Source organism: Aliiroseovarius marinus, assembly GCF_050881025.1.
In the GTDB taxonomy this organism is placed as follows: Bacteria; Pseudomonadota; Alphaproteobacteria; order Rhodobacterales; family Rhodobacteraceae; genus Aliiroseovarius; species Aliiroseovarius marinus_A.
Window position 1 is genome coordinate 171,239 of record NZ_JBNNXQ010000001.1, and the last position, 57,671, is coordinate 228,909.

A 57,671-nucleotide genomic window follows, 5' to 3' on the forward strand; every position below is an offset into this window, starting at 1 on the left:
ACCGAGGCCATCCACGCCGCCATCGCCCGCAAACCCAAGGGCCATGATTTCGACTATTCACGTCAGGGCATTCAGGGCCAGACCATCCGGCATATGAACCACACCGGCGGCTAACCCCGGCCCCCCCTCATTTTCTTGTTCTAAATACCTTGGGGTGAATTGGCGCAGCCAAGAGGGGCAACGCCCCTCCGCCACGCTCAGCTTAACCGATCGGCATGCGCTGTTCGGCAATCTCTGCCCACCACGAACAGCCTTCGGGGATGATGTCGTCATTGAAGTTGTATTCCGGGTGGTGCACGGCGGCCGTGTCGCCATTGCCCACCAGAATATAAGCGCCGGGCCGTTCTTCCAGCATGAAGGCGAAATCCTCGCCGCCCATCACCAAAGGCGCCTCGGTGCAGTCCCCCGCCACAGACGCGGCCACGTGGGCGGCAAATTCGGTCTGCGCATCATGGTTCACCATGACCGGATAGTTGCGGTCGTATCTGACATGGGCCTCGCCGCCAAACATATCCGCCACGCCTGAGCAGATCGCATGAATGCGTGCCTCGGCCAGATCGCGCATCTCTTCTGACAACGTGCGCACCGTGCCTTTCAGATGGACCTCTTGCGGGATCACGTTGAACGCCTTCGACGATGTTTCCACCGATGTGATCGACACCACCACCTGATGGGTCGGATCGGCATTGCGCGACACGATGGTTTGCAGCGCGCTGACGGCTTTGGCGGCCATCACCACCGGGTCCACCGTGTCATGGGGCTTGGCCGCATGGCCGCCACGCCCGGTAAAGCGAATATCCAACAGATCGGCGGCCGCGAAAAACGGGCCGGGGCGAATGGCAAAGGCCCCGGCGGGCTGGCCGGGCCAGTTATGCATGCCATAGACTTCCTGAATGCCGAAACGGTCCATCAACCCGTCTTCACACATCACGCGCCCGCCGCCGCCGCCCTCTTCGGCGGGCTGAAAGATCACCACGCAGGTGCCGTCGAAATTGCGGGTCTCGGCCAGGTATTGCGCGGCCCCCAAGAGCATGGCCGTGTGCCCGTCATGCCCACAAGCATGCATTTTTCCAGGATTTTCAGATGCATAGTCCAACCCCGTCGCCTCCTCGATGGGCAGCGCATCCATATCGGCGCGCAGGCCCACAACCTTACCCGACCCTGTCGCGCGGCCCCGGATCACGCCCACAACCCCGGTGCGCCCAAGCCCTTCGACCACCTCGTCACAGCCAAAGGCGCGCAGTTTCTCGGCCACGATCCCGGCCGTGCGATGGGTGTCGAACATCAGTTCCGGGTGGGCATGAAAATCCCGCCGCCACGCGGTGATGTCGCTGTGAAGCTCTGCAAATCGGTTCTTGATCGGCATTTTATACCCTTTCCGGACGCACCCGCCCGCCTGTTACAAATCCGGCCCCGGCACCAGCCGCGATCCATCCGAAAAACGCGAAAAGCGGAACCGCTGCATGTCATGCCCCGGCGCGCGCCCTTCAATCATATCTGCCACGATCCGCCCAAAAGCCGGACCAATACCAAACCCATGTCCGCACATGCCCGTGGCAACGGTCAGCCCCGGCAGCGTGTCGATCCGGTCCACGACAGGCACCACGTCGGGCAGCACGTCAATCATGCCGGCCCAGGCGCGCTGGATCGGCACAGCGCCCAGCTGCGGAAACACCGCCTGAAAGCCCTGTCGCACCTGTTCGACCTTGCGCGTGTTTGGGGCGGGGTTCAAGACCCGCATCGCCTCGAACGGGCTGGGACCGTCCATGGACCAGCGCCGCGGCGTGTTCCAGCCATCCGGATAGCCGCGCGGGGCTGCGAGGTGATAGGCACGCCCCAGAACGTCTTTGCGCAACTGCGCGGCGTATTTGGGCAGGGCCCGGAAAGCATCCGGCCCGAGGAACAACTCGTGAAACCCGGACGGGGCGAGCGTATAGCCCCCATCCGCGCGCCGCCGAAACGCCAGCCCTGCGCCGGTGGCCGCGCCGTCAAACACATTTGCGACCGGTGCGGTCTGGGCCACGGTGGCGCGCACCGAAAGCTGCGGTAAAGTCACACCGTGACGCCGCAAAAACAGCGATGACCACGCACCTGCGGCGACCAACACCTCTGACGCGCGAATGTTGCCCCGTTCTGTCACCACGCCACAGACTCGCCCGGCCTGAATGTCCAGCCCACGCACCGCGCAGCCCTCGTGGATCACAGCCCCTTCGCGCGCCGCCAATCGGGCCAGCGCCGGCACCGCCAGAAATGGTTCAGCCCGCATATCCGAGGCCGTCCACAGCGCCCCCGTCCAGCGAGCCGCCGCCGCCGGGATTTTGGAGGCCCAATCGGCACCTGACAAAAGAGCACTGTCCAGCCCGGCCGCCTGCCCATCGGGCAACCAATCGGCAAAAAGCTTCATTTCATGTTCATGATCAGCCAGATAGGCGACGCCAGAGCGCGTCAGCCCGATATCAACATCCAGCTCCGCCGAAAGCGACTGCCACAAGGCCCGCGCCTCAAGCGCAATAGGAATTTCAGCCGCATCCCGACCCTGAACCCTGATCCAGCCCCAGTTGCGACTGCTTTGCTCGCCAGCAATGCGCCCCTTTTCAAGAAGCGTCACCCGGCGCCCGGCGCGCGCCAGAAACACTGCCGCGCAAACTCCGATGATGCCGCCACCAATGACCACCACATCACAGCTGGCATCAGTTTCAGATCCGAAAGCCTCGGGGGCCGGAAACTGCGCGGGCGCGGCCATCGAGATCGGAAATTTCTGCCCGGAAATCTGGTCCAGCATGGGGGCTCCTGTTCGCGGATATCCTGCCGAAGACTGGGCCGCATTTGGCGTGAGCCGTCAAGCGAAAGCCGCCCAGACACGTTCTTGGGCACGGACCCAACACCGCAACAACGCCACCTGTTCTTTTGGTCAGGTCCTATGAGGCCGCTCCACTCAACCATAGGTAAGTATTTGCGTTGGTTGCATTTTTTGAATTCGCTAAAATTTTAACTAAATTGGAAATTTGCGAATTTACTGCATGATCATCCTTGATTCCTGCGCGTTTTCCATAGTCTTATTTTCCCCAAGATCATGACCATAGCAGACAAAACCTGCGCCCATGAACCGCCTGAGGGGAGATCACATCAATGACACCAAGACTGCCTGCCGCAGCAATTCTGTTGTCGCTTCTGCCCGTAGGTGCCATGGCCGAACGCGGCGCTGGCGGAGAGCTGCGCCTGCTTTACTGGCAAGCGCCGACCAGTTTGAACCCCTATCTTTCCTCCGGGCCGAAAGACAACGAAGCGGCCTCGTTGATCCTTGAGCCACTGGCGCGCCATGACGAAACCGGTCGGCTTATGCCCTGGCTTGCCACCCATATTCCGTCACGCGAAAATGGGGATATATCGCAGGATATGACACAGGTCACATGGACCCTGCGCGAGGGGCTTTTGTGGTCCGATGGCAGCCCGGTGACGGCAGATGATGTGGTCTTCACGGCGCGCTATTGCATGGACAAGGAAACCACCTGCCAGCAAGCTGCGAAATTTGCCGATGTGACCGCGGTGAGCGCCTTGGATGCGCAGCGTGTTCAGCTGGAATTCGCAACCCCCAAACCCTATCCGTTTGCGCCATTTGTGGGGCTTGAAAGCCCGATCCTGCAAAAAGCACAGTTTTCTGACTGTATTGGCAGCGCGGCCGCAAGCTGTTCAGAGGCCAATCTGCGCCCCATCGGCACAGGCCCTTATCGCGTGACAGATATGCGCGCGGGCGATGTCATCAGCTTTGACATGAACCCCAGCTTTCGCGACGCAAGCAAGCCCGGTTTCGCGACGGTCACCCTGAAAGGGGGTGGAGACGCCGTGTCCGCCGCGCGTGCCGTTTTGGAAACCGGAGAGTTCGACTACGCATGGAACCTGCAGGTCGACCCCGACATTCTGAAGACCATGCAGACCGGCGGCAAAGGCATGGTGATCAGCGCCATGGGCACGCCGGTCGAGCGGTTGATGATCAACCTGACCGACCCGGATGCCACCCTTGGCCCTACCCGGTCGACCCGCGATGGCGGAGCACATCCGATCCTGTCGGACCCACGGGTCACCCGCGCTTTGTCCATGGCCATCGACCGGCGCGTGGCGACAGAGCTTGGCTATGGCCCCGCAGGCCAGCCCGCCTGTGACCTGATCGCGGCGCCTGCCATCTATGTCGGCTCGGACGGGTTGGATTGCCTGACACAGGATTTGGACGGCGCCCGCGCCTTGCTGGACGATGCAGGTTGGGTGGACAGCGATGGCGACGGCATCCGCGACAAGGATGGCCGGGCGCTGTCTTTGCTGTTTCAGACCTCGATCAACCCGGTGCGCCAAACGCTTCAGGATTTGATCAAGGCGTGGTGGGCCGAGATCGGTGTGGAAACAGACCTGCGCGCGATTGAGCCTTCGGTTTTCTTTGGGGCCGACCAGACAAGCCCCGACACGTTCCGCAAGTTCTTTGCCGATGTGCAGATGTACACGAACTTCTTCCCGGGCACCGACCCCGAGGCCTATCTGAACAACTGGCGCTGTGATGCCGCCCCCACGCCGGACAATGGCTGGGCGGGGGCCAATATCCCGCGCTATTGTGACCCGGACTATGATGCGCTGACCCAAAAGCTGGCCCAGACGCAGGATATGGAGGCACGGGCCGCCATTGTGGGGCAGCTCAATGACATGCTGATCGAAGCTGGCGCCATCATCCCTCTGGTCCTCCGGGGCCGCGTTTCCGCGCGCGCCAATTCGCTTGCCGGGGTCAAAATGAACGCATGGGATAGCGAGCTTTGGAACATCGCGGACTGGACCCGCACCCGCTAACCGACTTAAGGTCAGATGCGCATCACTTCTTGGATGCGCAGGGGCTTAACGGGCAAGGATAGGCAGGCAGCATGTTTCGTGGCGCGTATCGACGGGTGGCAGTTCTGTTGCCGCTTCTCGCCGCGATCAGCGTGGTGATTTTTCTGATCACGGCCCTCGCCCCCAATGACCCGACTGCCCAGCTGCCCTTGTCGATCCCGCCCGAGCTGCGCGCCGAAATGCGCGAGGCGCTGGGGTTGGGCGAGCCGCTGCATATCCGCTATCTGCTTTGGGCCAAACAGTTTTTCATCCATGAACCTGTGTTTTTTCTGGAACAGCTGACCGGCTGGACCCTGCAGGCAACAACCACGCCACCGCCGCGGCTGATCAGCTGGTCGACCCAACTTCCCGTTGCAGAGTTGATCGCACAGCGCCTGCCCCAAACGCTTTGGGTGGTTGGCCTGTCATATGTGCTGGGGCTGATCCTGGCCCTGCCCATCGCGCTTTTATCCGCCCACCGGCCGCACGGGGTGTTTGACCGTTTGGCGGGCGGTGTGACCATGACCGGCTTTGCCATGCCCAGCTTTTTCACCGGCGTGGTGTTGATCCTGATCTTTTCGGTGTCATTGGGCTGGTTCCCGTCGGTCTATGACACCACACACCGGGTGACGGACCTGTCCAGCTTTGGCACCCAACTGCGCCAGATGGTGCTGCCTGTCACCGTTCTGGCCCTTTACAACATGGCCCAGATCGCCCGCTATATGCGCGCAGCCCTGTTGGAGCAAGTGTCACAGGACTATGTGCGCACCGCGCGCGCCAAAGGGGCCGGAGAGCTCAGGGTGATGATCACCCATGTGGCCCGGAACGCAGCATTGCCCGTGGTGACGGTCATCGCCCTTGGGGTGCCGCAGGTCTTTACCGGCGCGATCATCACCGAGCAGATTTTCCGGGTGAACGGGATTGGTCACTTGTTGATTTCAGGCATTCAAACGGGGGATGTGCCCCTTGTGCAGTCCCTGTCCTTTCTCTTTGCCGTGCTGATCGTGATCTGCAACCTGCTCGCAGATATCGCCTATGGCTGGCTGGATCCAAGGCTGCACCATGGGTGAACGGCACACCCCCCTTGCCCTGCCCCATCGCGCGGCCCAGAGCGGCGGCGGCATCGGGCTTGCGCTCATGGTGGCGCTTGTGCTTCTGGGCCCGCTTTTGTGGCCACTGGACCCCGCGGCGCTGGACCTTATGGCGCGCAATCAGGGGCCCAGCCTGAGCCACCCGCTTGGCACAGACCAGCTGGGACGCGATATGCTGGCCGCGCTGATCCGGGGCGGGCGTATTTCTTTGCTGGTGGCGGGGCTGGCCATGGCCGTCGCGCTGTGCATCGGGGTGGCGATCGGGGTGATGGCGGCCACGCTGCGCTGGCTTGATGCGCCCCTGATGCGCCTGACCGACCTGTTTCTTGCCTTACCTCTTTTGCCGCTGGTGCTGGTGATCCTGATGCTGTGGCGCGAGGCCCTGACCGCCCAATTGGGCAGCCAAGCGGGTGTCACCCTTCTGGTCGTGGCGGTGATCGGCCTGACCGGTTGGATGCAAACCGCGCGGGTGGTCCGGGCCGAAGTTCTGAGCCTCAGGGAACGGGACTTCATTCGCGCCGCGCGCGCATTGGGGGTCACGCCGGGGCAGATGATCCGCCGCCATATCCTGCCCAATATATCCGGCGTCATCGCTGTCTCGGCCGGTTTGGGCATGGCGCATGCGATCTTGACCGAAAGCGCCCTTAGCTTTCTGGGGCTTGGGTTTCCCGCTGATTTCCCCAGCTGGGGACGGCTGCTTTACGATGGCATTGGCTATATGGAAATCACCCCATGGCGCGTGTTGGGACCGGGTGCTGCGATCACCCTGACCGTGCTGGCGGTCAGCGCCTTGGGCGATGCCTTGCACCGAGACAGCGACCCGCGCAGGCCACGCGCGATGCGGGGCAGAAAAGGACGGTCCCGGCCCTGATCAAAGGCTGCTGGGGCAATATTTTCCCTAAGCACCGCCTTGACGGACAAGACCACGCGCGCCGCGCGCAGCTTGGAACAATTTCCCGTCGAGACACCTGAAACCGGGCACCACAACGCTTGCAATCCGCCCACATCCGGGACTAGGGGAACATATTCCCAAATGCGGAGACGTGAAGATGTTCGAGAGCCTCGGCTTTGAAACCCTGACCCCACGCACAGCCTCGATCCTATTCGGGCTGGGTCTGGGCGTGCTGTTTGGCCTTCTGGCCGAACTGACCCGCTTTTGTCTGCGCCGGGCGGCCATTGACACGGGGGCCAGCGGGCGCTCTGCCCGCGCGATCTGGACCACCGCGCTGGCCGTGGCTGTGATCGGCACGCAGGCCTTGGTTCTGACAGGGCTGATCAGTTTCGAAACCCACCGTTTCCACGCGCCCACCCTGCCTGTTCTGGCCATCGTGACCGGAGGGCTGATTTTTGGCGCGGGCATGGTGCTGACACGCGGTTGCCTGTCACGGCTTGCCGTTCTGGGGGCCTCGGGCAATCTGCGCGCACTTGTGGTCCTGGGCGTCGCCGCCTTGGCCGCCCTGGCCACCATGAAAGGCGTCTCCGCCCCCATCAGACACTCCCTGGCAGCGGTCGAGATCGCTGCCCCCACCCTTCCAACCTGGAGCGCCGCCTTACCCGCGCTTCTTGCGGCCCTCTTCATCGCACAGGCGCGTCCCACGCTGCGCGATCTTGGCCTTGCGGGCCTTCTGGGGGCCTTGGTGCCTCTGGGTTGGTTGGGCACCGGATTTGTGCTCTTGGACGAGTTCGACCCGATTGCCATGGAAAGCCTGTCTTTCACCGCCCCGCTTGCGGACACGCTGTTCTGGACCGCCGCCGCCAGCGCCGTGCCGGGCAATTTCGGCACCGGCCTTGTGGGGGGCGTGCTTTTGGGCGCGTTTCTGTCGGCAGCTCTGGCCGGGCGGTTTGTCTGGCAGGGCTTTGAAGGCGCAAGCCAGATGGGCCGCTATCTGACCGGGGGCGCGATGATGGGCATCGGCGGCGTGCTGGCCGGCGGCTGCACCGTGGGCGCGGGCCTGTCTGGCGTGGCGACGCTGTCGGCCTCGGCAATGCTGGCATTGCTGTCGATCATCGCGGGCAGCTGGCTGGCAGCACGGATCGAAAACCGTCTTAGTGCCCGATCGACTTACGAACCCGCCGCACCCCAAGCCACACCAACAACACCACAGGCAGCGTAAGCGCCGCGGTCAGCGTGCCTTTCGAGATGCCCAAGGGGCCACTCAGCGGGTAAAACAGGTAACTGGCCAGTGACACCGCATAGTAGCTGATCGCCACAACGGACAGACCTTCGACCGTTTCCTGCAAGCGCAGCTGCAACTGCGCACGCCTGTCCATGCTTTCCAAAAGTGCCTGGTTCTGTTCGGCCCGTTCCACATCCACACGCGTGCGCAACAGCTCGCCCGCGCGCGCAGCCCGGCTGGCCATGTTTTCCAGCTGGGCCTCTGCGCTTTTGGTGGTGCGCATGGCCGGGTCATACCGGCGCATCATGAACTCGCTCAAGGTCTGGCGCCCCCGGAAGCGTTCTTCCCTGAGCGCGCCAATGCGCTGGTTCAGGATCGCCTCATAGGCCCGCGTGGCGCCCAAACGAAACGAGGTCGAGGCCATCAGCTCTTCCAGTTCGGCAGAGATGCTCAGCAGCTCGCTCAACGTGGTTTCAGGCGGTTCATCCCCGCGCGTCATGGCCCCAACCACATGGGTCAGCTCCCCATCCACACCGCGCAGCTTGCGGTGAATTTCGCGCGCCTCGGGGAAGCCCAACATGGACATGGTCTTATAGGTCTCGATCTCGCACAGGCGCTGCACAATGCGCCCGATACGCCGCTTGCCGGTGCCCTGCGCAATAAAGGCGACGAACCGCATATGCCCGGCCGGATCAATGCGGAAATCCCCTGCCACCATGGCCGCACGGTCCAACACCCAGGTCGAGGCGATGCTTTCCGACACGAACCAATCGCGCACCAGCCGGTCCATTTCCTTTTCGGTTTCCGGCATCTGCTGCACACGGATATGGGCAGATGTGATGCGCGCGCCCGGGGCATCGGCCAGCCAGTCATCCGGGAAGACATCAAACCCCGCCGGATCAAAGGGACGCGACGAGATCCCGTCACTAAACACGGTGTAGCTGACAAATTCGTTGTGCTGTTCCCATTTCAGGTGATACCGCCCGATCTCGCCAAAATAGTGATTGGCGCCCGGGCTGGGATGCGGCGCACCGAAACGGTCCAAGAGCGCCACCAGATGCGCCCGGTCCGCTTCGCGATCACGATTGGCTGCGTGATCGGGACGCTTGATCGCCAAATAGACCGCCGTGCCGGGGGCGCTCAGCGCCGGTGACGGACGGGCATGCAGCTCGTTGGCCAGCTCATAGCGGCCGGGGTGATCAGTCAGGGTCATCATCGCGCGTGTCTCCTCTTGGCAAAGAGGTAACAGGAACGCGATACATTGCAACCCCTTAAAAACAAGGGGTTTTCGCGGGATTTAGCATACCGCGGAATACCGGTAACGCTCACATATCCTGAAGCATATCCGTCACCAGCCGGGTGAAGTCCTCGCCGCGTTTCTCGAAATCGGGATATTGATCGAAACTGGCCGCGGCAGGCGCCAACAGCACCGTATCGCCGGATCGCGCATCGCGGGCGGCGGCGGCAACAGCGCCCTGCATGGTTTCGCAAATCTCGTAGGGGACATCGCCCAACTGCAACGCAAATTCCCGCGCAGAATGGCCGATCAGATAGGCCTTGGACACGTTTCCAAGCGCATCTGACAGGCTTTCGATGCCGCCATCTTTGCCCAGCCCGCCCGCGATCCAACGAATATTCATGAACGCGCCAAGCGCGGCGCGGGCGCTGTCAACATTGGTGGCTTTGGAATCGTTCACATAGCTGACGCCGCCCGCCTCTGCGACCAGTTGCGAGCGATGCGGCAAGCCTTTGAAGGCGTGAAACGCGGCCTCGATCACCTTGGGCGCCAGCCCCAGCGACCGGCACACCGCATAGGCCGCGCATGCGTTCTGGTGATTGTGGCTGCCCGGCAGCCCTTTGATCGCACGAAGGTCCAGCGACGCAATCTGTCGCCCCTTGCGATACTCTGACAAGAAGCCCTTGCGCGCAAAGACCTGCCAGCCCGGCCCCGAGAGCTTGCGTTCCACTGATATGCGGATGACCCGGTCATCTGCCGCGCCCTCGGACAGCTGACCGGCCAGATAGGTGCCCTCGGCCTCGTCCACGCCAATAACGGCGCGGTCCGGCCCGCCTTCGGCAAAGAGGCGGCGCTTGGCGGCAAAATAGCCCCCCATGCCGCCATGACGATCCAGATGATCGGGCGACAGGTTGGTGAACACGGCGATATCCGGGGTGAGCGCGCGCGCAAGATCGGTCTGATAGCTCGACAGCTCCAGCACCACCACCTCGCCATCATGGGCCGGGTCAATGTCCAACACGCCGCGCCCGATATTGCCTGCAAGCTGCGCCGGGCGGCCTGCGTGTTCCAGCACGTGATGGATCAGCGCCGAGGTTGTCGATTTCCCGTTCGATCCCGTCACTGCCACGACCTGAGGCAGCGTGTCGAAACTGTCCCAATCGCGATCCGCAAAGCTGCGGAAAAACAGACCGATGTCATTGTCGACCGGCACGCCCTCACCCATCGCGCGGGCGATCAGCTTGTTGGGTTCGGGGTAAAGATGCGGGATGCCCGGGCTGACAATCAGGGCCGCCACGTTTTCCCACGCATTGCCCTTGGTCAGGTCATGCAGGGTCAGCCCCTGCGCCTCGGCCCGGTCGCGGGCCTCCTGCCCGTCATCCCAGCACAAAGCCTCTGCCCCTCCGGCCTCCAACGCATGCGCCGTGGCCAGCCCGGACCGGCCAAGCCCCAACACCGCAACCCTGCGCCCCTGATATCCTTTTACCGGGATCATGCGTGTCTCCTCACTAAAGCGTTTCGGGATAAACTTGAAGCATATGTTTCTTCCGGGACGCCCACGACATTGATATCTCTTACTGCGTTTCGGTTTTCCCCTGTCTCAGGTTAAAACCGAAACGCTTTATCTTTCACCCCATCGCTACTGCGTTTGGCGGAAAAACGAAAGCCCCGCCGGGATGGACGGGGCTTTGTTCTTTTAAGCGGCGCAAGACGCGATCAGCGCACTTTCAGCGTGGCCAGACCGATCAAGGCCAGGATCAGCGAAATGATCCAGAAACGGATCACGATCTGCGGCTCCTGCCAGCCTTTATGTTCGAAATGGTGGTGGATCGGGGCCATCAGGAACACCCGTTTGCCGGTGCGCTTGTAGTAAAGCACCTGAATGATGACCGACAGCGCTTCGGCCACGAAAATACCGCCAACAATCGCCAGCACGATCTCGTGTTTGGTGGCCACCGCAATCGCGCCCAAAGCACCGCCAAGCGCCAGCGAGCCGGTGTCACCCATAAAGACCGCGGCCGGCGGGGCGTTGTACCACAAAAAGCCAAGCCCGCCGCCAATCAGCGCCGAGGTGAACACGAAAAGCTCACCCGTGCCCGGAACGTAATGCACGTCGAGATATTCGGTGAAGTCGACACGGCCCACCGCATAGGCAATCACGCCCAGCGTGCCCGCCGCAATCATCACTGGCATGATCGCAAGCCCGTCCAACCCATCGGTCAGGTTCACCGCATTGGCGGACCCGACAATCACGATCATCACGAAGGGAATGAACAGATAGCCCATGTTCAAAAGCGTGTCCTTGAAGACCGGAAACGCCAGTTGATATTGCAGCCCTTCGGGGTGCACAGCCGAGGCCCAGATCGCCGCAATCGCCGCGATCGCCATGCCAAGGGACAGTCGGATTTTCCCGGAAACACCGGCTGTGTTGTTTTTGGAAACCTTGGCAAAATCATCCCAAAACCCAATCAAACCAAAGCTATAGGTGACAAATAGCGTGATCCAGACATAGGGGTTGTCAAGGCGTGTCCACAAAAGCGTCGAGACCAGAAGGGCTGACAGGATCAAAAGCCCGCCCATGGTTGGCGTGCCTTGCTTTTCCTTGTGGCTTTCGGGGCCGTCTTCGCGGATCGGCTGCCCGCGCCCCTGTTTCTTGCGCAGGATGTTGATCAGGGGTTTTCCGAAGATAAAGCCAAAGATCAGCGCCGTGAAAAAGGCCCCGCCCGAGCGGAAGGTGATATAGCGAAACAGATTGAAGATGTCGCCACCGTCCGAAAACTCGGTCAACCAATACAACATATTGTGGGTCCCTTCTTGGATTTACGGTAGCGATTGGCTCATTTTGCGGATCGCGTCAACAGCTTTGGACACAAGGCTGCCCTTGGAGCCTTTGACCAGCACCACGTCGCCGGCATCCACCAGCTGGTGGATTTTCGCGGCCATATCTTCGGCCGTTTCGGAAAATTCGCCTTGCTGATCGCCCTCGAGCCGCTCCCAAAGCGCCCGCATCCGGGGCCCGGCGCAATGCACAACGTCAAGGCCGCTCAGAAAGGGAAGGTCGGCAATCTCGGCGTGCAAAGCCGCCTCGTCATCGCCCAGTTCCAGCATGTCGCCCAAGACCGCAATGCGCCGCCCTTTGTGGATCGACCCGACCCCATCGACCGGGGTCATCGCGGCCAGCACCTCCAGCGAGGCGGCCATCGAAGTGGGATTGGCGTTGAACGCATCGTCGATCAGCGTGAGCGTCAGCCCCTCGGACGCATCCAGCGTGATCTCTTCGCGGGTGCCGCGCCCTTCGGGCGGTTGCCACAGCTCCATATCGCGGGCGGCCAGCGTTTCATCAGCCCCCAGGGCCTTCACGGCCACCAGCACCGCCAGCGCATTACTTGCAAAATGGCGACCCGGCGTTGCAATTTTAAAGAGCTGTTCCTGCCCGGCGACCATGGCCTTGCAGATCGTGGCATCCGGGGTCAGCGACACGTGGGTCAGATGGTGGTCATTGCCCTGATCCGCCCCGAAGCTTTGCGTGTCAAAGCCATCGGCGGCGGCGCGCAAAACCGGGGTCGTGTCCAGATCACCATTGATCAGCGCAACGCCGCCCGGCTCCAACCCTTTGAAAATGGACCCCTTTTCGCGGGCGATCCCGTTCAGATCATCGAAGGCCTCCAGATGAGCGGCGGCCACGGTGGTGACCATCGCCACATGCGGGCGGGCCATGCGGGCCAATGGCTCGATCTCGCCGGGGTTGCTCATGCCGATCTCGATCACGGCAAATTCCGTGTCGGCGGGCATGCGCGCGAGCGTCAGCGGCACGCCCCAATGATTGTTGTAACTCGCCTCGGCTGCATGGGTGCGCCCCTGCGGTGCCAGAACCGCGCGCAGCATTTCCTTGGTCGAGGTCTTGCCGACCGAGCCGGTCACCGCCACCACACGGGCCTCAGAGCGCGCCCGCGCGGCGACACCCAAGGCCTCCAGCGCAGGCAAGACGTCATCCACGATCAGAAGCGGTGCATCGGGCGCGACGCCATCCGGCACATGGCTGACCAGCGCAGCCCCAGCGCCCTTGTCCAGCGCCTGCGCGACGAACTCATGCCCGTCCCGCGCGGCTTTCAGGGCCACAAACAGATCGCCGGGCTGGATGGTGCGCGTGTCGATGGACACGCCCTCGACCGCCCAGTCCCCCTGCGCCGTGCCACCGGTGGCCCGAGCGGCCTCTGTTGCGGTCCACAAGCTCATGCCAGCCGTCCTTCCAATGCCGCCACCGCGACCGAGGCCTGTTCCACATCGTCAAACGGCAGCACATCCGTGCCGACAGTCTGACCGGTCTCATGCCCCTTGCCCGCAATCAGCAACGTGTCGCCCGGCCCCAGCGCGTCAACGCCGCGCAGGATCGCCTCGGCCCGGTCACCGATATTGGTGGCCTCGGGGCAGCCTTCCATCACCATGGCGCGGATCAACGCGGGGTCCTCGGTTCGGGGGTTGTCATCGGTGACAAAAAGCACATCCGCATTTTGCGCCGCCGCCTGCCCCATCAGCTTACGTTTCGACGTGTCACGATCACCGCCCGCGCCAAAGACCACCACCAGCCGGCCCAGCACATGGGGGCGCATGGCACGCAGAGCGGTTTTCAACGCGTCAGGCGTATGGGCATAGTCGACAAAGACCGATGCACCATTGTCGCGCGTGGCGGCCAGCTGCATGCGCCCGCGCACGGTTTCAAGCTCCTTGAAGGTGTCAAACACTTGGGCGGGGTCGGCGCCGCAGCCAATCGCAAGCCCCGCGGCCGCCAGCACGTTTTCCGCCTGAAAGCCGCCAATGAGGTTCAGCCGCGCGGTATGCGCCTGCCCGAGCCAGGTGAACATCAGCTCTTGCCCGGTGCCATCAAAGCGCCGTGCCGTCAGGCGCAGCTCGCAGTCGTCGCCCTGACCCACGCGGATCAGCTTTTGCCCGCGCGCCTCGGCAATCACCGCCATCTCGGCACCTTTGGGATCATCCATATTGATCACCGCCACGCCATCTTCGGGCAGCACACGGGCAAAAAGTCCCGCCTTGGCCGCGAAATACTCCTCGAAAGTTTCGTGGTAGTCCAAATGGTCCTGGGTGAAATTCGTGAACGCTGCCGCCGACAGACGCACGCCATCCAGACGGCGCTGCGCCAGCCCATGGCTGGACGCCTCCATCGCTGCATGGGTCACGCCCGCCCCCGCCATATCCGCCAGCACCCCATGCAGGGTGATCGGTTCGGGCGTGGTGTGGGTCAGCGGTGCGGTATAGGCGCCTTCGACCCCGGTGGTGCCCAGATTGGCGGCCCTGATGCCCATAAGCGTCCAGATCTGGCGGGTAAAGCTGGCGACCGAGGTTTTGCCATTGGTGCCGGTGGCGGCGACCATATGGGCGGGCTGCGCGCCGAACCACAAGGCGGCGGCATAAGACAGCGCCATGCGCGGGTCTTCGGTGACCACAAGGGCCGCGTCAGATGCCTCCAACTCGGTGGCGGCAATCTTTGCCCCTTCCGGGTCGGTCAGCACAGCCCCTGCGCCCATACGCAGCGCATATTGGATGAACTCGCCCCCATGCAGCTTTGCGCCGGGCAGTGCTGCAAACAGATGGCCGGGTTTCACCTGACGGCTGTCCACCGACAGGCCGGTGATCTGGGCGTCTTGCCCACCACGGGCAGACAGGCCCAGTTCGGCAAGTGTTTTCGTCTGTGTTGCGTCGCCCATATCGGCCCACCTTTGATCAGTTCGAGGTGAGTGTTACCCCAGTTGCCAGCATGGGTTCAACGACTGGTTCCAGATCAGGTTTCATCCCCAGCAAAGGCGCCACGCGGCGCACCACTTCGGCCGCAACCGGCACGGCGGTCCAACCAGCTGTGCGGCGCGGCTTGTGGCCCGATGTATCTAGCGGTTCGTCCAGCGTGACGATCAGAACATATTTCGGGTCATGCGCCGGGAACATGCTGGCAAACGTGTTGATCACCTTGTCATCATAATAGCCGCCACGGGGCTTGGGTTTGTCAGCCGTGCCGGTCTTGCCGCCCACGTGATAGCCTTCGACCTCGCCGAAACTGGCGGTGCCTTCGGTCACCACTTTGCGCAACATGTCACGCGCGGCGGCGGCGGCCTGGGCTGACATCACCCGTTCGCCATGTGCCACGCGGGTCTGTTTCAACACCGTGGGTTTCACCGCATAGCCACCGTTGGCAATCGCGGCATAGGCCGAGGCCAGATGCATCGGTGTGGTGGAGATCCCGTGCCCGTAAGAAATGGTGACCGAGCTGAGCTTGCCCCAGTTTTTCGGCACAAGCGGGGTTGAACCGCGCGCCTCTAAGATTTCAAAGGGCGTGCGCTCGAGCAGCCCCAGCTTGCCCAAAAACGCTTGCTGACGTTCAGACCCGATTTGCAGCGCCATGCGCCCCGTGCCCCGGTTCGAGCTTTTCACGATGATATCGCTGACCGAAAGATCGCCATAGTTCTTGTTGCGAAACTCGTTGATCGGGTAGCCCGCAATGCGCATCGGCTTGCCGGTGTCGATCACTGTAGACGGGTTCACCAGCCCCAGATCCATCGCCTGAATGGCGGTGAAAATCTTGAAGGTCGATCCAAGCTCGTAAACGCCCTGCACCGCGCGGTTGAAAAGCGGGCTGTCGGATTGGTCCTTCGCCTTGTCCGCCACCGTCAGGGGGCGCGGGCGATTGTTGGGGTCAAAATCCGGCAGCGACACGACCGAGATCACCTCGCCCGTATGCACATCCATCAGGATCGAGGCCGCGCCCTTGGCGTTCATCAGCTTCATGCCACCATAAAGCACGCGTTCAATCGCATCCTGCACGGTCAGATCAAGCGACAGCTCCAGCGGCTTGCCGCCATTGGCCGGATCGCGCAGATAATCGTCAAATTGCTTTTCCACACCCGCAACGCCGATCACCTCGGCAGCCGAGACACCCTCGCGGCCAAAACTGGCCCCGCCCATCACGTGCGCCGCCAGCTTGCCATTGGGATAAAGTCGCATCTCGCGCGGCCCGAACAAAAGCCCCGGCTCGCCGATATCAAACACCGCCTGCTTCTGCTCGGGGCTGATTTTCTTCTTGATCCACAAGAACTTACGCTTGCCTGTGAAATCCTTGATCAGACGATCCCGTTTGAGGTCGGGAAAGATTTTAACCAAGGCATCCGCCGCGCCTTCCGGGTCCACCATCTGCGGTGGTTGGGCATAAAGCGCATGGGTCACAAGATTGGTCGCCAGAATACGCCCTTTGCGGTCGACAATATCGGCGCGCGCCGTGGCAATCGCGGCGCCCGGTGCAGCGGCACGTGGTTCATGCGGTTCAGTGGCCGACAGCATCGCCATACGCGCGCCCACCGTCAGGAAGGCACATAGAAACAGCCCCGCCATGACCAACAGGCGACCCTCGGACTGAAGACGCGCGCGGTCGCGCATCTCGTTGTGGCGTTCATGCAGGTTTTCACGTTCGATCGCGTCGGGGTTTTCACCCTTCTCACGCGCTTCAAGAATGCGGGCTAGTGGGCGTAGGGGGACACGGGTCATTGTGGCACCTCGCCGATCACATCAAAGGTTTCCGTGATGGAATCCGTCAGATCCAACGCCTCTTTCGGGGGGAAGGCCACCTGATCCACGCGACCGAACTGCTCGGGCTCCAGGGGCACCAGCTCCAGCGCCTCGAAATTCATCACCGCCAGCTCGCGCAGCCGATCCGGGCGATTAAGATAGGCCCATTCCGCGCGCAACACCGCCAGTTCCTCTTGCATCGCGCCAATGTCGCGCTGCAACCTGTCCACCTCGTCCAGCGAGGCTTGCGTCTTGTAGTTTTCCGAATAGGCCCAATAGGCCAAGCCCATCACAATGAGGGCCGAGGTGATATAAAGCAAACTACGCATTACAATTTATCCTTGAAAACAAGGGGTGGCAGGCCAAGTTTCTTGCGATCCGAGGGGCCAGCCGGGGCCTCGGTCCGAGTGGCGACGCGCAGGCGGGCCGAGCGTGCGCGGGGGTTGTCGGCCAGCTCTTCGGCGTCCGGGCCGATGGCTTTCTTTGGCGTCAGCTTGAAGCGCGGCGTTTCCTCGGCAGCTTCGGGCGCATAGCGCGACCCGCCCCCACCGGTTGAGGCGCGCGCTTGCAAGAACCGTTTCACCACGCGATCTTCCATCGAATGGAAGGTCACCACGGCCAGCTTGCCACCGGGTTTCAAGGCGCGTTCAGCGGCCTCAAGCCCTTCGATCAATTGACCAAATTCATCATTCACCGCGATGCGGATCGCCTGAAAGCTGCGCGTCGCCGGGTGGCTTTGACCGGGTTTTGAGCGCGGCAAGCATTTCTCGATCACCTCTGCCAGCTGCAGGGTGGTTTCAAAAGGCGCCTCGTCGCGGGCCTTGACGATGGCACGTGCAATGCGGCGCGAGGCGCGTTCTTCACCGTAGTGGTAAAGGATATCGGCCAGCGTATCGGCATCAGCCGCGTTCACGATATCGGCGGCGGACGGGCCAGACTGGCTCATCCGCATGTCCAAAGGACCATCTTTCATGAAGGAAAAGCCGCGTTCCGCCAGATCGAGCTGCATGGAGCTGACCCCAAGGTCCAGAACCACGCCGTCCAGAAGCCGCCCTGCCAGCTCGTCCATTTCCGAAAATGTGCCTTCGCGCAGGGCCAGACGGTCGCCGTAGTCACCGGCCCAGCTGGCCGCCATGTCAAACACCATCGGGTCGCGGTCAATGCCGAACACAAGATCGGCGCCCGCGTCCAAAAGCCCCCGCGTATATCCGCCCGCGCCAAACGTGCCATCTGCCCAGTCGCCAGAAACAGGCGCGACCGCTTCTAAAAGCGGCCGTAGCAATACCGGGATATGAGGACGTTTTTCTGGTGAGTTTGGGGGGGCAGCCGGGTCAGACATCTCAGCCATCCCCTCCGCTGCCGCCCAACAGCGTCAACGGATCGAAATCTTCGTCCTGTTCGTCCAGCCAGGCTTCGGTCTTGGCCATCTCAACCTCGTCATAGGTCTCGGGCTTCCAAATCTGGAACGTGTCGCCGGTGGCGATGAAGAAGGCTTCTTTTTCCAGACCGATTTTCTGGCGTAGCTTGGCGGGCAGCACCAGACGGCCGGTTTCATCCACGGTGGTCGGAAAGGACTGACCGTTAAAGAGACGCTCCAGCATGCGCCGTTCCATCGAGCCACGGGGAAGCTTGGCGATCTGGTCATCGACCTCGTCAATTGCTTCGATTGTATAGGCTTCAAGATAGTTGCGGCGGTGGTCGCCATAGACAATGACAAGATTGGGGTTCAGGCCTTCGGTGTAATCCGGATCACCGGCTTCAAGCACACGGCGAAACAGGGCCGGGATCGAGACCCTGCCCTTCGTGTCCACCTTATGGTGGCTTTCACCTCTGAACCTGCGTGCCACTTTCGCGGCTCCTTCATTGTCCCTATTCACTGTCCCTCGCCCGCGATCGGGGCTTGGAATGAAAACGGCGGATTGATCTGCTGCCACTGACCAATCCGCCGCCTGTCCCGTTTCCGGGTAGTCCAGCTGCGCGCGCCACCTGGGGGGATGTCTGCTCGCGTACGCGCCGGATCTCTTTCATTCGATGAAGCGGGTGCCTGTATGAAACCTGACTTGGGAGTGTCACGAGGTCTTGTTGCCTCTTATGTCCCGTCCTCATCTTGAATACAGGGATAGCTTGGGAAATCGTGGGACGCAACAGGTTTTTACGGGAAATATGGGGCATATCTTGTTTCAGAGGGGTGGTAAAAACAAGATATAGCGTGCAAACAGCGCCATTTTTCACGATACCTAGCGAAAACGCAGCAATCCAAACACCATATATGGTGCTGCACATGCAGAAACAAACTGCGCCCATAAATTCCCAGAAAATCTCACTTTTCTTGGAATTGGCTGGAATATTCACCGCAATTCCGACCGGAAATCCGCGACTCTGCGCATTTGATTCGTGCGAAAACCGGCTTCCGCCCATGATTTCCCACACCCCATCCCATGCTTTCCCAGACGCGAAAAAGCCCGACGCAGGCGCGCCGGGCTTCTTGCATGGTCCTTTAACGAGTGCGGATCAGGCGATCCCGCGGGCCACCATATCTGCGGCGAGCTTGGCATAGGCCTCGGCCACCGGGCCATCTACCGCGGCAATGGGCGTGCCGCTGTCACCTGCAAGGCGCACATCCAGAGACAGGGGGATTTCCCCCAGGAAGGGCGCGCCAAGTTCGGCGGCCTCGTCCCGTACGCCGCCATGGCCGAACAAATGCGCCTCGTGACCGCAATTGGGGCAGACATAGGTGGACATGTTTTCGACCAACCCCAAAATCGGGATATTGACCTTGCCAAACATGTCAATCGCCTTGCGCGCATCCAACAGCGCCACGTCTTGCGGCGTGGACACGACAATGGCGCCGGTGATCTGTGATTTCTGCGCCAGTGTCAGCTGCACATCGCCCGTGCCCGGCGGCAGGTCGATGATCAGCACGTCCAAAGGCGCCCAATCGACCTGAAACATCATCTGCTGAAGCGCACCCATCAGCATGGGACCACGCCAGACCACCGCCTCGCGGTCGGATTTCAGCATAAGACCGATGGACATCATCTTGACCCCATGCGCCTCGACCGGGATCAGCTTTTCACCATCGGGCGAACTGGGCCGCGCGTTGGTGCCCATCATGCGCGGCTGCGAGGGCCCCAGAATATCGGCATCCAGAAGCCCGACCTTGCGCCCCTGACGCGCCAGCGCCACGGAAAGGTTTGAGCTGAGCGTTGACTTGCCAACCCCACCCTTTCCAGATGCGATGGCGATCACGTTGGTCACACCCGGGACCGGCAACGGACCGGCCTGCGGCTTGGGGTGACCCCCGATTTTCAGATTGGGCGGCTCTTTCTTGGGCTGCGCCGGGCCATGCGCAGTCAGAATGACGGAAACCTTCTCGACCCCGTCCAGCGCTGCAATGGCAGCTTCGGCGGCGCGGCGCTGCGGTTCCATCGTCGCGGCCTGCTCTGGCGTTTCCGCTTCAATCACAAAGCTGACATTGCCGCCATCGACCACCAGCGCCCGGATCATATCCCGAGAGGCAAGATCCCCCCCATCCGGCAGCGCCACCGAGGACAGCGTCCCCATGATCTTGTCCCGCATTCTGGCCTCTCCCCAATGTGCATTTCGTTAAAGTGCCCGTCAGCCCTTAACTTGGACGGTTTGACGCCATGTGCAAGGGGGAAAGGATCATGACAGGTCAAGGAACTGTGGAATGTCTTATGCCAACCCACGCAAAGACAAGATCAAGACACACGACCGGTGATGCCGCAATTGACCAAAGGGAAGCTATGATCACGCATTTTGCTGCGGTGCAGCTTAAGGGGAATTTTTAAGCGAACCTCCCCTCAACCTCCTAATAAATAAGCAATTTAATCTATGCGCCCAATGCATGGCGGCTTTGCTCAATACAGGTATTGTGCAATCGCAGCATCACCCCCATTTTGCCCTTGAAGCGACGATGTGAGCGCGAACGGATTTAACCTGGGCTTTGTATGTGGCCCGCGCCAGCCCTGATGCTGGCAAACAAAGTGAGTGAGTAAAATGGCACACGCAACTGAGATTCTTCTGGCCCGCGCCGGCATGGCAGACCGCATTGCCGCACGGATCGCAGATTGGAAAGAACAGCTGGAGCTGCGCGCGAGCTATCGCACCACTGTGCGTGAACTGAGCGCGTTGAGCGACATCGAATTGTGGGATCTGGGCCTGAACCGTGGCTCGATCCGCCACGTGGCCAAAATGGCCACCTACGGCAAGTAAGTTTCGGCCACCACCTCCTCCTCCCTGGTGGTGGCTTTGATTGGCGGCGGGGTCGACCTCCTCCCTGACCCCGCCGACCAATCACAAAGCTTCGGGCCTTCTTCCTCCTCCCTGAAGGTCCATGGGTCGCGACGATGTCCACCTCCTCCCGGGCATCGCCGCACCCCCAGATACGGGGCATTTCCACCTCCTCCCGGAAACGCACCGATACGGCAACAGGTCACCTCCTCCCGACCTCGCGCCACCTGACGTCGGCCTTCACCTCCTCCCGAGGGTCGCATCAGCAAAAGAACGGCGGCGCCCACCTCCTCCCGGGCGTCGCCGTTTTTTGTTTCAGGGTTTTGGATCAGATTAATGCGGGCGCGGGCTGGCAGTTGGGCGCGCCATGCAAAATAGCCAACACACGCTGCGCCTCCTGCATCGACAACAAAGCACGCGCCGGCTGTGCTGTCCTGAGCTGCCTGGGCAGCGGTTTGTCCTGCACGGATAATAGGTTTTCGGTCTGGTCGCCTGAAAACAGGGTTTCAACCTGCGCGCCCTCAGCCAGGATCAAATCATGGGCATTGGTGGCCAGGTTCATCCACGTAACAAAGGGGCGCTGTTCCAACCTGATCGTGCTGCCATTCACCATGGCACGGGCGGGCACCAGAACCTCGGTATGCCCGGTATAAACCTCAAGCGCCGGATCGCGCAGCAAAACGCGATGCTGCTGCGACAGCAAAAGCCTGCGCGAATTGCCGATGGCGCCCGGCGCGAACACAACAGGCGCGGCGCGCCCAATGGCCACCATGCGTCGCGAGGTGATCCAGCGAATGGGTTTGGCACCACGATCCTGCGTGATCACGCGATCCCCCTGCCTCAAATCCTGCAAGCGTCTTGGCCCGTCGGGCGTTTCGATGCGCGTTTCGGCACATAGACAGGGCAAGGTAACTTCTGACCCGCCATCATTATCGACAACATAGAACTGGGGGTCAGCCGACGGGGTATAGTTGTTCCAATACCACCCCTCCAGATCAAAATCCGGCGTCCAGATGATTTGCACAAGCTCGCCGTTGTGGCTGTTGATGCCTTCCAGCACCACGATATTGATGTCACCCCCGGCCACATCTGATCTTACGACGGTGGCATCTTCGATTGTGCCGCCCCCGCCATGACCAGTCCAGGTCACGTCATAGGTGTCGCCGATGTCAAAGATAAAGGGCTCGGGATCGCCATCATTCGAGGTGATCACAAGGTCGCTGAATGCGTTTGGCGGGTTGTCGAATTGCGAGGTGGTTCCCGTCACGCCAATATTGCTGCCGGTGGCGGCAGCAAACTCATTATCCGGACTTGTAAACGTAACCATAGCGCACCCTTTCGGGCTTTTTTACGCAGGAAGGTTCTAAGGGCGGGTTTACGCCAAGGCCGTTATTGGCAGGATTTTAAGAAAATTGCGCTCAGAACGGCGTGTCGCCGGCCTGGGCCGCGGGCACAACGAATTTGGCCACAACCTTCTTGGCGCCGGCCTTGTCAAATTCGATGTCCAGCTTGTCGCCTTCGATGCCCATCACGGTGCCATAGCCAAACTTGGTGTGAAACACGCGGTCCCCTTGGGTGAAGGACGACACGGCATTGGCGTCAATCACCAACCCGCGTGCCTCATTCGGGCTGGGCTTGGCGCGCAAGTTGCCCCCTGACCCAACCTGCGCCTGCATGCGCTTCCAACCGGGCGAGTTATAGGCATCTGCCCGGCTGGCTTTGTCTTCCAGCGGAGACCCTCCGAAATCACCCGACATGCCGCCATAACCGCCGCCATATAGACCCGGCGCGGTCAGCACCTCGACATGGGCCTCGGGCAGTTCATCGACAAAACGCGAGGGCAGTTGCGACTGCCACTGGCCATAAACGCGGCGGTTGGCGGCGAAAGAGATGGTGCAGACCTCCTCGGCCCGTGTGATGCCCACGTAAGCCAGCCGGCGTTCTTCTTCGAGGCCCTTGAGACCGCTTTCATCCATCGAACGTTGGGAGGGAAAGAGCCCGTCCTCCCAGCCCGGCAGGAACACGGCGGGATACTCCAGCCCCTTGGCCGCGTGCAGGGTCATGATGGTGACTTTTTCCTCGGCGTCATCCGTATCATTGTCCATGATCAGGCTGACATGTTCCAGAAAACCCTGAAGGTTTTCAAAGCTTTCCAGCGCTTTCACAAGTTCCTTGAGGTTCTCAAGCCGGCCCGGCGCTTCGGGCGTTTTGTCATTGAGCCACATCTCGGTATAGCCGCTTTCCTCAAGGATCACCTCGGCCATTTCGATATGGGTGTCGGCCTCGGCGCGCAGCTGGTTGAACCAGCGGTCGAGGTTGCCAACCAGCGCGGCCAGCCCCTTGCCGCCCTTGCCCTTGATCGCGCCCGTTTCGACCGCGATGCGTGCGCCTTCGACCAGCGAGACGCCGTTGGTGCGGGCCAGCATCTGTATCGTCTGCACGGCTTTGTCACCCAGTCCACGGCGCGGTGTGTTGACGATGCGTTCAAACGCCAAATCGTCGTCTTGGCTGACCGCGAGCCGGAAATAGGCCATCGCGTCGCGGATCTCCAAACGTTCATAAAACCGAGGCCCACCGATCACGCGATAGGGCAAGCCGATGGTCAGGAAACGATCTTCGAAGGCGCGCATCTGGTGCGAGGCGCGCACAAGGATGGCGATTTCATCGTATCCAAATTTCTGGAAAGCCGCGGCGAGAGAAAGGCCCTCTTGCTGTCTTGTGGTTAACTCCCACAACAAATCTCGCCTTTTCTCATCAGCTAGGAAGCTTTGGTGTTCCTTCAGCCGATCCAGCAGTTGTTCCCTACTATTCAAACCCTGCAATGCTTCCAAGCCATCAAGGCGTTTGACTTCGTTGGCCATCTGTTCTGACCGAATATTCTGTCTTCTTCTCGCGACTGGAGAGCTTCCATTGAAAAAGCTTTCGATTTCTTCGCCAACCCAGCGCGCTTCTTCGTCGCCATCCCAATGGCCAATCAGACGGACTTCTTCTCCGCCCTCGGCCGCTGTCCACAGTTCTTTCCCCAGACGGCTTTCATTACCAGCGATGACGCCAGACGCAGCCTTCAAAATGTGTTCTGTCGAGCGGTAGTTCTGCTCCAGCCGGACCACCTTGGCACCCGGAAAATCCTTTTCAAACCGTAGGATATTGCCCACCTCGGCCCCGCGCCAACCATAGATCGACTGGTCATCATCGCCCACACAGCAGATGTTTTTGTGACCTGCCGCCAAGAGGCGCAGCCAGAGATATTGGGCGACGTTGGTATCTTGGTATTCGTCCACAAGTATGTAGCGAAACCAGCTTTGATATTTGGCCAGAATGTCGTCGTGCTGCTGGAATATCGTAACCATATGCAAGAGCAGGTCGCCAAAGTCGCAAGCGTTCAGCGTCTTCAACCGCTCTTGATACTGCGCATAAAGCTCCGGCCCACGGTCATTGAACGCCTGCGCCTCGGACGCGGGTAGCGCCTCGGGCGTCCACGCGCGGTTTTTCCAATTGTCGATCACACCCGCAAGCAGCCGCGCGGGCCAGCGTTTTTCGTCGATATTGTTGGCGACAATGAGCTGCTTCAAAAGCCGGATCTGGTCGTCCGTGTCCAGAATGGTGAAGTTGGTTTTCAGCCCGACCAGCTCGGCATGTCGGCGCAGAAGCTTCACACAGATCGAGTGAAACGTGCCCATCCATGGCATACCTTCAACCGTCTGGCCCAGCAGCCCGGCGACGCGTTCCTTCATCTCGCGCGCGGCCTTATTCGTAAAGGTCACAGCCAAAATTTCATTGGTGCGCGCAGACCCGGTGGTCAAAAGATGCGCAATCCGCGTGGTCAGGGCTTTGGTCTTGCCCGTGCCTGCGCCCGCCAGCATCAGAACCGGACCGTGCAGCGTTTCGACCGCCTCGCGTTGGGCGGGGTTCAAGCCCTCCATATAGGGCGCAGACCGCGCACCCAAAGCCGCACCCATCGCGCGCTGCGACAGCGGTACAGGCGGCGCCCCTGCCCCGTCATCGGAATCATCAATCAGGTCGTCATTCTCAATGCTGCTCATCTGCTCTTCTTAGCAACGCCGTCGCCACAGGGGAAGAGCATGTTCCACATCTGTTCCAGCCACCCCACAAAATCCGCCGAAACTTTCCGCCCCCTAAAGGGGGCGCGGCGAAATGTGCCCCTATATATAGTGAGTGCCCATTGACAAGCCGCCCCTTCCCGACACATCTAACGCCTCCAGAAAGACTGCCATTATTTCATGGCGCAGCTGAGTCGAGAGGAAGTTCATGCCAGTCGTCGTCGTCGAAAGCCCGGCCAAAGCCAAGACCATCAACAAGTATCTTGGGTCGGATTACACGGTACTGGCCTCTTACGGTCACGTGCGTGACCTGCCCGCCAAAGATGGCTCGGTCGACACCGACAACGAATTTGCCATGACGTGGGAAGTGGGCCGCGACAGCGCCAAACATGTGCGCGCCATTGCCGAGGCCCTGAAAGACGACAACAACCTTATTCTCGCAACCGACCCCGATCGCGAGGGGGAAGCGATTTCGTGGCACTTGGAAGAAGCTTTGCGCAAGCGCCGTGCGGTCAAGAAAGATACGCCGGTCAGCCGCGTGGTCTTCAACGCGATCACCAAATCAGCTGTGACCGAAGCCATGCAGAACCCGCGCGACGTGGACAGCGATCTGGTCGAGGCATACCTCGCCCGCCGTGCGCTGGACTATCTGGTGGGGTTCAACCTCAGCCCCGTGTTGTGGCGCAAACTGCCCGGTGCGCGGTCTGCCGGCCGTGTTCAGTCGGTTTGCCTGCGTCTGATCGTCGAACGTGAGGAAGAGATCGAGGCGTTTAACGCCCGTGAATACTGGTCGGTGAAGGCGCTTTTGCAGACCCCGCGCGGGCAGGATTTCGAGGCGCGCCTGACGGTATTGGGCGGCCAGAAGCTTGACCGCTACGACCTTGAGAACGAGACCGCCGCCGAACTGGCCGTGCAGGCCATTTCCTCGCGCGATTTGGCCGTGCAATCGGTCGAGGCGAAACCCGCCACCCGCAACCCCTCGCCGCCCTTCATGACCTCGACCCTGCAGCAGGAAGCCAGCCGCAAGTTTGGCTTTGGTGCGCGGCAAACCATGTCTACCGCCCAGCGCCTCTATGAAGCAGGCTACATCACTTACATGCGGACCGACGGGATCGACATGGCGCCCGAGGCCGTGGCGGCTGCGCGTGACGCGATTTCAGACCGGTACGGCAAGGATTTCATCCCCGCCAACCCGCGGATTTACAAAAACAAAGCCAAGAACGCGCAGGAAGCGCACGAATGTATCCGCCCGACGGATATGACCGTGTCCGCCAGCGATTTGGCCAAGCTGGAACCCGATCAGCGCAAGCTTTACGACCTGATTTGGAAACGGACCCTCGCCAGCCAGATGGAAAGTGCACGGTTCGAGCGGACCTCGGTGGATGTTGGATCGGATGACGGCCAAGTTGTGCTGCGCGCAACCGGGCAAGTGGTTGTTTTCGAAGGATTCCTGAAGGTCTATGAAGAAGGCCGCGATGATCAGGTGGTGGATGACGACGACAAGCGCCTGCCCCAGATCATGGAAGGCGAGGCTGCCAAGAAGACCGGCATCACGCCCGAGCAACACCACACCCAGCCCCCGCCCCGCTATACCGAGGCAACGCTGGTCAAACGCATGGAAGAGCTGGGCATCGGTCGCCCCTCGACCTATGCGTCGGTGATCACCACCATTCAGGATCGCGAGTACGTTCGCAAAGACAAAAACCGCCTGTTCCCCGAGGACAAGGGGCGCATCGTCACGATCTTCCTGATGAACTTCTTCCGTCAATATGTGGGCTATGAATTCACCGCGAACCTCGAAGAGGAACTCGACGAGATTTCGGCGGGCGACATGGATTACAAAGAAGTGCTGGCGCGCTTCTGGCGGGATTTCTCGGCCGCGATTGCCGAGACCTCTGAACTCAGGATTTCCGAGGTGCTCGACAAGCTGGACGCAGCCCTTGCGCCCCAGCTGTACCCGCCGCGCGAAGACGGGTCCGACCCGCGCATCTGCCCGAAATGCGGCACAGGTCAACTGCACCTGAAAACCTCGCGCACTGGCGGCTTCGTCGGTTGCGGCAACTACCCGGAATGTACCTATACGCGCCCGATCGCTGGTGAAGGTGCTGAAGGGGACGAGCGTCTGCTGGGTGAAGACAATGGTGACGAGATTTGGCTGAAATCCGGCCGCTTCGGACCTTACGTTCAGCGCGGCGAACCCACGCCCGAGAACAAGAAGCCTCCTCGCGCCTCGCTGCCCAAGGGCTGGTCCAAGGACGACATCACGCTGGAAAAAGCGCTGATCCTGCTGTCCCTGCCCCGCGTCGTTGGCGCACACCCGGATGGCGGCGAGGTGAAGTCGAACTTCGGCCGCTTCGGGCCCTACATCATGCATCAGGCCGAGGGCGAGGCGAAGCCCGTCTATGTGAACCTGAAAGACCCGGCGGATGTGTTCGAGATCGGCATGAACCGCGCGGTCGAGATGCTGGCAGAAAAACGCGCGAACCCCGGTGGCCGTGGGCGTGCCGCCGCCAAGCCCTTGAAAGAACTGGGCGAACACCCGGATGAGGGCGGACCGGTAAACGTGCTGGACGGGCGCTATGGTCCCTACGTGAAATGGGGCAAGGTGAACGCGACGATCCCGAAAGAAGTCGAACCCGCCGACGTGACCATGGAAATGGCCGTGGGTTGGATTGCGGAAAAGGCAGCGAAGAAGAAGCCTGCGCGTAAGAAGGCAGCACCGAAGAAGAAAGCTGCAGCCAAGAAGAAGGCCGGCTAGGATGATCATTCGATGGTGGTGCGCTGCAACTGGATCGGGCTTGGTTCTGGACCTAGCAACAAAACCCAGCAATTGAAGTGCTGACTTGACCCTCAGTTTGAGCTTTGCAGCTTCCCTAGAGAAAATGAGAAAGTAGAGCTTTGGCAGCCCCCGGATTTGTTGGTTTGACTGGAACCACCTTACTCCTAGTTGGAGTTCTATTCCTTGTCGTTTCGATGCGGCCTATCTGGGATTGGATGGATAATTTGAGCATGCTTACCAATCCGATACGGCGAGCTATAAGCAAGAAATACCCACGCTACGATCGTGTATCAATGCAGGTTGGAAGATGGGTTTTCAAGGTCGTTGGTTTGGTGATCACCGCTCTCGGAGCGGCCACCCTGTATGCGATTTGGACGGTGGACAGCTAAGTTTATTAACGCGGAATTGCAGCTCACAACTCGGATACGCAGAACGCACTCTGGGTTCAACGCAGGCTTCTGAAATCGGCTCCAATCTTCCACGCCCGATAAGTAGAAATACCCGAAACCCCGCATTTCGTGCCAGTTTCGTTGACTCCTCAGCCCCCTCGCGCCAGAACACCTACGAAACTGACGAGAGGGCACTTTCATGAACAAGGTATATGGCAGCGCCGCCGAAGCTCTGGACGGGCTTTTGACGGACGACATGCTGATTGCCGCCGGCGGCTTTGGGCTTTGCGGCATTCCCGAGCTTCTTTTGGAAGCCATCAAGGACAGCGGCGTGAAGAATTTGACCTTCGCCTCCAACAACGCGGGCGTTGATGATTTCGGCATCGGCATCCTGCTGCAGACCAAGCAGGTGAAGAAGATGATTTCGTCCTATGTGGGCGAAAACGCCGAGTTCATGCGCCAGTACCTGTCGGGCGAGCTGGAGCTGGAGTTCAACCCGCAGGGCACTCTGGCCGAACGCATGCGCGCCGCCGGTCACGGCATCCCCGGTTTCTACACCAAAACCGGTGTGGGCACCGTGATTGCCGAAGGCAAAGACGTGAAGATGTTCAACGGTGAAGAATACATCATGGAGGAAGGCATTTTTGCCGATCTCTCCATCGTGAAAGCCTGGAAAGCCGATGAAACCGGCAACCTGATCTTCCGCAAGACCGCCCGCAACTTCAACCCGCCCGCCGCCATGTGCGGTAAGACCTGTGTGGTTGAGGTCGAGGAAATCGTGCCCACCGGCTCGCTGGATCCCGACGCGATCCACCTGCCCGGCATCTACGTGCATCGCATCATTCAAGGTGAGCACGAGAAGCGCATCGAACAACGCACCATTCGGGAGGCATAAGACATGGCTTGGGACAGAAACCAAATGGCCGCCCGCGCGGCACAGGAACTGCAAGACGGCTGGTATGTGAACCTTGGCATCGGCATCCCGACGCTGGTCTCGAACTACATCCCCGAAGGCGTCACCGTAACGCTGCAGTCGGAAAACGGCATGCTGGGCATGGGCCCCTTCCCGACCGAGGACGAGATCGACGCTGACCTGATCAACGCAGGTAAGCAGACCATCACCGAACTGCCCCAGACCGCCTATTTCGACAGCTCGATGTCGTTTGGCATGATCCGTGGCGGCAAGATCGCCATGGCGATCCTGGGCGCGATGGAAGTGGCTGAAAACGGCGATCTGGCCAACTGGATGATCCCCGGCAAGCTGGTGAAAGGCATGGGCGGCGCGATGGACCTTGTGGCCGGTGTTGGCCGCGTGGTGGTTGTGATGGATCACACCAACAAGCATGGTGATTCAAAAGTGCTGAAAGAATGCACCCTGCCCCTGACCGGCAAATCGGTCGTGGACCGCATCATCACCAATCTGGGTGTGCTGGATGTGGTCGAAGGTGGCTTGAAAATCGTCGAATGCGCCGATGGCGTGACCGAGGACGAGCTGCGCGCCGCCACCGAGGCCAAGATCGTCAACTGATCGCTGACTCTGACACAAACACGAAAGGCTCCGTTCGCGGGGCCTTTTTCGTTGCGGGCTGACCTGTGTCATGGTGCAGATGTCGACACCGTGCAATCTGGGCGCAGAGGACCCGCCATGGCTTATTTGACCCTGCCCCCCGACACACTGCCAGACGAACATATCTGCTGCGCCTTTTCCGACAAGAAATGCGCAGATGGCTATCAGGCCAAGAAAGACTGGCTGGCGCGCGAATACGCCCATGGCTACCGCTTTCGAAAACTGGACGAACGCGGCAAAATCTTCATTGAATTTGGCCCGGCTGAGGCCGCTTGGGTGCCGGTGACGGCGCCGGGGTGGATGATGATGGGCTGTTTCTGGGTCTCGGGCCGGTTCAAGGGGCACGGGCACGGCAAGGCGCTGTTGCACGACGCGCTGGAGGCCGCCCGCAGTCAGGGCCGCCACGGGCTTTTGGCCATCGCCGGGCGCAAGAAGATGCATTTTCAGAGCGATGGTAAATGGCTGATCCGGCAGGGGTTCACCGAGGTTGATCACACGGACAGCGGCTTTTCCCTGCTGGCCCTGCCCTGTGACGCGGCGCCCGCTGGCCCACCCCCGCGCTTCAACGAATGCGCGCGAACGGGGCAGATCGCTGGGGAAAAAGGCGTGACCGCCTATTACTCGAACCGCTGCCCCTTTACCGAATTTCACATCCAGACCTCCTTGGCCGAGACCTGCGAAAAGCGTGGGCTGGACCTGAAGGTGGTGAAGCTCGACACGCTGGAGGCCGCACAAAAGGCCCCCTCGCCCGCCACGATCTTCAGCCTCTTTGTGGACGGGCGGTTCGTGACCACCGACCTCAGCGCCTGTATGGACAGCCGGTTTGACAAGGCGGTCAAAGGGGCGGTGGCCAAGGCGGGCTGACTGGGCAGCTTGCCGCTTTGGTTCCTGATTGCGCGTTTTCCCTCGCATTCCCCCTGATTGTTTCATAATCTCGCCGCAATCTCCCGCCATAAGCCGGGCAATGACAATGAGCAGTGTAAACCCAGAACCGTCCGCAATCGGGAAACAATCCCGAAACGGATCCGCCACCAGCCCCAACCGGAGGCTGCGTGATACCCTTATCTTGCTTGGCCTCTTTACGCTGGTGCTGGCCGGGCTGATCGGGCTGGCCGCCGCCACGGGCTGGGAAGAGACCAAACACCAGTTGATGAAACTCTCTTGGGTGCAGTTCTCGGCCCTTCTGGGGCTGAGCCTTGTCAATTACCTCTTTCGCGGGCTGCGCTGGCATATTTTTGCCCGCAAGCTGGGTCTGCCCACGGGGTTGATGCAGGACCTGCGCCATTTCCTTGGCGGCTTTGCCATGTCGGTCACGCCGGGCCGTGTGGGGGAACTGGTGCGCATGCGCTGGCTCAAACGCGAAACCGGTTGGGCCTTTGAACGCACAGCGCCGCTTGTGCTGATCGACCGGGCGTCAGACCTGACGGCCATGGCGCTGATCCTTGGGCTGGCGCTGGCCTTTTCCACCACCGGGATCGCGGGCGGCTTGCCCGTGACCATCCTGGCGCTGATCGCCGCCTTTGCGGCCACCCGCCCGCGCCTTCTGGCCTGGATGGCCACGATGGGGCACCGCATCACCGGGCGCTTTGCCCGGCTTTGGGCCAAGGTCCGGCGGGCTGCTCATTCCCTGTCGGCCTTCACCTCGCCCACGCTGATCGCCATCGCCGCCCTTGTGGGCGTCATTGGCTGGATCGCTGAAGGCTATGCCTTTCATCTGCTTTTGATGTGGATGGGGGCCGATATCGGCTTTGCCAAAGCCGTTGCCATTTTCGTCTTTTCGACCCTTGCAGGTGGCCTGACCGGCGCACCGGGCGGGGTCGGCGGGGCCGAGGCCGCCATGGTCGCCCTTCTGTCACTGGAAGGCGTGCCGCTTGAGGTCTCGCTGCCCGCAACCGCCATCATTCGCGTAACCACGCTTTGGTTTGCGATCGGGATTGGCCTTGCCATCTTCCCCATCGCCGAGCGTAAATCACTGAGATAAGTACATGGTTTGGAAAACAACAGAATATGCCGGATGGGGGCGCGTGCTCACGGCCAAAGGTGAGCTGGCCCGCCCGGAACGCGCACGCAGCCTGAAAGCGATTGTCGCAGACAGCCCGGCGCCCGCCATTGGCAACCGCCGGTCCTATGGCGACGCCCCCCTGAACGACGAAGGCCGCGCCATCGACATGACCCGGATGAACCGGATTATCGCGTTTGACGCAGAGACAGGCGTGGTCACGGTCGAAGCCGGGATCACCATTGGCGAGCTGGCTCATATCTTTGCCCCGCAAGGCTGGTTTCCTGCCGTCATGCCCGGCACGGGCTTTGCCACTGTCGGCGGCTGCATCGCACAGGACGTGCATGGCAAGAACCACCACAACGAAGGCAGCTTCGGTCAGCATGTGCTGTCGGTCACGCTGCTCAATGGCGACAAGCGCACCGTGGCGACGCCGGGTCGCAACGCAGGGCTTTTCCGCGCCACCATGGGCGGGATCGGCCAGACCGGCGTGATCGCCGAGGCGAAACTGCAGCTGAAACCCTGCCCCGGCGACGTGATGATGGTCACGGAACGCCGCGCCAGCGGCTGGGAGGAGCATCTGTCGCTTTTGGACGCCAGCACCGCCACCTACTCGGTGGGCTGGATCGACGCCACCGCCACGGGTGACGCTCTGGGCCGCGGCATCGTGGAAGAGGCCGAACTGGCGGCGGGGCTTCTGCCCAAGGCCAAGCCCTCGAAATCCGTGCCGCTGGACGCGCCGAATTTCGCATTGTCCGGCCCCGTCGTGCGGATGTTCAACAACGCTTACTACCGCCGGGTGCCAAGCTCGGGCCGGTCCACCGTGAAACGGATCGACGACTTTTTCTTCCCGCTCGACAAGATCCACGACTGGAACCGGCTTTACGGCAAACGGGGCTTTTACCAGTTCCAGAATGTCGTCCCGCTGGATCAGGCCGATGCGCTGAAAAAGATGCTGGAAGAGATTGCCGGCGCCGGGCTGGCCTCGCCGCTGGCCGTGCTGAAACGCATGGGCACCGGGCGTGCCGGCCATATGAGCTTCCCGATGGAAGGCTATACGCTGGCCGTGGACTTCCCCGCCCGCGAGGGCGCGCGCGACCTGATTGCCATGCTGGAAGACATGACCGTGGATGCGGGCGGACGGCTTTATCTGGCCAAAGACGCGCTGGCCACGGGGCCCGCGATCAAGGCGATGTATCCTGAACATGCCGATTGGGTGAAGCTGGTGAACAAGGCCGATCCCGATGGGGCGCTGGCCACCGATATGGTGCGCCGTTTGAACCTGCGCGAGGCGGGGTAAGAAAGATGAGTGACATGACACAGAACCACTGCTGGATCATCCTTGGCGCCACCTCCTCGATGGCGCGCGCCTTTGCCCATGCGGTGGCGGATGAAGGCGCCAGCGTGATCCTTGCAGGCCGCGATATGGACGACCTGAAACGCTCGGCCACGGACCTGGCCGCGCGCGGGGTCGAGGCACAGGCGATGAAATTCGACGCCCGCGACATCGCGACATTTGCGCCGATCATCAAGGCGGCCGAAGCGCAGGACGGCGTGATCAATGCCGCCGTCTTTGTCGGCTCCATGCCCGAACAAGAGGCCATCGACGCGGACCCCAGCCTGATCGAGGGCGTGGTGAAAGACAGCCACACGGGGCCAGCCGCCTTCCTGACCATGCTCGCCCCGGTGATCGAAGCCCGCGAAGCCGGCACCGTGGTTGGCGTGGGATCGGTCGCAGGCGATCGCGGCCGCATTGGCAACTATGTCTACGGATCGGCCAAGGCGGGCTTCGCCACCTATCTGTCGGGCCTGCGCAACCGCCTGACCCGCGCGGGCGGCCATGTGGTCACCGTGAAGCCGGGCTTTGTGGATACGGCCATGACCTGGGGAATCGAGGGCATGTTCCTTGTGGCCTCGCCGCAAAAGGTGGCGCAGGACATCCTGAAGGCTGTGAAAAAGCAAAAGAACACGATCTACACGCCGTTTTTCTGGCGCTATATCATGCTGATCATCCGCCATATCCCGGAAATGATCTTCAAGAAGATGTCGATCTGAACCGCCCTTTGGGGCGTCCCAGCCCGTCATCGGTGGCTCATGCCCTTTGGTCATGAGCCTAAGGGGCGCTGCCCCTTTCGCCAAATCAGAGATTTGACGATCCCCGAGGTATCGCAATCAAGAAGAAAGAAGGCTCCTTCTTCTTGACCGAACTACCCTCGCCTAAGGCACGACATCAGCCGAGCGCAGCGAGGCCACCCCCAACCGGAGTACAGGCCGTCAGGCCGTGCTCTCCGGGCGGGAGGAAACCCGCTCTCACATCCCGAACCATTCTTGCCACAGGCCCGCGGCGTAGAACATGATCGCAATGGTGATCAGCATCAGGCCAATGCCACGTTTGTCCTTCATGGCAAAAACAATCGGGTCATAGTCCTGCTTGCCATACCAGCCCAACCGCACCATGCGGATCATCCACCAAGCGAGCGGCAGCTCCGCCACCCAGATCAGCCACTGCGTCTTGTAAAGGCCCAGCGCCTGTTCGGTGAAGCTGTAAAGGAAAAACGACACCAGCGCGGCCACCACGCCAATCCCCGCCACGTTCAGAAGGTCCGGGCGGTCGGGGCGGCCATATCCGCGTCCGGGCAGACGCTCGTCAGACGTCGCCAAGGTCAGCTCGGTCAGGCGTTTCACGCAGCCCAGCGCCAAGAACACCGGGAAAATGAAGACCAGAAGATAACCCGACACATAGATCCCGGTGGCCGCGGCACCCGCGACCACACGCAGGGTATAAAGAGAGGCCAGCATCGCGATATCCACCCAGCGCAGACGCTTGAGCTTCAGCGAATAGGCCAAAGACAGGGCCATATAGAAGGCCACAACCCCAAGGAAGGCCCAGCTGAGTGACGCTGCCACCCCCAGCGCTATCGCCGCCAGCACAAAGAAACTGGCCATGCCCACCTGAATGGGCACGGTTCCGGCTGCAAAGGGGCGTTTGCATTTCTTGACGTGCAACCGGTCCGCTTCAAGGTCCAAAAGATCATTCACCAGATAGATCGAGGACGCTGCCGCCGAGAACGCGATGATCCCCAGCACCGCCGCGACCAAAGTGCCCGCGTCAAACGCATGGGCAGCAATCATCGGCACAAGCAAAAGCACGTTCTTCACCCACTGGTGCGGCCGGAAGCTTTTCATCACGTCTTTCATGCGCCAGCCGCCGGTCACGCGGGTGACAGACTTGCCCTTGTCCTCCATCGCGCGGGCCGAGGCCTCGTCCCCCACGACCAACGCACCCTCTGCGTGATCCCAGACCGCGCGGTCCACGGGCGCATTGCCGCCATAGTCAAAGCCGCTCTCGCCAAACGCCTCAACCAAGGCCGCGGCCTTGTGCTTGCCCTTCAGGTTCACCACGCCATCCGAGGCAAAAACCCGCTCGGACAGGTCATGATCGGCGGCCAGCTGCTTGACCAAAGGTTCATGTGAGGCCGAGGCCAGAATGACCTCGCGCCCTTCGGCCTGCGCCGCGCGTGCCAAATCCAGCACCTCTTCTTCGACCGGCAAAAGATCGGTGCGCAGCTGGGCAATCTCGGCCAACTCGGCCTTCAGCCGCGCCGGGGCGCGAAAATGCGCGAAGCTGGCTTTTAAGGTGCCAATCGGGTCTTTGCCCATGCCGGCCCAAAAGCACTCGAACAACATATCGGTGCGCAAAAACGTGCCATCCACATCCAAAACCAGCGGCTTTGCCACTTTCTTGTCAGCCATTCGAATTCGCTCCCTTTACCGCGAAAACACATCCATCTGTTAAAAGCTCGGGCGGCGTCAGACACAGGCCCCGCGCCACCTGCCACGCGGCCAGCACCTTGGGCACATAAGCACGCGTTTCGGCATAAGGCGGCACACCGCCATTTTCTGTGACCGCGTTCTCGCCGGCGTTATAACCGGCCAGCGCCATGATCGGATCGCCCGCGAAATGTTCCAAAAGCCAGGCCAGATAGGCCACGCCGCCTTTGATGTTCTGCGCAGGGTCCGTGCTGTCGGTCACGCCGAACCGCGCGGCAGTGTCAGGAATCAGCTGCATCAGCCCCTGCGCCCCGGCCCCGCTTAACGCATCCGCCTTGCCTGCGCTTTCCACCGAGATCAACGCCAGCACAAGCGCAGGCGACACCCGTGTGCCCACGGTGGCGCGCAGAATATCTGTGCCATGCGCCTGCGCAATGCCCTGCAAATGCTGCAATCGCGGTTGGGGCACCCCATCGCGCCCGGATAGAAGATCAAGTGCTGCATATATATTGCTGCGCCCCTCTTCGGCGAATTTCGGAGAGATATCTGTCCAGAACCAATCCCAGGCCGTTGGGGTCGCCGGGCTTGAACTGCCAGCGTCTGGCGTCGTGCTTGTGTCGGCCGCTTTGCGAGCTGCCTCTTGCTGGGCCGGATCAATCTGAACCGTGATCCGCCGTGCGCCCGTGCTGGGCACGCCCACACGTTTGAAGGTGAAATCCTCGAACGGAGGAGGATCGCCCTCGGCATGGAGCACGCCACCAGCCCAAAGGGCCACAAATAAAGTTGTGCATCTTCGCAACCGCATGGTGCGGATCTCTGCTCTGTTATGGGGTCAAGCCTCGCCCCTTTGGAGCTGAAACCGGACCGTGCCGCCAAATTTGTTTTTTACGCTTCCCGAACAGCCTGTCTTTTTTGTCCGGGCAAATCGCATTTTCTTTGCATCGGTTTTGGCAGATTCAGCGCAAAAGAACCAGATTTTCCTTCAATTTTAACCCTATTGAACACGGCTGCGCGGGTGTTTTGGTTAATAAATCCAAGTTTTTAAGAAAAGATTTCTTTTAATTTCAATGGGATAAACAAAAAGCCTGCAAAAAATGCGTTAAGCCAGAAAAGGTACGAAACCTGCCCAACTCTCGCCCCAATCCAAGGGCTTATTAGCATCCATGCCAAGCAGCGCTGAGGGCAACACGAAACACCAAGGCGCCAAGGTTAGTAACACAGACGAGCACCTTTCGGAGGAACTGGAAAATGAAACTGTTCGAAATGATCAAAACTTTCAAGGCCGACGAAGACGGCGCTGTAACTGTTGACTGGGTCGTTCTGACCGCAGCCATCGTGGGCCTGGGCCTTGCCGTGCTGAGCTCGGTTTCGGGCGGCACCGAAGAGCTGACGAACAAGATTTCGTCGAGCCTGTCGACCATGACCATCATGACGCACTTCTAAGTCGCACAAGCGATCGAAGTGATCCCTAACTCGGAGCCTTCGGGCTCCACCCCAAATCAAAGTTTCTAAGGAGCGAAATTATGAAACTGTTCGAAATGATCAAGACCTTCAAAGCCGACGAAGACGGCGCTGTAACTGTTGACTGGGTTGTTCTGACCGCAGCCATCGTGGGCCTCGGCCTGGCCGTGCTGAGCTCGGTTTCGGGCGGCACCGAAGAGCTGACCAACAAGATCTCGTCGAGCCTGTCGACCATGACCATCATGACGCACTTCTAAGCGTCGGTCGAAAGACCAAGGCAAAGGACCGCGTCCCCTACCGGGCGCGGTCTTTTCCGTTAAGACTGCGCGGCACAGGCGCAGGGCACCCGCCGGAATTTGCCTCTGGATTGTTGCCAAATTATGTGAAATTCATTCAAAATTCACGCTTTGTGCCATATTTTGCCCCAATTGGGTGGTCACATCACAGCATGACCGATCCATCGGCTGCCCAGGTGGGCAGATCCGATCCGAGTGAAAGGAAACAACATGCGGCTGGTATTCGGACTTGTCCTTATCATTGGCGTGGGCCTTGCTGGCTTCGCTGTCTTCATGGCGAAGGACTATATTGGCGCCTATCAGGCCCAACTGGACGCCGAACGCGCCGCGCGTGCAAACGCTGTGCCGACGGTTGAAGTCTTTGTCGTCAATCGCGGGCTTCGCTATGGCGAACAGCTGACCGAGGCGGACATTCGCCCGGTGCGCTGGCCTGAGAACGCCATTCCCGATGGCACGTTCCGCGCCCTGGCCGAGATTTTCCCCGATGGCGAAAAGAAATTCCGTACCGTGTTGCGGGCCATGGAAAAAGACGAAGCCCTGATGCAGGTGAAAGTGACCAAACCGGGGGCCGATGCGGGCGTCAGTTCGCGCCTGTCAGCGGGCATGCGCGCTTTTGCCATCAAGGTTGACGTGTCCTCGGGCGTGTCAGGCTTCCTGCGCCCCGGTGACCGTGTCGATGTCTACTGGACCGGTCGCGGTGCCAGCGAACTTGGTGGTGGCACCAGCGGTGTAACCAAACTGATCTTGCCGGGCGTTCAGCTGATCGCGGTAGACCAGATCGCAGACAGCGACCAATCCGCCCCCACCATCGCCCGTACGGTCACCGTCGAAGTCACCCCCCGTCAGGTTGCGGCCCTTGCCCAGGCGCAAGCCACCGGCAACCTGTCTTTGTCCCTTGTGGGCGCCAAGGATGACACCGTGTCTGACGCGGTTGAAGTGGACCAAAGCGAGTTCACCGGCGAAACGGTCGCCAAGGAAAAAGAGGTCTGCACCGTGCGCACGCGCCGCGGCGCCGAGATCATCGAAACTCAGATCGCCTGCCCGGAATAACCGACAGGTTACCCCTTAGATGCCCGGTCCGCCTCATGCGTGGCCGGGCATTGTTGCGACATCTCCACATGAAATTGGCAGGGCAAGGCATTGATTCTTGCATTTTTTCGATTTCTAACGCAGGGTCGCTTTTAATTGGATGAAAACATCCGTCATCGGACACAAAGATCCGAGGCAAAGAACCGGGCAATGACCCACCTATCGACACGTGATCAGAGAGGCAGGATCACATGAAAATTGACAGATTTATCAAGGCGGCCCTCGTGGGCCTTGCGTTTGGAGTCGCATCAGCGCCAATCGGTACTAGTGCAGAAACCCTGCGCGTCATGAGCGGCGGGCCATCAAGCGCCCTGAAGGTGCCGATGAACCGGGCCGTGGTTGTGGAAAGCGACGCACCATTTGCCGAGCTTTCGATTGCCAATCCCGGCATTGCGGATATCTCGACCCTTTCGGACCGTACAATTTACGTGCTGGGCAAGGCGCCCGGCCGAACCACGCTGACCCTGTTGGGCGGCGACGGCAAGCTGATTTCGAATGTCGAGGTCCATGTGTCCCCTGACATCGCCGAATTCAAAGAACGTCTGCGCCAGATCCTTCCCGGTGAACAGATCGAAGTGCGCACCGCCAATGACGGTGTGGTCATGTCGGGCATGGTGTCGACCGTGGCCAATCTGGACCGCGCTCTGGAACTGGCTGAACGCTACGCGCCCGAACGTGTATCGAACCTGATGACGGTCGGCGGCAACCAGCAGGTGATGCTGAAAGTCCGCTTTGCCGAAATGAGCCGCACCGTGCGCAAGTCGCTGTCCAGCTCGATCCGTTTTGGCGGCAATGTTGGCAGTGTTGGCACACAGGCAGGCACCGGCACGCTGATCAGCGGCGCCAATGCGAGCCGCACCTCGTCAGACCCGGTTGTGCTGGCTGAGGGATCAAAAGGCGGCATGCTCTTCAACTTTGGCGCTGGCAGCCTGCAGATGAATGTTTTGCTGGAAGCCCTTGAAAGCAAAGGCGTTATCCGCACGTTGGCCGAACCGAACCTGACCGCCCTCTCGGGTCAGGAAGCCTCGTTCCTGGCCGGTGGCGAATACCCGATCCCGATCTCGAACGAAGAGGGCGCGATCTCGATCGAATATAAACCCTTCGGTGTCGAGCTCAGCTTTACGCCGCGCGTCTTGGGCGATGATCTGATCAACCTGACCATGAAAGCGGCCGTGTCCGGTCTGGACAACTCGGTGGCCTTTGATGGCGGCAATATCAGCGTGAACTCGTTCCGCCGCCGCGAAACCTCGACCACCGTGGAAATGCGGGATGGTGAAAGCTTTGCCATCGCCGGGCTGATCGAAGATGAGTTTACCGATCTGATCGGCTCGGTGCCGTGGCTGGGTGATATCCCGGTGCTGGGCGCCCTGTTCCGGTCGACCGAATATGAACGTGCGCAATCCGAACTGGTCATCATCGTGACCGCCCATATGGTCACGCCGACACGCGGTGACGTGCTGGCAGTGCCCACCGACCGCATCCGCCCGCCATCTGAAAAGGACCTGTTCCTCTTTGGCAAAACCGCCGCCCCCAACCGCCCCGCGAAAGGGGCTGCGGGCGAAGTTGCGCAACAGGACTTCTCTGGGTCCTACGGCTACGTGATGGAGGACTGAGACATGGCCTTGAAACGGATCAAACCGCTGCTCGCCGCCAGTTCGGTCATCGCCCTTCTGGCAGGTTGTGGCGACAACAGCGAAGCGATGCACTTCTGGACAAACGAAGCTGGTGGGAGCCTGGACGAGGGCTATTTTGGCGCCCCAACCGCCCATAATATCGGCGTTCATTCGGGTCAGATCAGCGTTGTGGCGGGCCTGGCAGAACGCTTTAACCAAGAGGTGGGCGACACGGTCAACTTTGCCTTCAACAGCGCCACGCTGGATGAGGCCGCCCGTGCAACCCTGCGCCAGCAGGCCCATTGGATCCGCCAGTTCCCCGAACTGCGCTTCCGCGTCTATGGCCATACCGACCTTGTGGGCGGCCCGGCTTATAACAAGCGTCTTGGCATGCGTCGCGCGCGCGCCGTGGTCAATTATCTTGTGTCGAACGGCGTCAGCCGCGCCCGTCTGGAGGCCGTCGTCAGTTACGGCGAAACCCAGCCTTTGGTCGCGACCGAAAACCGCGAGATGCGCAACCGTCGCACGGTGACCGAAGTCACCGGTTTCGTAAATCGCCACCCCACCGTGATGAGCGGCAAATACGGCGAGATCGTGCATCGCACCTATGTGGAAAGCGCCGAGCCGACCTCGGATCTGAGCAATGGGGCCGTGGCGACCATCACCGACGGCTGACACGCCAAAAAATCAAATCAGAAGGAAGGCGTGACATATTCACGCCTTTTTTCATTTGTGGTTTTGAAGACAAAAGCCGCGACAAAACAGTTCCCGATCTATTGTCTCCGCGGGCTGAACACCCCCTAACCTGTTGTTTTAAAGCCTTTTGACACGCCAACCGGCGCCTAACCTGCCTGATCACACGGCCGGTTTCGCCCTGTCTCGTCTCAAGAAACAGAAACGCGAAAGTCGCCGGATCGTCCCAAAAGAACGAATAATTTGGCCGTTTCAGCCGCATTCTTGCCCAGATTCACTGTCAAATCTGGGTCTGTATTGGGAGCAGTCCGTTTGCCGAAACTGGTGCGGATGCTGAAACCTGAATGAGGGCCGGGGCGGAGAACCCGTAACTGGTCACCTGAGTAAAAGGAACGAGGCTATGAGTGGGAGTGTTGCATTGCAAGTCGACCCGGAACCGATCGTGGCCTGCACGATCTCGCGGGACGTGCAGAATTTCGATTTGCTGATCGAAGACATGGAAACCGAACTGGGCGAAGCCTGGGGTGATCTGTCTTTGGATGACGCAATCACGTTTTTCTCGCAGCCCGATGCTGAGGCGCTGGAATTTGTGGCAATTGCCATGGATGATCAGGACGAGGCCGACCTGTCGAAGGTTGCCGCCATCATCAAGCAAGCCGCTGAAAAAGATATCAAGGTGATCGTGATCGCCGAAGAGGTCAGCCCCATCGCGCTGCACCAGCTTTTGAAGCTGGGCGCCGAGGAGTTTGTCCCCTACCCGCTGCCCGAAGGGGCCTTGCATGATGCCATTGACCGGCTGCGCAACGCACCGCCGGCGCATCTGGCCCCTGTTGATGACAGCCACGAGACCACGCTGAAAGCCACCGGCGACCGCGAGGCCGTGATCCTTGCCGTTCAGGGCATGGCCGGTGGATCGGGCGCGACCACGCTGGCCGTCAATCTGGCCTGGGAACTGACGCAGGATGCCGCGACGGGCAAGAAAAAGAAAAAAGCACAGGAACAAGCGGAAAAACCGCGCGTTTGCCTGTTGGATTTTGGCCTGCAGTTCGGATCGGTCGCCACCTATCTGGATCTGCCCCGCCGCGATGTTGTCTATGAACTTCTGTCTGACACCGAAGTGATGGATCAGGAAGTGTTCATGCAGGCGCTTCAGACCTATGAGGACCGCCTGCAGGTGCTGACAGCCCCGGCAGACATGCTGCCGCTGGATCTGGTCACATCTGAAGACATCCAGCGCATTGTCGAAATGGCACGCCTGAATTTTGACTATGTGATCATCGACATGCCGCAAACCGTGGTGCAATGGACCGAAACGGTTCTGTCGGCCGCACATGTGTATTTCGCCACTTTGGAGCTGGACCTGCGGTCCGCGCAGAACACGCTGCGCATGATCAAGGCGCTGAAAGCGGAAGAACTGCCCTATGAAAAGCTGCGCTATGTGCTGAACCGCGCGCCGAAATTCACCGACTTGTCGGGCAAATCGCGCGTCAAGCGCCTGGCGGAAAGCCTGGACATCGCGATCGAAGTGCAACTGCCCGATGGCGGCAAGCAAATCACCCAGGCGGGTGATCACGGGGCGCCTTTGGCGATGGCTGCGGCCAAGAACCCGCTGCGCAAGGAAATCCAGACCCTCGCCACATCGGTGCGCGAAGTGAACGAGGCAGAGGCGGTGGCCCAATAAGGGCCGCGCCATCTTGAAAAGCTGAACCGGAGGCGAGATGTTTTCACGCTACAAAAAACCCGCTGCAAAACCCGCGGCCACAGGCACCCCTCAACTGAAAGCGGTTGAGGGCGGCAAATCCGCAGCCGCGGCCCCTGCCCCGGCAGCGCCCGCCGCGTCCGCCGCGCAAACGGCCAAACCCGTTGCCGCGCGCAAGCAGGTTGCCGCGTCAGTGCCAGCCAAACCGGCAGCCACGGACAAGGAAAAAAAGCGCAAAGAGCGTCTGGGAGAGCTGAAAACAGAACTTCACAAAGAGCTGCTGGACAACCTCAACCTCGCAGCCCTTGAGGGGGCTTCGGAAAAGGATCTACGCGCAGAAATCACTGATATTGCGTCGGAGTTTCTGACGACACGTGATGTGGTTCTGACCCGTGATGAACGGCTGACGCTGAACCAGGAACTGTTTGACGAAGTGACGGGCCTGGGCCCGCTTGAAACGCTTTTGCAAGATGACAGCGTGAACGATATTCTGGTCAACGGTCCGCAGCAGGTTTTCGTGGAACGCGCCGGTAAACTGCAGCTGACCGATGTGACGTTCAAAGATGAGCGCCACCTTTTGCGCATCATCGACAAGATCGTGTCCGCCGTGGGACGTCGCGTGGATGAAAGCAACCCGCATGTGGACGCCCGTCTGGCAGATGGCTCGCGTTTCAACGCCATGGTGCCGCCGATTGCGGTGGATGGTTCGCTGGTGTCGATCCGTAAGTTCAAAAAGGACAAGCTGGGCATCAACGAGCTGGTGGATTTCGGCGCCTTCTCGGAAGAGATGGCCGCCTATCTGCAGGCCGCCGTTGCAACGCGCCTGAACGTGATCGTATCGGGTGGTACTGGCTCTGGTAAGACCACCACGCTCAATGCCCTGTCGTCCTTCATCGATGACAGCGAGCGCATTCTGACGATCGAGGATACGGCGGAACTTCAGCTGCAACAGACCCATGTGGGCCGGATGGAAAGCCGCCCTGCCAACGTCGAAGGCAAGGGGGCCGTCAGTCAGCGCGACTGTTTGAAAAACGCTCTGCGTATGCGCCCGGACCGGATCATCGTGGGTGAGACGCGTGGCGAAGAAGTTATCGACATGTTGCAGGCGATGAACACTGGCCACGACGGGTCCATGACCACGATCCACGCCAACTCGGCACGTGACGGGATTTCGCGTCTGGAAAACATGGTCGCCATGGCCGGCATCGAGATGCCGCTGAAGGCCGTGCGCAGCCAGATCGCCTCGGCTGTGAACCTGATCGTGCAGGCCAGCCGCCTGCAAGACGGGTCGCGTCGTATGGTCTCGATCACCGAGATCACAGGTATGGAAGGCGAGGTCATCTCGATGCAGGAAGTGTTCCGTTACGAACGCCTTGGCCTGTCGCCCGACGGCAAGATCATCGGGCGTTTCAACGCGACCGGCGTGCGTTCGCACTTCTCGGACCGGTTCCGTCAGTGGGGCTATGACCTGCCCGCATCCATCTATGAGCCGATTGGAGGCTAAGACATGCAAATCTCAGCGGAACCTATCATCTATGGCCTGATCTTCCTGGCCGTGATCTTGTTGGTTGAAGGCATCTATCTGACCGTTTTCGGCAAATCGATCAGCCTGAACAACAAGGTCAACCGCCGGCTGGACATGCTGGAAAAGGGTGCTGCCCGCGAAGAGGTGCTGGAAAAACTCCGCAAGGAGATGGGCCAGCACATGAAGGCACAGGGCATCCCGTTTTATTCGCTTCTGGCGAACAAGGCGCAGATGGCCTCGATCGCGTTCACTCCCGCCCAGATCGTGATGCTGATGGGCGCGCTGTCTGTTGTGGCTTATCTGGGCTTGACCGTCGGCACAGGGGCATCAGCTCCGATCCGCGCAGGTGTCGCGGTCTTGATGGGCGTCGGTGGCATCTATACCTGGATCAACAACAAGGCCAAGAAACGCATGGGGTTGATCGAAGAACAACTGCCCGATGCGGTGGAGCTGATGGTACGGTCTTTGCGCGTGGGTCACCCGTTTTCATCGGCCATTCACATCGTCGCCAAAGAGGTCCCCGACCCCTTGGGCACAGAAATGGGCATGATCGCAGACGAAGCTGCCTATGGCCGCGACGTGGGCGAGGCGCTGGCCGCCATGGCCGAACGTCTGGACAATCAGGACATGCGCTTTCTGGCCGTGGCTGTGACCATTCAGCAGACCTCGGGCGGTAACCTCGCCGAGATCCTTGACGGGTTGGCCAAGGTGATCCGCTCGCGCTTCAAACTGTTTCGCCGCGTGCGTGCCATCACGGCCGAGGCGAAATGGTCCGGCAACTTCCTGTCGGGCTTCCCGCTGATGGCTCTGGTGGGCATCAACGTGGCCCAGCCGAACTATTATGACGCGGTGCAGGATACCCCGTATTTCATCCCGGCCTGCCTTGTGGTTGGCGGCTTCCTTCTGGCGAACCTTATCGTCATGCGGATGCTTGTGAACATCAAAGTCTGATCGGGCGAGGAGCACAGATATGCAACAGTTGAATGACTTTCTGGTGAACCTCTTGGGGCCGATGGGACCGCTTTACGCGGTGGGCGGCCTGGGGGTCATCATGGTGCTGGTCACCCTGCCGATCCTGCTCAAGCGCGACGCTGATCCGCTGGACAAGATCAAAGATGCCCGCGTGCGGGTCCATCAGGATGGCGAAAAGATGGATCTGCGCGTCGGCGGCGGCGGCAAAGACAAGCTCGAGAAATACTCGGCCTTTCTGGAACCGCAGAACGAAGAAGAATACTCGGCCATCCAGCTGAAGCTTTTGCAAGCGGGCTATCCGGGCAAAGACGCTGTGCGCACCTTCCACTTTGCGCAGATGGCACTGGGCCTTGGCCTGCTGGCCTTTGGTGTTCTGCTGACCTTCCTCAAGGTGCAGAACGGGCAGGAAATGACGGCCCAGGAACGCATGATCTGGATCCTCGTGCCCGGTGTGGCCGGCTATATGCTGCCCAAATACTGGGTCACCCGCCGGGTCGAGACCCGCAAGGAAGAGATCATCAATGGCTTTCCCGATGCGCTGGACATGATGCTGACCTGCGTCGAGGCCGGCCAGTCCCTGGATCAGGCCATCCTGCGTGTCTCCAAGGAAATCCACGCCTCTTACCCGGCGCTGGCAGACGAGTTCTCAATCGTATCGCACGAGCTGAAAGCGGGTAAGGATCGCATTCAGGTGCTGCGCGACATGTCCGAACGTTCGGGCGTGGCAGATGTGGCCAGCTTCGTGACCGTGATGATCCAATCGGCCACATTCGGGACATCCATCGCAGATGCGTTGCGGGTCTATGCCGGTGAAATGCGTGACAAGCGCGTGATGCGGGCCGAAGAAAAAGCCAACACCCTGCCCACCAAGATGACGCTGGCCACGATGCTTCTGACCGTGCCACCGCTTCTGTTGATCTTGATCGGGCCGTCAATCTACGGCATCTATGAGACGCTGCAGAATGTCCGGTTCTGACGCATTGACGAAACCACGCCGGGCGCCAAGGAACTGAACACCATGCGCCTTTCCCCGGCCCTTTTCAAAATGCCCCGCCTCATGCGCGGGGCATTTGTCATTTTCACCCCGGTGTTTCTGGCCCTGACAGGCTGTGAGCGCAGCACCGGATTTGCTGACAAAGAAGGCAGCAAATTCGCACCCAGCACCTTGAAACGCGGCGCCAAAACCGAAGACGGGCTGGTCGTTGGCCACCGTCTGACCGCCGCGGGTGAACACGAACTGGCGCTGAAAGCCTATCTGCGCGCGGCCAGCGAACAGGGGGTGACACCCGAAGTGCTTTCGGCGATCGGATCAGCCAATCTTCGGCTGGGTCGTCTGGGACAGGCCGAAACAATCCTGCGCCGCGCCACGGAACTGGACCCCGAATTTGCCCCGGCCTGGAACAATCTGGGCGTTGTTCTGATGGAACAGGGCGAAATTGCCGAAGCAGCCCGTGTCTTCCAGGTCGCATTTGGCGTGGATCGTGGCGAAACTGCCCAAATTCGCGAGAATTTGCGCTTGGCGCTCGCAAATTTGGAAAATCCCGACTATGCTCCCAAGCATAATGAGACATTCGCGTTGGTGCGGCGGGGTTCAGGGGACTACCTGCTTCAGTCCGACATCTAAGCGAAGACACGAGCAGTAAAGGACGCAAAAATGCGCCATCCCATTCTTGTGACGCTCTGCCTTGGCAGTGCGATGGCCCTGTCAGCCTGCCAAAAGCCGGGCGATAAGGGCGAAGACGTTGAACGTGCCCTGGCCGATGTCAACGTGATCGATGAAAGCAACCTCAACGACATCATGCTGACCGTGGGTGACCCCGGCGAAGCTGTTGCCTATTTCAAACGCGCCGTGGCGGGCCAGCCCGACAGGATCGACCTGCAGCGCGGCCTTGGCCAGTCCTTGGTGCGCGCCAAACAGCCGACCGAGGCCGTGGGCGTGTGGAAAAAGGTTGTCGCCAGCTCTGAAGCGACCGCCGAAGACCGCGTATCGCTGGCCGATGCGCTGATCCGGTCGGGCGACTGGGATCAGGCCGAAACGGTTCTGGACAAAGTGCCGCCCACCCATGAAACCTACCGCCGCTACCGGCTGGAGGCGATGATTGCAGACAGCAATCAGGAATGGAAAAAGGCCGACAGCTTTTATCAAACCGCGGTTGGGCTGACCACAAATCCCGGTTCCGTCATGAACAACTGGGGCTACTCGAAACTGACCCGTGCGGATTACAAAGGCGCCGAAAAGCTCTTTTCGCAGGCCTTGGAATACGATCCCAAACTCTTCACCGCAAAGAACAACCTTGTTCTGGCACGCGCCGCCCAGCGCAAATACGATCTGCCGGTCGTGCCGATGACCCAGGTGGAACGGGCACAGCTTTTGCACACGATGGGCCTGTCCGCGATCAAACGTGGTGATGTCGCCATCGGCAAAGGCCTGTTGCGCGAAGCCATCGACACCCACCCGCAGCATTTTGAGGCCGCAACCCGCGCGCTTCAGGCGCTGGAAAACAACGTCTCCAACGGGTGATCCGCCGATGAATGTGGCTCAATCCGGCGCAACAGCGCTTGCCTTCCTGCCTTTTGTCGTGCCTGTCGCGGCTTGGGCGATCTGGTCTGATCTGTCACGCATGAAGATCCCGAACAAATCGGTGATGGCGCTGGTTGCCGTCTTCGCCGTTGTCGGGTTCTTTGCGCTCGACCTGACCGAATACCTGTGGCGCTGGTCACATCTGGCGGTCGTTCTGGTGATAGGCTTTGTCATGAACATGATGCGTATGCTGGGTGCAGGGGATGCGAAATTTGCCGCAGCCATGGCCCCTTTCGTCGCCGTGGATGACGGGTTTCTTATCCTCACCCTTCTGGCCGTGATGATCGTTCTTGGCTTTGTGTCCCATCGCGTCATGCGCAATATCCCCGCGATACGCGCCGCCACTCCGAACTGGGAAAGCTGGCAAAGGCGAGACTATCCCATGGGTCTGAGCCTTGGGGCCACCTTGATCCTCTACCTTGTGCTTGGTGCGTTTTTCGCAGGCTAAAGCCATCGCAGACCAAGATCCCAAACACAAAAAAGCCCGCAGCGCCATCCGGCCTGCGGGCTTTTCTTCGCTTGCTGGAGGGGGCTTTAGCCCGCTTCCTCTGCATCCTCTTCTTTGACTGGCTCAACCTTCTTGGGCTTCTCCCCCGGCAGCGCATAAAGCGTGTAAAGCTCGGTGCGGCGCACCTCGGTCACCTTGTCGATCCAGTCCTGCCCTGACACCTCGTTCAGGATTTTCATACGTGTATCGGCGGAAAGCGGGCAGCTGGGCACCATCAGGAAATCCGCGTTTTCGATGCCTGACAGATCGCCGTAATACCAAGGCGCCCCGCCCTTCAGCGGCGTCAGGTCGGCATACATCCAATAGCTCGACAAAAGGTCGGCGGTGAAGATTTGCGCGCCCTTGCCACCCGGCCAGCCTGCAATGTCATCTGCAACGGTCTTGAACCAGGCCACCATACCCAGCTCAAGCGAACAAAAGGGCAAATCCTCGCCTTTGAAATTCACCGCAGAATCCGTGCGCGCCTCTTCATCGTAATATGCTGCAAACACCGTGTCCGGACCATCAAGCGCGCGGCGCACATCCACGCGGTAAGCCCGTGGCGCGAAGGTCTGCAAATCCTCATGCACGCCGGTTCCGGGCATCAGCGGAGCATAATCCTCGACATCGGTTGAGGCATGACGCAACGGGCTGACAGCCATGTTCAGAAAGCTGGGCAGTGACAACATCAAGGCCGCTAATCCGGCCATCGGGATGGCGCGGCTCAAGTCCCAGCCGAAACCATTCCGGATCGGCTGCTCGGGCGTCATCGCCATCAACAAAAGCCCCAGAAGCCACAGCCATTGCGGATCATTTCCGAAGTTCTGGAAGGTCACGTAGAAGAACCCCGGCACCAGCAACAAAAGCATCAATCCCTGCGACATGCGCCCGGCCTGCCTGAGCAGGATCACCGCGCCGACCCCGACCATGGAGCCGCCCAAATAAGCCGGCGCCGAGATCACATCCTCGAGCGAGCGGCCCGGATAGGGTCGAATGTCCGACCCCGCCACGTTCAGAAGATCGCGCAGGTAAGCCAGCCAGAAAATCGGCGTGCCGACCCAAAGCGTGACCAAAACCACTGCAACACCTCCTGCAAGAAGGCCCCACAGCACTGTTTTCCACGCCCCGCGCGCAAAAAGCCCGACCAGAACCGGTACGAAGAAGGCGGCGAAATAGGTAACCTTGATCAGGGCCATAGCCGCCATGGCCAGGCCAATCACCACCCCGTCCAGCTCCTCGCGGTCCTGCCCGCGCGCGGGCAACATTGCGGTTGCGATGGCCAGAAACGCCGCCGCCCAAGCCCAGCGGTTGTAATGCATGGAAATCGAGACCGCGTCATTCGCCTCGCCATGCACCAGCGCCACGGCGTAGACAAGGATCGTCGCGGCGAAAACAAAGCGCCAGCCCTTGGCAAAGCGGCTTTGCGCAACCCAGTAAGCGGCCGGAAAAAAGGCAAGCGCCACAAGGAATTGGCCCGCGATGATCGATTGCCCGACGCCGTACCCTGCCTTGATAAACACGGCGATGGGCGCAAAGGCCATGACCCCGATCGGGGTTACGAAATTCAGATGTGGCCAGTCGCCGTCCCCCATGCGCAACAGCATTTGCAACAGATGCAGCGTGTCGCCTTCATGCTTGCCAATGTAAAAACCGCCCTTGGCAAAACCCACGGCCGCGAAGCCCGCAAGCAAGACCGCCATGAAGGCTGCCAAAATCTTTCCACTTTCTTTGCTCATACCTGCCCTCATTCTTTTGTAGCTAAATTAGCGTCAATGCGTCGTTCAGCAAAGCTTTGTAAAGCCTGACAGGGTTTTATGGGCGGCTGAGGGACCGGCGCAACAACAGATCGATCGAGCACAAAAATGAACATGCAAACCGCAGACATGATTGCGCCCCCGGCGCTGAAGACGGCCTCGGAAACGGGGCTGACCACGGTGATGATGCGTGACATCCTTTTGAAAACGATGTTTCGCACCAACCTTGAACGGATCACCGATCTGGAACGCGCTCTTTGCGTGCCCGGGCGCGTCGTTCAGGAACTGGTGGACTTGTGCCGCGATGGCGGCCTGGTCGAGGCGATGGGCACGCTGCATGCGGGCGCTCAGAGCACTGAAATGGGTTATCGCCTGTCAGACACCGGCAAAGCCCGCGCGCTGGATGCGCTGTCGCAATCCGAGTATTTCGGCGCGATGCCAATTCCGATGGATGTCTATGCCAAGCAGGTGAAACGCCAGTCGATCCGCAACATCCAGATGACACGCGGGCAGCTGACCGGGGCCATGGGGCACCTGATCCTGCCGCCGGACCTGCTGGACCAGCTTGGGCCCGCAGTCGGCTCGGGCCGCTCGATCCTGATGTATGGCCCGCCGGGCAACGGGAAATCCTCAATCTCAAACGGTATCCGTGACGCGCTTGGCGACCAGATCTACGTGCCGCGCGCCATCGAGTATTCCGGGCAGGTCATCACCGTCTATGACCCGATTGTGCACACCGCCGTCGAAGAGGAAGAGACCGAAGCGACCGCGCTGCGCCGTAAGGACAAGAAATTTGACCGCCGCTATGTCATCTGCGACCGCCCAACGGTGATCACGGGTGGTGAATTGACACTTGATATGCTGGATCTGGTCTATAACCCGACCGCGCGCACATATACGGCGCCGCTTCAGTTCAAATCCACCGGCGGCGTTTTCATCGTCGATGACCTTGGCCGTCAGGCCGATCCGCCCCAGGCGCTGATCAACCGTTGGATTGTGCCATTGGAAGAAAGCAAGGACATTCTGGCCCTGCAATCAGGCGAGAAGTTCGAAGTGCCGTTTGACACGCTGGTCATTTTCTCGACCAACTTCCACCCCAACAAGATCTTCGATAAGGCGGCGTTGCGCCGGATTTTCTACAAGATCAAGATCGACGGGCCGGATCAGGAGGGCTTTCTGAAAATCTTCGCCATGGTCGCGAAGAAGAAGAAAATGCCGCTGTCGCAAGACGCGCTCATTCACCTTCTGAAGAACAAATACCCGACAATCGACAATGTCTATGCGAACTACCAGCCGGTGTTCCTGATCGACCAGATGATCTCGATTTGTGAGTTTGAAGGCATTCCCTACCAGATGACACCCGAGCTGATCGATCGGGCATGGGAAAACATGTTCGTGAAGGAAGAAGAGATCATTCACTGATCCCTTCACCAAGTTTTCGCAACCAGAAATCCGGGCGGGCCACAAGGACAACGTGCCCGCCCGGTTCCGTTTGCCGAATGCAAGGGGAGCGTTCGGCAAAATCGCGGTCCTTCGGGCCCTCAGTGATCGTCACCCCCAGCAGGAAACAGCGCGGACATGGCTGTGATCTGCTGCGCGAAATCACCCTCCGTCGCAGCGTCCAGGCTTTGACCAGGGTCCAGTGCGACACCGGCTTCGGCCAGAATCGCGCGGCCAGCCTCAACCTCTAGGCCCGCCAGCGCCATCAGGGTCGCTTCATCCGCCTGAGATACCGCCATCATCACCGAACGCACCGGCGGTGAACCCGTGCCGCCAATGGGCAACAGCGTGGCCACGGTCAGCGCGGCCCCAGCACCCATGATCAGGCGCGCCAGTGGGCGTTTCAGATACAGCGTCATCGGGCGCCAGTTCAGCACCACATGTGCGCCGACGCCGATCACCATCAGCCACCCCGCCCATTCATGGACCACCTTGCCCAGCATGGTTTCCAGGTGGAAAAACATCAAAATTCCGGTCACACCCATCAACAGGAACGATCCCACCACCAAAGGGGTTGCCCATTTTCGCAGGTTTTGCATTGCCTTATCTCCAATTGCAGTCATGGCTGATACGCGCCCGCGCGAAATTTCCGTCGCGCTGAAATGAACAATTTCGCAGGGGATCAGAATTTCCTATCGTCCTCCCATGAGCACCCTGCCCAAAATGTTCACCGATTGGTTCGCCACGCGCGGCTGGACCCCGCACCCACATCAGATCGAGATGCTCGACCGGGGTCACGATCCAGCCCTGATGCTGATCGCACCCACCGGGGGCGGTAAGACGCTGGCCGGTTTCCTGCCAAGCCTGGTCGAGCTTGGAGCGGCCCCACCACCCGGGCTACACACGCTTTATATCTCGCCACTGAAGGCACTGGCGGCGGATATGAAACGCAACCTGACGACGCCGATTGACCAGATGGGGCTGGCGATCCGGGTCGAGGACCGGTCCGGCGACACCAGCCAAACCCGCAAGAAAGCCCAGCGCGCCGACCCGCCGCATATTCTTTTGACCACGCCCGAAAGCCTTGCCCTGCTCTTGAGCTACGAGGACGCACCACGCCTGTTTTCAACCCTCAAACGCGTGGTGGTCGACGAGCTGCACGCGCTGGCAGAAAGCAAACGCGGCGACCAGTTGATGCTGTGCCTCAGTCGCCTGCAAGCCATGGCCCCCGGCCTGCGTCGCGTGGGCCTTTCAGCCACAGTGGAAGACCCGCCCGCGCTGGCCCGATTTCTGGCCCCACATCCGGCGCCCTGCCCGATCCTGACCGCTGATCCCGGCCCCGACCCCGATATCTCGATCCTGACGACGGATACACCGCCCCCATGGTCGGGCGGCGGTGGGCGCTATGCCATCCCCGACGTGCTGGCCGAGGTTGCACGCCATAAAACCACGCTGATTTTCCACAACACGCGCGCGCAGGCCGAGATCTTTTTTCATGATCTGTGGCTGGCCAATTCGGACGGCCTGCCCATCGGCATCCATCACGGGTCGCTTGCCCTTGAGCAACGCAAGAAAGTCGAAGCCGCCATGGTCGCGGGTCAGCTGCGCGCGGTGGTGTGCACCGGCAGTCTGGACCTTGGGCTGGACTGGGGCGATGTCGATCTGGTCATTCAGGTGGGGGCACCCAAGAATGTGAAACGGCTGGTGCAGCGTATCGGGCGCGCCAACCACCGTTACAACACCCCTTCCAAGGCCCTGATATTGCCCGCAAATCGCTGGGAGATGATCGAATGCCACGCAGCCGTCGACGCGGTGCTTGCCCGTGATCTTGATGGCGATCCGCGCGGCCCCGGCCCGTTGGATGTTCTGTGCCAGCACATCCTGATCACCGCCTGCGCCGGGCCGTTTGATGCCGATGCGCTTTTTCACGAAACGATCAGCGCTGGCCCCTATCGCGACCTGGCCCGAGCCGATTTTGACTCCTGTCTCGATTTCTCCGCCACCGGGGGCTATGCGCTCAAGGCCTATGATCGCTGGCAGCGGTTGATGCGCCGGGCCGACGGCTTATGGCAGCTGCGCGACCCACGACTTGCCCAGAAAATCCGCATGAATGTCGGCACTATTGTGGATACGGACCGGCTGAAAGTGCGCATGAAGGGGCGCGGCCCGGCCTCGGGCGGCAAGCCATTGGGCGAGGTCGAAGAAAGCTTCGCAGCCTCGCTCACACAAGGCGACACATTCCTGATGGGTGGGAAAATTGTGCGCTTTGAAAGCCTGCGCGAAATGGAGGTGCAGGTCAGCCGTGATCGTGGACGCAAACCCCGGCTGGCGGTGTTTTCGGGCACGAAATTTGCAACCTCGACCCAATTGTCAAACCGCATCCTGTCGATGTTGAAACCCGACCCACCCGCGTCACTGCCCGCCCATACGCGCGACTGGATCTCGCTTCAGGCGCAAATCAGTCAATTGCCCCGCCCCGGCCGCATCCTGTTTGAAAGCTTCCCCCATGACGGGCGGGCCCACAGTTGCATCTATGGGTTTGCCGGGAAAAACGCGCAGCAAACATTGGGGCTTATGGTCACGCGCCGCATGGAAACTCTGGGGCTTGGACCGCTGGGTTTTGTGGCGACCGACTATGCCACGCTGATATGGTCCGTTGCCCCGGCGCAAGATCCCGGCGCATTGCTGGACCCGGCCGGGCTAAGGCACGGGCTGGACGATTGGCTGGCCGAAAACGCGTTGATGAAACGCAGCTTCAAAAACGCCGCCACCATCGCGGGTCTGATCACCCGCAACCTGCCCGGCAAGCGATCCACCGGCCGACAGGCGACCTTCTCATCGGACATTCTTTACGACACCTTGCGCAAATATGACCCCGATCACCTGCTGTTGCGCATCACTCGACAAGAGGCCATGGGAGGGCTGATCGGGTTTGGGCGCATTGAAGAAATGCTTGCGCGCACGGAGGGGCGGATTGACCATATGGACTGCGAACAGGTTACGCCCTTTGCAGCCCCCCTTTTTCTGGAGGTTGGGAAAGTGCCGGTAGAAGGGGCCGGCGAAGAGGCTCTTTTGCGGGCCGAAGCCCAAAAACTCATGCAGGCGGCGGGTTTGACCTGATGGTCCCTACCCGGGGGCTTGCATCCTGCGCGCAAAGCGCATTGGATTGAGGCATGAGCGGTTATGATTTCATCTTCGCAGGCATAGAGCTGACCCTTTTGCCCTCTGGCGCCCTTTGGTGGCAAGACGCGGCGCTCCTATGTGTCTCGGATTTGCATCTGGGGAAATCTGAACGGATGGCGCGACGCGGCGGAGATATTCTGCCGCCTTATGAAACCCGCGACACGCTGATGCGGCTGGAGCGGGATATTGAACGAACCGCGGCGCGCACCGTGGTCTGTCTTGGGGACAGTTTTGACGACCTCGACGCATCGGACAACCTGCCGGAAACCGAAGCGCAATGGTTGTCGCGCCTGATGGCCGGGCGACGCTGGGTCTGGATCGAAGGCAACCATGATCCCGGCCCGATGAATTACGGCGGCACCCATCTTGCCGAGCTTTTTCAGCCTCCCATTCATTTTCGTCACGAAGCGCGTGTTGGCGCATCGGGTGAGATATCCGGGCATTTTCATCCCAAGGCGCGCCTTCATTTGGGTGGGAAATCCGTCAATCGTCCCTGTTTGCTGCTGGATGGCGACCGCGTGATCATGCCTGCATATGGGACATATACGGGTGGTCTGCGCACCGACCATGACGTCTTGTCGCGCCTGATGCGACCCGAGGCGATTGCCGTGCTTTTGGGCAATCCGCCCCAGCCCATTCCAATGCCGCGCTAAAGCGTTTCGACATATTGTTGAAACGCTTTAGAGCAGCCCGCACATGTGACGCGGCGTTTTGCCCCCAACGCGCTGATCCAAAGATATGGTGACCGCAAAGGGGACCCCTATGACCAAACTTGCAGATGCCAAGGCGCAGCGTGTGTTGCAAAGCTTCAGGGCACAGAACCTGATGACGCAGATTGGCGCCGAGATCACTTCGCTGTCTCGGGGCCAATGCGAGATTTCCAGCCCGATCCCGGACAACATGCGCCAGCAACACGGGTTCGGGCATGCTGCGTTGAGCTTTGCTTTGGGGGATACAGCCGCGGGATATGCCGGTCTGTCGGTCATGCCGGATGATATGGAGGTTTTAACCTCGGAAATGAAAATACAGCTTCTGGCCCCGGCACAAGGCAAGCGCCTGATCGCCAGTGGTCGGGTGCTCAAAGCAGGTCGGCGTCTGGTGCCCGCCGAAGCCGACGTCTGGGCTGAAGATGACAACGGAGCCCGTGTGCATATCGCGCGGCTTCTGGGCACAATGGTGCCTGTTGCCGCAACGTGATCATGGATTCCACTGCGCAGCTGCAGGAAGATTGCCGCGTTAAATCAAGGAGATGAAGATGACGCAACGGGTGAATATCGAGCAAACAGGGGCGATTGCAACCGTCACGCTGACGCGTGCGGACAAACGCAATGCGCTGGATCTCGACATGATCCGCGCCATCGTCGCGGCAGGAGAAGAGCTGCGCACGCGCAAGGATGTGCGAGCGGTGATCCTGACCGGCGAGGGGCCTGCGTTTTCTGCCGGGCTGGATCTTGGCGCGATGCCGGAAATCGCCAAATATGCGATGCAGGGCGACGTATTTCTGGAACGCACCCATGGCCGATCCAACCTGTTTCAAGCGGCTGCCATGGTCTGGGCAGAACTCCCTCAGCCCGTGATCGCAGCCCTACACGGGTATGCTTTTGGCGGCGCGTTTCAGATCATGCTGGGCGCGGATATCCGGGTGGCGCATCCCGATACGCGGTTCTCTGTCATGGAGGGGCGTTGGGGACTGGTGCCGGATATGGGGGGCATGGTGTTGATGCGCAGCCTGGCGCGCGCTGACGTGATCCGCAAGCTGACCTATACGGCCGAAGAATTCCTGGCTGGCACGGCTTTGCAATATGGGTTTTTGACAGAACTGGCCGATGATCCGCTTGCACGTGCAAAGGAACTTGCACAGCAGATTGCCGAAAAATCCCCGGATGCGATCAGGGCCGCAAAAACGCTTATAAGAGAAACAGAAATTCTTGATACTGAAGCCACTTTGATTGCGGAAAGCAAGGCGCAAGAAGGGCTTATGGGACGCCCCAATCAAATGGAAGCGGTCATGGCGGGCATGCAGAAACGCGCGCCTGTATTCAAAGACTAGACCACTGGCAAACCTTCACGGGATGGCAAGCGTGTGCTTGGCTATCTCGCAAGCCGGGTTGTCTGGCAACGGACCACAGCAGGCGCGTATCCTCAATGTCTGGTGTGGCTACAACCTATGGCACTCATTGCGCCGCGACGATCTGCGTCTGCGTTTCCTCGCCCGTTTCATTGTCACCGCGATGATCAAAGCGGGACAGCAGGACTTCCATCGTTCGTGCCTCTGATCGCAGGTCTTCGCTGGTTGCGTGAACCTCTTCAAACATTGATGCATTCACCTGTGTTGCAGCGTCCAACTCGCCAATCGCGGAGGTCACGCTGGAGATTCCCGACGCCTGCTGTTCCACCGCCTCGGCCGCTTCGGCCGTCTGGCGTGAAATTGTACCGATTGCGGTCGAAATCTCAGAGACTGCCTGCATTGCCTCGGTGACCATCGACACGCTGCTTTCCACTGCCTGCGTCGATTCCCGGACCACGGATGTGATTTCTCCGACAGCTTCCGAGGACCGTTGCGCCAGCCCGCGCACCTCTGAGGCAACCACCGCAAACCCGCGGCCGCTTTCACCTGCGCGTGCCGCTTCGACCCCCGCGTTCAAAGCCAAGAGGTTGATCTGGAACGCAATATCTTCAATCACCGAGACGATCTTGTGAATGTTGCGCGATGTTGCCGCGGCTTCTTCAAGAGACTGAACCGCCTTTTGGGCGGCGTCGCCGGTGGCGCGCGCATTGGTTTCGGCCCCCGTGGCCCCGTCACTGGCCTGCGCAATATTGTCGGAAACGGAGTTTACAGTCGCGCTGATCTCTTCCATTGCAGCCGCAGCCTCTTCCAGCGCTGCGGCGCTGGTTTCGGTGCGTTTTGCCAATTCTTCCGCTGACCCGCGAATACGATCGGATCGCAGGGCGACATTCTGACCACTGCCCGCGATTTCATCGACCATCGCCTCCAGCGACTGCAATGTGCCGTTCATATTGACCTGAAGCTCGGCAAAGACCCCTTCATATGTGCCGGTCATGCGCGCATCCAGCTTGCCATGGGCCAAGTCGTGCAGAACCACGCCTGTTTCGTTCAGGCTCGTTTCCACACTATCCATAAATTCATTCACCGTTTTCAACAGAACCACGAGGTTGTCATCTTCTGTCGCAATCT

At 60.4% G+C, this 57,671-nt stretch carries 49 protein-coding genes (2 of these 49 running past the window's edge); 30 read left to right on the forward strand and 19 right to left on the reverse strand.

Annotated elements, in window-relative coordinates:
- Window positions 1–114, forward strand: partial view of a GTP 3',8-cyclase MoaA gene (gene moaA, locus ACRY08_RS00770; protein WP_432447902.1) — the end only. 894 nt of this gene lie to the left of the window's left edge; 114 of the gene's 1,008 nt are visible here — the last part of the coding sequence; its start codon lies beyond the left edge, outside the window; the stop codon is at window positions 112–114.
- Between the two features lie 88 nt (window positions 115–202).
- Here moaA and ACRY08_RS00775 read toward each other — a convergent pair whose 3' ends face one another.
- Window positions 203–1,366, reverse strand: a complete 1,164-nt coding sequence (locus tag ACRY08_RS00775; RefSeq protein WP_432447903.1) for a M20 aminoacylase family protein — start codon at window positions 1,364–1,366, stop codon at window positions 203–205.
- A 33-nt stretch (window positions 1,367–1,399) separates the two neighbouring features.
- Window positions 1,400–2,782, reverse strand: a complete 1,383-nt coding sequence (locus tag ACRY08_RS00780; protein WP_432447904.1) for an NAD(P)/FAD-dependent oxidoreductase — start codon at window positions 2,780–2,782, stop codon at window positions 1,400–1,402.
- 347 nt (window positions 2,783–3,129) lie between these two features.
- On the opposite strand from ACRY08_RS00780, the gene ACRY08_RS00785 reads away from it, so the two are divergent.
- The 4 genes from ACRY08_RS00785 (at window position 3,130) to ACRY08_RS00800 (ending at window position 8,053) form a co-directional block, all read left to right on the forward strand.
- Window positions 3,130–4,830 carry a peptide ABC transporter substrate-binding protein gene (locus ACRY08_RS00785; protein WP_432447905.1) on the forward strand — a complete coding sequence of 567 codons (1,701 nt, stop codon included), beginning with the start codon at window positions 3,130–3,132 and terminating at the stop codon, window positions 4,828–4,830.
- A gap of 71 nt (window positions 4,831–4,901) precedes the next feature.
- On the forward strand, window positions 4,902–5,918 hold the full coding sequence (locus ACRY08_RS00790) for an ABC transporter permease (RefSeq protein WP_432447906.1): 1,017 nt from the start codon (window positions 4,902–4,904) through the stop codon (window positions 5,916–5,918).
- Window positions 5,884–6,810 carry an ABC transporter permease gene (locus tag ACRY08_RS00795; RefSeq protein ID WP_432447907.1) on the forward strand — a complete coding sequence of 309 codons (927 nt, stop codon included), beginning with the start codon at window positions 5,884–5,886 and terminating at the stop codon, window positions 6,808–6,810. The genes ACRY08_RS00790 and ACRY08_RS00795 overlap by 35 nt, the downstream gene beginning before the upstream one ends.
- Window positions 6,811–6,988: 178 nt before the next feature.
- Window positions 6,989–8,053 (forward strand): YeeE/YedE family protein, encoded by a 1,065-nt coding sequence (locus ACRY08_RS00800; RefSeq protein ID WP_432447908.1) that lies wholly within the window; start codon window positions 6,989–6,991, stop codon window positions 8,051–8,053.
- On the opposite strand, the gene ACRY08_RS00805 is transcribed toward ACRY08_RS00800, so the two are convergent.
- From ACRY08_RS00805 to ACRY08_RS00850, 10 genes are all read right to left on the reverse strand, one after another.
- A complete protein-coding gene (locus ACRY08_RS00805) occupies window positions 7,986–9,272 on the reverse strand; it encodes a DUF3422 family protein (protein ID WP_432447909.1) in 1,287 nt (428 codons plus the stop codon). The two genes, ACRY08_RS00800 and ACRY08_RS00805, sit on opposite strands and share 68 nt — an antisense overlap.
- 109 nt (window positions 9,273–9,381) lie before the next feature.
- Window positions 9,382–10,788: a UDP-N-acetylmuramoyl-L-alanine--D-glutamate ligase gene (gene murD, locus ACRY08_RS00810; RefSeq protein ID WP_432447910.1), complete on the reverse strand. Its 1,407-nt coding sequence runs from the start codon at window positions 10,786–10,788 to the stop codon at window positions 9,382–9,384.
- Window positions 10,789–11,009: 221 nt separating this feature from the next.
- Window positions 11,010–12,092, reverse strand: a complete 1,083-nt coding sequence (gene mraY, locus ACRY08_RS00815; protein WP_432447911.1) for a phospho-N-acetylmuramoyl-pentapeptide-transferase — start codon at window positions 12,090–12,092, stop codon at window positions 11,010–11,012.
- A gap of 21 nt (window positions 12,093–12,113) precedes the next feature.
- Window positions 12,114–13,529: a UDP-N-acetylmuramoyl-tripeptide--D-alanyl-D-alanine ligase gene (locus ACRY08_RS00820; protein WP_432447912.1), complete on the reverse strand. Its 1,416-nt coding sequence runs from the start codon at window positions 13,527–13,529 to the stop codon at window positions 12,114–12,116.
- Entirely contained in the window at window positions 13,526–15,016 is a 1,491-nt protein-coding gene (locus ACRY08_RS00825) for a UDP-N-acetylmuramoyl-L-alanyl-D-glutamate--2,6-diaminopimelate ligase (protein WP_432447913.1), read from the reverse strand. Before ACRY08_RS00825 ends, ACRY08_RS00820 begins: the two co-directional genes overlap by 4 nt.
- Window positions 15,017–15,032: 16 nt before the next feature.
- A complete protein-coding gene (locus ACRY08_RS00830; RefSeq protein ID WP_432447914.1) occupies window positions 15,033–16,841 on the reverse strand; it encodes a peptidoglycan D,D-transpeptidase FtsI family protein in 1,809 nt (602 codons plus the stop codon).
- Window positions 16,838–17,191 carry a cell division protein FtsL gene (gene ftsL / locus ACRY08_RS00835; protein ID WP_432447915.1) on the reverse strand — a complete coding sequence of 118 codons (354 nt, stop codon included), beginning with the start codon at window positions 17,189–17,191 and terminating at the stop codon, window positions 16,838–16,840. Before ftsL ends, ACRY08_RS00830 begins: the two co-directional genes overlap by 4 nt.
- A complete protein-coding gene (gene rsmH, locus ACRY08_RS00840) occupies window positions 17,191–18,201 on the reverse strand; it encodes a 16S rRNA (cytosine(1402)-N(4))-methyltransferase RsmH (protein WP_432448827.1) in 1,011 nt (336 codons plus the stop codon). The genes ftsL and rsmH overlap by 1 nt, the downstream gene beginning before the upstream one ends.
- Before the next feature lies 1 nt (window position 18,202).
- Window positions 18,203–18,709, reverse strand: coding sequence for a division/cell wall cluster transcriptional repressor MraZ (gene mraZ, locus ACRY08_RS00845; RefSeq protein WP_432447916.1), 507 nt, complete (start codon window positions 18,707–18,709; stop codon window positions 18,203–18,205).
- 664 nt (window positions 18,710–19,373) lie between these two features.
- Entirely contained in the window at window positions 19,374–20,441 is a 1,068-nt protein-coding gene (locus tag ACRY08_RS00850; protein WP_432447917.1) for a P-loop NTPase, read from the reverse strand.
- Between the two features lie 441 nt (window positions 20,442–20,882).
- Here ACRY08_RS00850 and ACRY08_RS00855 point away from each other — a divergent pair, with 441 nt between their 5' ends.
- Window positions 20,883–21,098, forward strand: coding sequence for a DUF1127 domain-containing protein (locus tag ACRY08_RS00855; RefSeq protein ID WP_432447918.1), 216 nt, complete (start codon window positions 20,883–20,885; stop codon window positions 21,096–21,098).
- 346 nt (window positions 21,099–21,444) lie between these two features.
- Here the strand turns inward: ACRY08_RS00855 and ACRY08_RS00860 are convergent, their stop codons facing one another.
- Together ACRY08_RS00860 and ACRY08_RS00865 are read right to left on the reverse strand one after the other, a co-directional pair.
- Window positions 21,445–22,443, reverse strand: coding sequence for a Hint domain-containing protein (locus ACRY08_RS00860; RefSeq protein ID WP_432447919.1), 999 nt, complete (start codon window positions 22,441–22,443; stop codon window positions 21,445–21,447).
- Window positions 22,444–22,534: 91 nt separating this feature from the next.
- Complete coding sequence (locus tag ACRY08_RS00865; RefSeq protein ID WP_432448828.1) at window positions 22,535–25,075, reverse strand: ATP-dependent helicase; 2,541 nt, start codon at window positions 25,073–25,075, stop codon at window positions 22,535–22,537.
- Between the two features lie 310 nt (window positions 25,076–25,385).
- Here ACRY08_RS00865 and topA point away from each other — a divergent pair, with 310 nt between their 5' ends.
- The 7 genes from topA (at window position 25,386) to ACRY08_RS00900 (ending at window position 33,966) form a co-directional block, all read left to right on the forward strand.
- Window positions 25,386–27,935: a type I DNA topoisomerase gene (gene topA, locus ACRY08_RS00870; protein WP_432447920.1), complete on the forward strand. Its 2,550-nt coding sequence runs from the start codon at window positions 25,386–25,388 to the stop codon at window positions 27,933–27,935.
- Window positions 27,936–28,544: 609 nt separating this feature from the next.
- Window positions 28,545–29,240 carry a CoA transferase subunit A gene (locus ACRY08_RS00875; RefSeq protein ID WP_432447921.1) on the forward strand — a complete coding sequence of 232 codons (696 nt, stop codon included), beginning with the start codon at window positions 28,545–28,547 and terminating at the stop codon, window positions 29,238–29,240.
- A 3-nt stretch (window positions 29,241–29,243) separates the two neighbouring features.
- Entirely contained in the window at window positions 29,244–29,873 is a 630-nt protein-coding gene (locus ACRY08_RS00880; protein WP_432447922.1) for a 3-oxoacid CoA-transferase subunit B, read from the forward strand.
- A 117-nt stretch (window positions 29,874–29,990) separates the two neighbouring features.
- Entirely contained in the window at window positions 29,991–30,776 is a 786-nt protein-coding gene (locus ACRY08_RS00885) for a YoaP domain-containing protein (protein WP_432447923.1), read from the forward strand.
- A 106-nt stretch (window positions 30,777–30,882) separates the two neighbouring features.
- A complete protein-coding gene (locus ACRY08_RS00890; RefSeq protein ID WP_432447924.1) occupies window positions 30,883–31,893 on the forward strand; it encodes a lysylphosphatidylglycerol synthase transmembrane domain-containing protein in 1,011 nt (336 codons plus the stop codon).
- A gap of 4 nt (window positions 31,894–31,897) precedes the next feature.
- A complete protein-coding gene (locus ACRY08_RS00895; protein WP_432447925.1) occupies window positions 31,898–33,211 on the forward strand; it encodes an FAD-binding protein in 1,314 nt (437 codons plus the stop codon).
- A gap of 5 nt (window positions 33,212–33,216) precedes the next feature.
- Window positions 33,217–33,966 (forward strand): SDR family oxidoreductase, encoded by a 750-nt coding sequence (locus ACRY08_RS00900; RefSeq protein ID WP_432447926.1) that lies wholly within the window; start codon window positions 33,217–33,219, stop codon window positions 33,964–33,966.
- A gap of 255 nt (window positions 33,967–34,221) precedes the next feature.
- On the opposite strand, the gene ACRY08_RS00905 is transcribed toward ACRY08_RS00900, so the two are convergent.
- Window positions 34,222–35,664: a UbiA family prenyltransferase gene (locus ACRY08_RS00905; RefSeq protein ID WP_432447927.1), complete on the reverse strand. Its 1,443-nt coding sequence runs from the start codon at window positions 35,662–35,664 to the stop codon at window positions 34,222–34,224.
- On the reverse strand, window positions 35,657–36,487 hold the full coding sequence (locus tag ACRY08_RS00910) for a lytic transglycosylase domain-containing protein (RefSeq protein WP_432447928.1): 831 nt from the start codon (window positions 36,485–36,487) through the stop codon (window positions 35,657–35,659). Before ACRY08_RS00910 ends, ACRY08_RS00905 begins: the two co-directional genes overlap by 8 nt.
- A gap of 443 nt (window positions 36,488–36,930) precedes the next feature.
- Here ACRY08_RS00910 and ACRY08_RS00915 point away from each other — a divergent pair, with 443 nt between their 5' ends.
- The 12 genes from ACRY08_RS00915 to ACRY08_RS00970 all read left to right on the forward strand — a co-directional run bounded on the left by ACRY08_RS00915 (window position 36,931) and on the right by ACRY08_RS00970 (window position 48,059).
- Complete coding sequence (locus ACRY08_RS00915) at window positions 36,931–37,125, forward strand: Flp family type IVb pilin (protein ID WP_432447929.1); 195 nt, start codon at window positions 36,931–36,933, stop codon at window positions 37,123–37,125.
- Between the two features lie 80 nt (window positions 37,126–37,205).
- A complete protein-coding gene (locus ACRY08_RS00920) occupies window positions 37,206–37,400 on the forward strand; it encodes a Flp family type IVb pilin (protein ID WP_432447929.1) in 195 nt (64 codons plus the stop codon).
- Between the two features lie 249 nt (window positions 37,401–37,649).
- Window positions 37,650–38,489: a Flp pilus assembly protein CpaB gene (gene cpaB, locus ACRY08_RS00925; protein WP_432447930.1), complete on the forward strand. Its 840-nt coding sequence runs from the start codon at window positions 37,650–37,652 to the stop codon at window positions 38,487–38,489.
- 230 nt (window positions 38,490–38,719) lie between these two features.
- Entirely contained in the window at window positions 38,720–40,141 is a 1,422-nt protein-coding gene (locus ACRY08_RS00930) for a type II and III secretion system protein family protein (protein WP_432447931.1), read from the forward strand.
- 3 nt (window positions 40,142–40,144) lie between these two features.
- On the forward strand, window positions 40,145–40,816 hold the full coding sequence (locus ACRY08_RS00935) for an OmpA family protein (RefSeq protein WP_432447932.1): 672 nt from the start codon (window positions 40,145–40,147) through the stop codon (window positions 40,814–40,816).
- A 418-nt stretch (window positions 40,817–41,234) separates the two neighbouring features.
- Window positions 41,235–42,515: an AAA family ATPase gene (locus ACRY08_RS00940; RefSeq protein ID WP_432447933.1), complete on the forward strand. Its 1,281-nt coding sequence runs from the start codon at window positions 41,235–41,237 to the stop codon at window positions 42,513–42,515.
- Window positions 42,516–42,552: 37 nt separating this feature from the next.
- On the forward strand, window positions 42,553–44,037 hold the full coding sequence (locus ACRY08_RS00945) for a CpaF family protein (protein WP_432447934.1): 1,485 nt from the start codon (window positions 42,553–42,555) through the stop codon (window positions 44,035–44,037).
- Between the two features lie 3 nt (window positions 44,038–44,040).
- Window positions 44,041–45,009 carry a type II secretion system F family protein gene (locus ACRY08_RS00950; RefSeq protein WP_432447935.1) on the forward strand — a complete coding sequence of 323 codons (969 nt, stop codon included), beginning with the start codon at window positions 44,041–44,043 and terminating at the stop codon, window positions 45,007–45,009.
- Window positions 45,010–45,028: 19 nt separating this feature from the next.
- Entirely contained in the window at window positions 45,029–46,006 is a 978-nt protein-coding gene (locus tag ACRY08_RS00955) for a type II secretion system F family protein (protein ID WP_432447936.1), read from the forward strand.
- An 81-nt stretch (window positions 46,007–46,087) separates the two neighbouring features.
- Window positions 46,088–46,654, forward strand: a complete 567-nt coding sequence (locus ACRY08_RS00960; RefSeq protein WP_432447937.1) for a tetratricopeptide repeat protein — start codon at window positions 46,088–46,090, stop codon at window positions 46,652–46,654.
- Between the two features lie 30 nt (window positions 46,655–46,684).
- Window positions 46,685–47,551, forward strand: coding sequence for a tetratricopeptide repeat protein (locus ACRY08_RS00965; RefSeq protein ID WP_432447938.1), 867 nt, complete (start codon window positions 46,685–46,687; stop codon window positions 47,549–47,551).
- Window positions 47,552–47,558: 7 nt separating this feature from the next.
- A complete protein-coding gene (locus tag ACRY08_RS00970; protein ID WP_432447939.1) occupies window positions 47,559–48,059 on the forward strand; it encodes an A24 family peptidase in 501 nt (166 codons plus the stop codon).
- An 86-nt stretch (window positions 48,060–48,145) separates the two neighbouring features.
- Here ACRY08_RS00970 and ACRY08_RS00975 read toward each other — a convergent pair whose 3' ends face one another.
- Window positions 48,146–49,834, reverse strand: a complete 1,689-nt coding sequence (locus tag ACRY08_RS00975; RefSeq protein WP_432447940.1) for a hypothetical protein — start codon at window positions 49,832–49,834, stop codon at window positions 48,146–48,148.
- 126 nt (window positions 49,835–49,960) lie between these two features.
- Here ACRY08_RS00975 and ACRY08_RS00980 point away from each other — a divergent pair, with 126 nt between their 5' ends.
- On the forward strand, window positions 49,961–51,274 hold the full coding sequence (locus ACRY08_RS00980; protein WP_432447941.1) for an ATPase: 1,314 nt from the start codon (window positions 49,961–49,963) through the stop codon (window positions 51,272–51,274).
- A gap of 119 nt (window positions 51,275–51,393) precedes the next feature.
- Here ACRY08_RS00980 and ACRY08_RS00985 read toward each other — a convergent pair whose 3' ends face one another.
- On the reverse strand, window positions 51,394–51,891 hold the full coding sequence (locus tag ACRY08_RS00985; RefSeq protein WP_432447942.1) for a DUF4405 domain-containing protein: 498 nt from the start codon (window positions 51,889–51,891) through the stop codon (window positions 51,394–51,396).
- A gap of 106 nt (window positions 51,892–51,997) precedes the next feature.
- On the opposite strand from ACRY08_RS00985, the gene ACRY08_RS00990 reads away from it, so the two are divergent.
- From ACRY08_RS00990 to ACRY08_RS01005, 4 genes are all read left to right on the forward strand, one after another.
- Window positions 51,998–54,412: a ligase-associated DNA damage response DEXH box helicase gene (locus ACRY08_RS00990; RefSeq protein WP_432447943.1), complete on the forward strand. Its 2,415-nt coding sequence runs from the start codon at window positions 51,998–52,000 to the stop codon at window positions 54,410–54,412.
- A 53-nt stretch (window positions 54,413–54,465) separates the two neighbouring features.
- The gene (gene pdeM / locus ACRY08_RS00995) at window positions 54,466–55,128 is read left to right on the forward strand and encodes a ligase-associated DNA damage response endonuclease PdeM (protein WP_432447944.1); all 663 of its coding nucleotides are present in this window, start codon (window positions 54,466–54,468) and stop codon (window positions 55,126–55,128) included.
- Between the two features lie 109 nt (window positions 55,129–55,237).
- Window positions 55,238–55,672, forward strand: coding sequence for a PaaI family thioesterase (locus ACRY08_RS01000; RefSeq protein WP_432447945.1), 435 nt, complete (start codon window positions 55,238–55,240; stop codon window positions 55,670–55,672).
- A 58-nt stretch (window positions 55,673–55,730) separates the two neighbouring features.
- The gene (locus ACRY08_RS01005) at window positions 55,731–56,525 is read left to right on the forward strand and encodes a crotonase/enoyl-CoA hydratase family protein (RefSeq protein ID WP_432447946.1); all 795 of its coding nucleotides are present in this window, start codon (window positions 55,731–55,733) and stop codon (window positions 56,523–56,525) included.
- 124 nt (window positions 56,526–56,649) lie between these two features.
- Here the strand turns inward: ACRY08_RS01005 and ACRY08_RS01010 are convergent, their stop codons facing one another.
- Window positions 56,650–57,671, reverse strand: the end of a protein-coding gene (locus tag ACRY08_RS01010) for a methyl-accepting chemotaxis protein (RefSeq protein ID WP_432447947.1). Its footprint extends 1,348 nt past the window's final position; 1,022 of the gene's 2,370 nt are visible here — the last part of the coding sequence; its start codon lies off the right edge, out of view; the stop codon is at window positions 56,650–56,652.

Excerpts from the sequence above, each read along its gene's own strand:
- ACRY08_RS00775 (WP_432447903.1), bottom strand. The coding sequence starts at position 1,366 with ATGCCGATCAAGAACCGATTTGCAGAGCTTCACAGCGACATCACCGCG.
- ACRY08_RS00780 (WP_432447904.1), bottom strand. The coding sequence starts at position 2,782 with ATGCTGGACCAGATTTCCGGGCAGAAATTTCCGATCTCGATGGCCGCG.
- ACRY08_RS00785 (WP_432447905.1), top strand. The coding sequence starts at position 3,130 with ATGACACCAAGACTGCCTGCCGCAGCAATTCTGTTGTCGCTTCTGCCC.
- ACRY08_RS00790 (WP_432447906.1), top strand. The coding sequence starts at position 4,902 with ATGTTTCGTGGCGCGTATCGACGGGTGGCAGTTCTGTTGCCGCTTCTC.
- ACRY08_RS00795 (WP_432447907.1), top strand. The coding sequence starts at position 5,884 with ATGGCTGGCTGGATCCAAGGCTGCACCATGGGTGAACGGCACACCCCC.
- ACRY08_RS00800 (WP_432447908.1), top strand. The coding sequence starts at position 6,989 with ATGTTCGAGAGCCTCGGCTTTGAAACCCTGACCCCACGCACAGCCTCG.
- ACRY08_RS00805 (WP_432447909.1), bottom strand. The coding sequence starts at position 9,272 with ATGATGACCCTGACTGATCACCCCGGCCGCTATGAGCTGGCCAACGAG.
- murD (WP_432447910.1), bottom strand. The coding sequence starts at position 10,788 with ATGATCCCGGTAAAAGGATATCAGGGGCGCAGGGTTGCGGTGTTGGGG.
- mraY (WP_432447911.1), bottom strand. The coding sequence starts at position 12,092 with ATGTTGTATTGGTTGACCGAGTTTTCGGACGGTGGCGACATCTTCAAT.
- ACRY08_RS00820 (WP_432447912.1), bottom strand. The coding sequence starts at position 13,529 with ATGAGCTTGTGGACCGCAACAGAGGCCGCTCGGGCCACCGGTGGCACG.
- ACRY08_RS00825 (WP_432447913.1), bottom strand. The coding sequence starts at position 15,016 with ATGGGCGACGCAACACAGACGAAAACACTTGCCGAACTGGGCCTGTCT.
- ACRY08_RS00830 (WP_432447914.1), bottom strand. The coding sequence starts at position 16,841 with ATGACCCGTGTCCCCCTACGCCCACTAGCCCGCATTCTTGAAGCGCGT.
- ftsL (WP_432447915.1), bottom strand. The coding sequence starts at position 17,191 with ATGCGTAGTTTGCTTTATATCACCTCGGCCCTCATTGTGATGGGCTTG.
- rsmH (WP_432448827.1), bottom strand. The coding sequence starts at position 18,201 with ATGTCTGACCCGGCTGCCCCCCCAAACTCACCAGAAAAACGTCCTCAT.
- ACRY08_RS00850 (WP_432447917.1), bottom strand. The coding sequence starts at position 20,441 with ATGCGGGACAAGATCATGGGGACGCTGTCCTCGGTGGCGCTGCCGGAT.
- ACRY08_RS00855 (WP_432447918.1), top strand. The coding sequence starts at position 20,883 with ATGGCACACGCAACTGAGATTCTTCTGGCCCGCGCCGGCATGGCAGAC.
- ACRY08_RS00860 (WP_432447919.1), bottom strand. The coding sequence starts at position 22,443 with ATGGTTACGTTTACAAGTCCGGATAATGAGTTTGCTGCCGCCACCGGC.
- ACRY08_RS00865 (WP_432448828.1), bottom strand. The coding sequence starts at position 25,075 with ATGGGTGCGGCTTTGGGTGCGCGGTCTGCGCCCTATATGGAGGGCTTG.
- topA (WP_432447920.1), top strand. The coding sequence starts at position 25,386 with ATGCCAGTCGTCGTCGTCGAAAGCCCGGCCAAAGCCAAGACCATCAAC.
- ACRY08_RS00875 (WP_432447921.1), top strand. The coding sequence starts at position 28,545 with ATGAACAAGGTATATGGCAGCGCCGCCGAAGCTCTGGACGGGCTTTTG.
- ACRY08_RS00880 (WP_432447922.1), top strand. The coding sequence starts at position 29,244 with ATGGCTTGGGACAGAAACCAAATGGCCGCCCGCGCGGCACAGGAACTG.
- ACRY08_RS00885 (WP_432447923.1), top strand. The coding sequence starts at position 29,991 with ATGGCTTATTTGACCCTGCCCCCCGACACACTGCCAGACGAACATATC.
- ACRY08_RS00890 (WP_432447924.1), top strand. The coding sequence starts at position 30,883 with ATGAGCAGTGTAAACCCAGAACCGTCCGCAATCGGGAAACAATCCCGA.
- ACRY08_RS00895 (WP_432447925.1), top strand. The coding sequence starts at position 31,898 with ATGGTTTGGAAAACAACAGAATATGCCGGATGGGGGCGCGTGCTCACG.
- ACRY08_RS00900 (WP_432447926.1), top strand. The coding sequence starts at position 33,217 with ATGAGTGACATGACACAGAACCACTGCTGGATCATCCTTGGCGCCACC.
- ACRY08_RS00905 (WP_432447927.1), bottom strand. The coding sequence starts at position 35,664 with ATGGCTGACAAGAAAGTGGCAAAGCCGCTGGTTTTGGATGTGGATGGC.
- ACRY08_RS00910 (WP_432447928.1), bottom strand. The coding sequence starts at position 36,487 with ATGCGGTTGCGAAGATGCACAACTTTATTTGTGGCCCTTTGGGCTGGT.
- ACRY08_RS00915 (WP_432447929.1), top strand. The coding sequence starts at position 36,931 with ATGAAACTGTTCGAAATGATCAAAACTTTCAAGGCCGACGAAGACGGC.
- ACRY08_RS00920 (WP_432447929.1), top strand. The coding sequence starts at position 37,206 with ATGAAACTGTTCGAAATGATCAAGACCTTCAAAGCCGACGAAGACGGC.
- cpaB (WP_432447930.1), top strand. The coding sequence starts at position 37,650 with ATGCGGCTGGTATTCGGACTTGTCCTTATCATTGGCGTGGGCCTTGCT.
- ACRY08_RS00930 (WP_432447931.1), top strand. The coding sequence starts at position 38,720 with ATGAAAATTGACAGATTTATCAAGGCGGCCCTCGTGGGCCTTGCGTTT.
- ACRY08_RS00935 (WP_432447932.1), top strand. The coding sequence starts at position 40,145 with ATGGCCTTGAAACGGATCAAACCGCTGCTCGCCGCCAGTTCGGTCATC.
- ACRY08_RS00940 (WP_432447933.1), top strand. The coding sequence starts at position 41,235 with ATGAGTGGGAGTGTTGCATTGCAAGTCGACCCGGAACCGATCGTGGCC.
- ACRY08_RS00945 (WP_432447934.1), top strand. The coding sequence starts at position 42,553 with ATGTTTTCACGCTACAAAAAACCCGCTGCAAAACCCGCGGCCACAGGC.
- ACRY08_RS00950 (WP_432447935.1), top strand. The coding sequence starts at position 44,041 with ATGCAAATCTCAGCGGAACCTATCATCTATGGCCTGATCTTCCTGGCC.
- ACRY08_RS00955 (WP_432447936.1), top strand. The coding sequence starts at position 45,029 with ATGCAACAGTTGAATGACTTTCTGGTGAACCTCTTGGGGCCGATGGGA.
- ACRY08_RS00960 (WP_432447937.1), top strand. The coding sequence starts at position 46,088 with ATGCGCGGGGCATTTGTCATTTTCACCCCGGTGTTTCTGGCCCTGACA.
- ACRY08_RS00965 (WP_432447938.1), top strand. The coding sequence starts at position 46,685 with ATGCGCCATCCCATTCTTGTGACGCTCTGCCTTGGCAGTGCGATGGCC.
- ACRY08_RS00970 (WP_432447939.1), top strand. The coding sequence starts at position 47,559 with ATGAATGTGGCTCAATCCGGCGCAACAGCGCTTGCCTTCCTGCCTTTT.
- ACRY08_RS00975 (WP_432447940.1), bottom strand. The coding sequence starts at position 49,834 with ATGAGCAAAGAAAGTGGAAAGATTTTGGCAGCCTTCATGGCGGTCTTG.
- ACRY08_RS00980 (WP_432447941.1), top strand. The coding sequence starts at position 49,961 with ATGAACATGCAAACCGCAGACATGATTGCGCCCCCGGCGCTGAAGACG.
- ACRY08_RS00985 (WP_432447942.1), bottom strand. The coding sequence starts at position 51,891 with ATGCAAAACCTGCGAAAATGGGCAACCCCTTTGGTGGTGGGATCGTTC.
- ACRY08_RS00990 (WP_432447943.1), top strand. The coding sequence starts at position 51,998 with ATGAGCACCCTGCCCAAAATGTTCACCGATTGGTTCGCCACGCGCGGC.
- pdeM (WP_432447944.1), top strand. The coding sequence starts at position 54,466 with ATGAGCGGTTATGATTTCATCTTCGCAGGCATAGAGCTGACCCTTTTG.
- ACRY08_RS01000 (WP_432447945.1), top strand. The coding sequence starts at position 55,238 with ATGACCAAACTTGCAGATGCCAAGGCGCAGCGTGTGTTGCAAAGCTTC.
- ACRY08_RS01005 (WP_432447946.1), top strand. The coding sequence starts at position 55,731 with ATGACGCAACGGGTGAATATCGAGCAAACAGGGGCGATTGCAACCGTC.